This window comes from Flavobacterium sp. AED, assembly GCF_000812945.1.
In the GTDB taxonomy this organism is placed as follows: Bacteria; Bacteroidota; Bacteroidia; order Flavobacteriales; family Flavobacteriaceae; genus Flavobacterium.
The window spans coordinates 57672-115342 of sequence record NZ_JSYM01000003.1; the positions used below are offsets into that span (position 1 = coordinate 57672).

The following is a 57671-nucleotide window of genomic DNA, read 5'->3' on the forward strand; positions in this document are numbered from 1 at the left end:
GAAACTTTAAACTTTAAACTAAAAAATTTATCTTTGCCGACATATGACACTCATTTCCACAGATAACACCAAAAACCAAGAAATTGTAAAAAATGTTTTTACAATGTATCTTGAAAAAAAAGGACATCGCAAAACTCCTGAACGTTATGCTATCCTTCAGGAAATATACGATAGCGAAGAACATTTTGATGTAGAGAATCTTTATATCAAAATGAAAAATAAAAACTATCGTGTCAGTAGAGCAACACTTTACAATACTATTGAATTACTATTGGATTGTGCTTTGGTTCGTAAACATCAATTTGGGCAAAACCAGGCACATTACGAAAAATCGTACTTTGACAAACAGCACGATCATATTATTATGACGGATACTGGCGAAGTAATTGAGTTTTGTGATCCAAGAATTCAAAGTATTAAAAAGACTATCGAGGAAATATTTGACATAGAAATCACTAATCATTCCTTGTATTTATACGGAATAAAAAAACAAAAATAGCATAGGCAACTTACTAGCTGTCTTTTGAATATAAAAATTAACTACAAATAAAACACATAGAATGACCGCAGATTTATTACTAGGATTACAATGGGGAGATGAAGGAAAAGGAAAAATTGTTGATGTTCTTACTTCAAATTATGATATTATTGCTCGTTTTCAAGGTGGACCAAATGCAGGACACACTTTGGAATTTGACGGAATAAAACATGTTCTAAGAACTATTCCTTCTGGTATTTTTCATAAAACTGCCATAAACATTATTGGAAATGGAGTTGTAATAGATCCTGTAGTTTTTCAAAAAGAAATTGAAGGTCTTGAGAAATTTAATTTAGACATCAAAAGCAAATTAATCATTTCAAGAAAAGCACATTTAATTTTGCCAACACACCGTTTATTAGACGCAGCTTCTGAGGCATCTAAAGGTAAAGCAAAAATTGGTTCTACATTAAAAGGAATTGGTCCAACTTATATGGACAAAACTGGAAGAAACGGTCTTCGTGTAGGTGATATTGAATTAGAAGATTTTGCAGATCGTTACAGAGCTTTGGCTGACAAGCATGAAGCTATGATTAAATTCTACGATGTTGCTATTCAATACAACTTAGAAGAATTAGAAAAAGAATTCTTTGAAGCAATTGAAGAAATAAAAAAATTAGACTTTATTGATAGTGAAGAATATTTACACCAAGCTCAAAAAGCGGGTAAATCAATATTATGTGAAGGTGCTCAAGGTTCATTATTAGATGTTGATTTTGGAACTTATCCATTTGTAACTTCATCAAACACAACTGCTGCCGGTGCTTGTACTGGTTTAGGAATTGCTCCAAATAAAATAAAAGAAGTATACGGAATTTTCAAAGCGTATGTAACACGTGTAGGAAGCGGTCCATTTCCAACGGAACTTTTTGACGAAGATGGTGCAACTATGGCACGTGTAGGAAATGAATTTGGATCCGTTACAGGAAGACAAAGACGTTGTGGATGGTTAGATTTAGTGGCGCTTAAATATGCCGTTCAAATTAATGGCGTTACACAACTGATGATGATGAAAGGTGATGTACTTTCAGGATTTGAAACCTTAAAAGTTTGTACGGAATACAACTATAAAGGTAAAAACATCTCTCACTTTCCTTATAACATCGAACCAGAAAATGTAACTCCAGTTTACCAAGATTTCAAAGGATGGCAAGCAGATTTGACTGGTATGACAACATATGATGAATTACCAATCGAATTAAAAGAGTACATTGAATTCATTGAAAAAGAAGTAGAAGTTCCTATCAAAATAGTTTCTGTAGGACCAGACAGAAAGCAAACTATTCTTAAATAAGATTACTAAACGCTCTGAAAATTCAGAGCGTTTTTTTTAGTTCATAAACCAATCCCAACGAATGAAAAATCCAGCTATTAAAATACAAAAAACCGAATTACTTTCTGACAATTGGTACATTTTAAACAAGGTAACTTTTGATTATCAAAAAAAAGACGACTCTTGGATTACCCAAAAAAGAGAAGTATATGATCGAGGAAACGGTGCTGCCATTTTATTATACAATACCCAACACAAAACTGTTATTCTAACCCGACAGTTCCGCTTGCCAAGTTACCTTAACGGAAATGAAACAGGAATGATGATTGAGGTTTGCGCAGGACTTTTGGACGAAGACCATCCAGAGCAATGCATCATTCGAGAAACTGAAGAAGAAACAGGATACCGCATTACTAAAGTTGACAAAATAATGGAAACGTATATGTCTCCAGGTGCAGTCACTGAAATTTTATATTTGTTCGTTGGAGAATACGATGAATCCATGAAAGTCAGTGACGGTGGTGGAGTTGAACATGAAGAGGAAAATATAGATGTCTTAGAAATGACCTATGACGAAGCTTATGCTATGATTGAATCTGGGGAAATAAAAGATGCCAAAACAATCATGTTATTACAATACGCTAAAATAAAAAATCTAATTTAATTTAATGAGTAATCAAACTAAAGGAGCCTTTTTCGCTTTATTAGCCACTTTACTTTGGTCGGTAAATATGGTAATCGCCAGCGGTATTAAAGGACACATTCCTCCTATTGGACTGGCTTTTTGGCGCTGGACAATCGCTTGCATCGTCTTGTCTCCATTTGCAATTAAAAGCACCATCGAAAGTTTTACGGTTATAAAGAAACACATTCGGTATCTTATGGGTACTGCGGTATTGGGCATCACTATTTTTAATACACTGATTTACTTTGCAGGAAAAACAACAAGTGCGGTCAATTTATCTTTAATAGCCATTTCGATTCCGTTGTTTATTGTTGTTCTCTCCAGAATTATTTTTAAAGAGAAAATATCCACTATAAAAATAGTTGGAATTGTAACGATAATTACGGGAGTTCTTGTACTTATCACCAAAGGGTCTCTAGAAGCATTGCTGCATATTAACTTTACAATTGGGGATTTGTTGATGCTTGTGGCCTGTTTCTTTTTTGCTTATTACACAATATTAGTCCGACAAAAACCAGATGAATTAACACCAAAAGTATTTTTATTTAGTGTCTTTGTTATTGGTACAATTTTCCTTCTTCCATTTTATATTTGGGAACATTTATTTTATAAAAAAGTCATTTTTGATACTAAAACAGTATTAGCAACCACTTATGTCGGCATTTTTGCTTCACTGGTTTCCTATTATTTGTGGAACGAAGCGATTCGGTTGATAGGTACCTCAAAAACAGCATTAATCTATTATTTAATTCCGGTGTTCAGTGGAATTTTAGCGTATTTTTTTCTGGGTCAGGCTATTGTAATCACTCAAATTATAAGCATGGGAATCATTATTACCGGTTTATTGATAACCAATAAGAAGTAACTTTTATAGCTACAATAGAAATAAAAAAAGTGCAATGAACATATTTTCATTGCACTTTTTTTATGGTAAAGTCTTATCCGAGAAAAACAATTATTTATTAGGTTGCGGAGTCATTCTTAAATACGGTTTGACTCTTTCATAACCTTTTGGAAATTTAGCGGCAATATCTTCATCTTTAACTGCTGTTGAAATAACCACTTTTTCTCCATCTTTCCAGTTTGCCGGCGTTGCAACACTATAATGTGCTGTTAACTGTAAACTATCAATTACACGAAGTAATTCATCAAAATTCCTTCCGGTTGAGGCTGGATAAGTCAAGGTTAATTTTATCTTTTTATCAGGTCCAATTATAAAAACCGAACGAACTGTAAAACTTTCATTCGCATTAGGATGAATCATATCATACAATTGAGCTATATGCTTATCCTCATCTGCGATAATTGGAAAGTTAACCGTTGTGTTTTGTGTTTCATTGATGTCTTTAATCCATTCCATATGAGAATCTAATCCGTCAACGCTTAATGCGATTACTTTTACATTTCTCTTTACAAATTCAGGATAATAATTAGCCACAGTCCCTAATTCAGTGGTGCAAACTGGAGTAAAATCAGCAGGATGCGAAAATAATACGCCCCAAGAATCTCCTAACCATTCATGAAATTTTATCTTTCCTTGTGTAGTTTCTGCCTCAAAATCTGGAGCAATATCGCCTAATCGTAGTGTTGCCATAATAATTTCTTTTTTTTGATTATTAACAGTCTAAGTTATTGAATTAAGGGTAATAAAACTTAAAACAAATCTTAAAGTTGTACTAAAAAATTAACAAGATGAAGCTGATGATTATTCTCCGTTACAAAAAATATTTAGGTACCCAAAAAAACATTTTTGAGACCGAAATCCCTAGCCCCGATAAAAGTGGAAATCCTTTATAGCAGTAAATCCTGAAAGGTTTACTGCTATAAAGATTGAAACGGATAGCGGGAAAAAGCTCCAAAAAAACAAATATTAAGAAGGATTATTTCTTTTTCATATTGGGTAAGAAATAAGTAAAAACACCAATCAGCGGTAGAAAAGAACTTAATTTATAAACGTATTCAATACTGGTTTGATCTGCAACATAACCCAAAATTGCCGAACCTAAACCTCCCATACCAAAGGCAAAACCGAAAAATAGTCCGGAAATCATCCCTACTTTTCCTGGCATTAATTCTTGTGCAAAAACTAAAATCGCTGAAAACGCAGAAGCAATAACAATTCCGATGATAACCGATAATACTCCTGTCCAAAATAAATCAGCATAAGGCAATAATAAAGTGAATGGCGCAGCTCCAAGTATCGAAATCCAAATGATATATTTTCTGCCAAAACGATCTCCTAAAGGCCCACCTATTAATGTTCCTGCAGCTACCGAAGCTAAAAACAAAAACAAATGAAACTGAGATTCCTGTATCGTAAGCCCAAATTTATGCATGAGATAGAAAGTAAAATAACTTGACATACTCGCCATATAGAAAAACTTGGAAAATATCAACAACAATAAAACTGCTAATGCTATATTAATTTTTCTTTTGGACAATGAAACTGCAACCTCTTCAGTGACTATTTTTTTAGCAGCTCGAAGATTCAAATGATTTTGATACCACAGCGCAATTTGGGACAAAATAATGATTCCTAAAACACCTGCAATCACAAACCATATTATATTCGATTGTCCAAAAGGAGCAACAACCAGTGCTACTAATAAAGGACCAATTGCACTTCCTGAATTTCCTCCCAATTGGAAAATAGATTGTGCCAAACCTCGCTTACCTCCTGAACCTAAATAAGCAACACGAGATGCTTCCGGATGAAATATGGAAGAACCAATTCCTACAAATGCAACTGACACCAGCAACATCCAAAAAGAAGTTGAAATCGATAAAAATCCCAATCCAGTAATAGTAAATAACATCGCGATTACTAAAGAATAGGGTTTTGGATATTTATCGGTATAAAAACCTATGAAAGGCTGCAGAATAGAAGCTGTAAGTTGGAAAACGAATGTTATCAATCCAATTTGAGTGAAACTAAGATTAAAATTCTCTTTTAATATTGGATACGTCGAAGGAATAACTGATTGCATTAAATCATTTAACAAATGAGCAAAAGCTATTGAAAATAACACCGAATAAACTGTTTTTTGAACGATTGGAGCGTTGATGGTTTGTGACGCTGTTGCTGAAGAAATATTCATATTCTAATTATAAAAGGGTCTAAAAATTAAATAAATTGTGCCACGAAATACCAAAACACTAATGTTACGAATGACAATGGTATTCCAAAACCAATCATCATACTACTCAATCTGGGTTTTAAACCGTGGGAAGTAGCCAAAATACTTGCTGTAATCATTGGAGCCATAGCAGCTTCCATGATGGATACCTGAATCGTTTTTGAATTTTGATCTAAAATTACAACATACAATAAATAGATTAGCGCCGGAGTCAATATTAATTTGTACAAAAGTCCCAATCCCAAAAATTTCCAATGTTGGCTTTTCCTATCAAATCGCAATTGCAATCCTACAGAAAGCATTGCCAATGGAGTCATCACACTACCCACTTTTTGTAAACCAAACTGAATATATTCGTGGAAATCAAAATCCAATACATTCATTAAACAAGCCAACAGGAAAGTGATAAATGGAGGAAAGAACAGTATTTTTTTTGTAATATGAAATCCGCTGGGACTTCCACTAGAGAATAATGTGGCTACAAGAATTCCTAATGTTGAAAGTACGACAAAAGTACCCGGCTGATCAACCAGAATAGCAGTTTTTAAACCTTCTTCACCATATAAAGCTTGGATAATTGGAAAACCTAAAAAAGAAGTGTTCCCCAAACCGGCAGTAATAATCAAACAACCCGTAAGTTTTTTTGACCATCCAAATCTATTTCCTAAAAAGCTAAAAAGCAAATACGAAACTATAAAACCAATCCATGTGACACCAATAGGAAACAACAGCTTATTATCCCATTCTATTTTTGGTATATAATACAAGGCCAAAGCAGGAAGACAAATATAAATAACCACATTATTTAAAATCTTGTACGTATTGGACGGAAAACGTTTCACTTTTTGCAATACGATTCCAAGAAATAGACAAACGAAGATTAGAATAATGTTATTCATAGTGTAGAATTGAATGCAAAAATACCATTTAAATTTATTTAGAAAAAAAGGAAATCGCCATTTTGATTTTTCCATAATGTTAAAAAAATATAAAACTTGTCTATTTCAATTTTACTCGTATATTTGTAATATATTTTATTACAGTATGATTTCAGGTAAATTTGCAATAACAATCCATATCCTTACTTTACTTTCTAAATTTCCAGAGGACTATTTATCTTCTGAATTTATAGCGGGAAGCATGAATTTACATCCAGTTTTAGTAAGAAAGGAAATAGCAAACCTGAAGAAAAACAATATTGTAGAAAGTAAAGAAGGCAAAAATGGTGGAACTAAATTGCTGAAATCTGCATCAAATATTTCATTAGATGCCATTTTTAAAATGACTTTTGATACGGTCAATTTAGGTTTCTCAAAAAACAAACCCAATCCAGACTGCCTTGTAGGAAAGAAAATCAACGAAAATTTAGAAAATTTATATGAAAACATCAACGAAAAAATCAGCTCGCAATTAAGAGGTATTTCATTGGAAGATTTTTCGAATAAATTTTAAACTATTTTTTTAAACTAAACTGTAACTTTTTTTATTACTTTTAAATACATATAATTATGAAAATTGCAATTATTGGAGCCACCGGATTTGTAGGTTCCGCTATTTTAAATGAATTAGTAAATCGAAATCACGAGGTTATTGCCATAGCAAGAAACCCTAAAAATGATGAAAACGTAACCATCAAATGGGAAAAAGCAGACATAAATAACGTTGAAGAACTGTCTAAGATTATTGCCGGAAATGATGTGGTAATAAATGCTTTCAGTGCCGGATGGACCAATCCAAATTTATATACTGATTTTCTTGAAGGATCAAAAGCGATTCAGGAAGCGGTTAAAAAATCAGGTGTGAAAAGATTTATCACCATTGGTGGCGGAGGAAGTTTATTTGTTGCTCCAAATTTACAAGCGGTAGATACCCCCGATTTCCCAAAAGAATATTATGCAGGAGCAACAGCGGCAAGAGATTATTTGAATATTATTAAAGAAGAAAAAGAGTTGGATTGGGCATTTTTCAGTCCGGCTTTTGAAATGCACCAAGGAATTACTACAGGTAGAACCGGAAAATACCGTTTAGGATTAGACACTCCCGTTTTTGATGAAAATCAAAGAAGCATTTTGTCCGTTGAAGATCTAGCAGTTGTTATTGCTGATGAAGCTGAAAATCCAAAACACCATCAAGTCCGTTTTACAGCAGCGTATTAATTCATATCCTAATTTTAACTAAATCACTCTATGCACTTAAAGTTCATAGTGATTTAGTTTGCCACAGATTAAAAAGATTCACACAGATTAATCAGTGATAATCTTTTTAATCTGTGGCAAAACATTTTCTAGAAGCTAAAGCGAAATGCACTAAAGTGCATAGTTTTAACTATTTCTATGACCAATAAAACAGTTTCATAAGGCAATCGCTTTTTGAAACTGTTTTTGTTTTCACTACTTTTACTCTTCAAATAAAAAATTTTGTCGAATAAAAAACAGTCCCATAGCGCCCTACACGAAAAACCTGGAATTTCTCCCCCAGAAATTATCAGTTCAATCGCTGTTGCGCACATCAAAAAATTCAGAAAAATTCAACCTTCACCAAAAGAATTGGTTGAGGGGATTTTAGTAGGAAATATAACGGCATTGAGTCGGGCAATTACGCTGGTCGAAAGTACAAATAGTGATCATTTGGCGAAAGCCAACGAAGTTATAAATGCTTGCTTACCTCATGCCAATAAATCAGTAAGAATAGGAATAACTGGAGTTCCTGGTGTGGGAAAAAGTACCTTTATTGAAGCTTTTGGAAAATACTTGACAAGTTTAGGGAAAAAAGTGGCCGTTCTCGCCGTTGATCCCAGTAGCACGATTTCGCATGGAAGTATTTTAGGTGACAAAACCCGAATGGAGGAATTAGTTAAAGATGAAAATGCTTTTATTCGCCCTTCGGCATCTGGAGAAACATTGGGTGGTGTTGCCCGAAAAACCAGGGAAACCATTACGCTTTGTGAAGCTTGCGGGTTTGACACAATAATTATTGAAACTGTGGGAGTTGGTCAAAGTGAGACCGCTGTTCACAGTATGGTGGATTTCTTTTTACTGCTAAAAATTTCTGGCGCCGGTGATGAATTGCAAGGTATCAAACGCGGAATTATGGAAATGGCAGATGCTATCGTAATCAATAAAGCCGATGGCGATAATATTAGAAAAGCCAACTTAGCAAAACTAGAATTCAATAGGGCATTGCATCTTTTTCCTGCTAAAAAATCAGGTTGGATTCCTACCACTTCAACTTGTAGTGCGATAACACATGAAGGAATTAGGACTGTTTGGGAAACTATTGAGCAATTTCTGGAACTGACGAAAGAGAACAATTATTTCTTTGAAAAGCGAAAAGAGCAAAATCAATATTGGATGTTAGAAACGATCAACGAACAGTTAAAATTGAACTTTTACAACCATCCTGAAATTCACCAATTATTGGACTCAACAAAAAAAGCGGTGCAAAATGATGAAATTTCACCCTTTACAGCCGCTCAATTATTATTGGAAAAATATTTTAAATTTTAATAACTAAATTTCAGAACTATTATTTTTTAACGGATGTTACCCACGGAATTTTTAGCCGTATCATGTTTCGTTTTTAAAATACCATTTTCTATGGTAAAACCAACGCGAACCTGAGTTTTCAAGGTGTCTTTTAAACCCGAAGTCGCTTTTTCAACTATAACAAATGCTAATTCAAAATCACCCTCTGATAATTCCAACATCGAATCACCACTATTCTTATCTTCCATTTTCCAAACTAGTTTTCCAGTTCTTGCATAGGAAGCTGCAGCTGCTCCACCGCCAGCACCTCCTGCTAAATTACCCACACTCGAAACTGCTGCCGAAATAATAGCACCACCCGGCAAAACACCACCCAATAACGAGGCGCCTTGTGATAATGCTCCTCCGGCTGCATGTAACCCTTGATTTACTTTTTCGCCAAAAGCAAGACTCTCATTTCTAGACAATTCAACAATTTTACCATTGGCAATATTTATTTTATATCCTGTATTAGAAGGAAATAAAACAACACAACCTCCTTCAATTAATGCTATATTTATTTTACCCGCATTTACTTTCTCGCCAAATGTTGCTCCTTGAGTTTGTTTTGGAACGGTAACATTCATCGAAATTCTATTGGGCATTCCTCCATTTATGTTATTTATATTGCTTTTTGCATTTCCTATCGTTTCTGGAGTTGACTTTGTTTCCATTTCATTTAAAGAATTGTCTGTTTGTATCTTTTTCTCTTTTATGGATGCATCTAATTTTTTTAGTTGAGCAAAACTATTTTGCGCCAATAAAAGCAGAACAATAATAACTTTTGAAATTGTTTTTGAATTTTTCATCACAGTTTAGATTTAATGGTTTATAGTAGTATATCAATAGCCGTTAGTATTTGTTACCCCTATTTTTATTATTTTTTTTTAGTTTTAAACATTCTCGAATCCAGTTAGTTAAAAATATAACTAATTTATTTGAGTATAAATTTTATTTTCAATAATTAGAAAATATTTAAAAAAGGAAACAAAAAATGACCATAAATGATAAAATTTAATCATTTACGGTCATTCATTTATTATTAGAAACGTGTTAAACTAAACTTACTCTTTTTCGTAACGCTCCATTTCCCTATCGTAAAATTCATTCGCCAGAACAATCAATCCCTCCATTTCAGCATTCAATTCACCTTCATCAAGATCTTCCGCTTCTTCCATGAACTCTACCTCATCATCTTTTAGATTGATAATAAATCTTGGGTAATCTAAGTGTATGATGAAAATATCTTCCGGAAAATCTGTATTGTCGCCTAGTAAAAATTTTGGTAATTCCATTTTTTTATGTTTAATCGGTTAATCGTTGTTTTTGTTTATTCGATTAAACAAATAACCGAATAAACTTTTTTAAAATCTATTTATCAGAAAGAATAACTGGTGTATTGCCTCTACCATTCATAAAAATGATTTTAGTATTAGGAGAAGCTGCTAGTTCTTTTTGTGCTTTTATTTGTTCGTATTGCAATTGTTTATCTGATAAGCCAGTAGAAATAATTCTTTGATAATCAGCAATACCTTGTGCTTCCACTCTTTTTCGTTCGGCTTCCTGTTTTTCTTTTTGAAGTACAAAAGTCATTTTTTGTGCATCTTGTTCTGCATTAATTTTACTTTCAATAGATGCTTTTACTGATGTAGGAAGGTTAATATTTCTAATTAGCAATTGCTCCAAAACCAATCCTCTGGTTTTAAAATCAGCTTCTATCGTTTTGAAAATTCGTTGTTGAAATTCGTTCCTTTTGGTAGAATATAAAGCGACTGCATCATAATAAACAGCGTTATCACGAATACGGGTTCTTGTTACGGGACGAACAATTTTATCCGAATAATCAACTCCAATTTGCTTGAAAATTTTTGGTGCCGATTCTGGCGAAACACGGAATAAAACGGTCAAATCAATTACCACTTCCAGACCGTCATTTGACAAAACACGAATGGCATCATCACCTGTTTGAGCCCCTTCTCCATGAACTGCTGACATGGTGTAGTTTTGAGTTTGAATATCAAACTCAGTTACATCCAATAATGGATTTATCAAATGCAAACCACTTTCCAAAACATCGGGTTGTACACTTCCGTATAGCGATTGAACTCCCACTTTTCCCGCATCAATCTGTTTGAACATCGAAGAAAAAAGACCTAAAGCAATTACTAAAACGCCAATAATTTTTAGAACATTTGCAAATTTTGAAAACGGATTTACATTACTTTTTAATGAAAAACTAGTAATCAATAAAATTATTCCAAGAATAATAAATAGTATCATTTTTTTTATTTGGTTGGTTAGGTTTTGTTTGTATGCTTATTATACGAGGAAAGAAATTAGAAGTTACATTGTAAGAACATTATTATTTATGATTCTTTAAAACTAATTTTCTTGTTAATCTCGCAAAGCGAATATACAAAAATAAAGCGGCAGCTGTTAATCCTGCCAAAAGCCCAATCCAGATTCCTACTGCCTGTAAAGACGTATATTTTCCTAGATAATAAGAAATAGGAAAACCGATAACCCAATACGCAACAAACGTAATATACATAGGGATTTTTACATCTTGCAAACCTCTTAAAGCACCCAAAACTACCACTTGAATTCCATCTGAAATTTGAAAAACGGCTGCTACCAAAAGTAGTTTAGCCGTTATTATAATTATTTCCTGATTGTCCAAAACTTGAGCAGAATCATTCATATTCAAAAATAAGTGCGGTAAAAAATTATGGAAAACAACAAAAACAATCCCGAAAAGTGTTTCCAGCATAATTGCTAATAAAAAAATAGAGCGGGCAACAATTATCAAATTTTTATAATCGTTCATTCCTTTAGTATGACTTACTCTAATCATCGCTGTAACACTCAAACCCATGGCTACCATAAATGTTGAGGATGCCAGAGTCAGTGCTATTTGATTGGCTGCTTGACTATTTTTTCCCAAAGAACCAGAAAGCCAAATAGCCGCAGTAAACAACGTTACTTCAAATAGCATTTGCATCGCTGAAGGTAAACCCAGATTGATGATTTTTTTCAGAACTGATTTTCGTATTTCTTTGAAACTAAAGTTTTTAAAATAACGTTTCAATACTTCGTTTCTTTTCATAAGATAATGCATAAAAACCACCATCATAATTCTTGAAATTACCGTTCCTAATGCTGCACCTAGAATTCCTAGTTTAGGAAAAATCCAAAATCCATAAATCAGCACATAATTAAAAAACACATGCACCACATTTGCCATAAAAATAGCATACATTGAATATTTTGTTTTCGCTAAACCATCGGCAAATTGTTTGTATCCTTGATACATTATAACCGGAATTAAAGAAAAAGCCACCCAATCAATATAAGGAGCAGCCATATCAGCTACTGCTTTGGGTTGGTGCATCAAGTACATTATTTGTTTAGACAATACCGTCAAAATGAATAATGCTACCCCTAAAACGGTACACAGAAGCAACCCATGGTGAAAAGTAGTTCGGATTTTTTTATCGTCTTTTTCGGCATCAGCCTCAGCAGTCAATGGGGTTATAGCTGTAGAAAAACCTATTCCTAAAGATAATGCAATGAAGATAAAACTATTACCAAGGGAAACAGCCGCTAACTCAGTAGAACCAAGATTACCTACCATGAAATTATCTACAATTCCTATTAATGTATGACCGAGCATTCCTAAAATTACAGGATAAGCTAATCTGATATTATAAGAAAACTCTTTGGTATATTGAGATAAATTCACTTTTTATTTTTTTGTTGGCAAAGGTAATTAGAAGGTTTCAATTGTATCGATACAATTACAAATATAAAGCCTCTCTTTTAGTTATTATTTACACATAACAAGGAATTGTATAACAAAACCCATTAATTCTATAACATCCCAAGCAATTCGGGGTTCTACATTTGTAATGTTGTTTTGAATCAAATAAAAATCAAGACAGCACCAAAAAAAAATATTAATAAAAAAATTACAATTATGAAAAGCACAGGAAAAATCAAAATGTTATTTGTTTTTGCAATAGCAATGATGTTTGCTAGCAATGTACAAGCACAAGAAACAAAAGAAGCTACAAATTATGACCAAGGATTCCGTTTAGGATTTGGTGTAAATGCAGGATACTCCGTTAGTGATCCATACAAATTGGCATTAGGAGCTGATGCAAGAGTTCAATACGATTTGTCAAAAAGATACTCTTTAACTTTGACAACTGGTTACAGTAATTTATTTGTAAGTAAAGCAGACGGTAATGATTTAGGATTTATCCCCGCTAAAGCAGGTTTTAAAGCTTTTGTATGGAATGATCAATTTTATGTAATGGGAGAAGCTGGGGCCGCTTTTGCAGTAACTAATGATTACAACAAAACGTCTTTATTATTATCCCCTAGTATTGGGTATGCTTCAAAATACATTGATGTATCATTGCATTATGAGCACTATTCTGATTTTGAAAAATTGAACAATAATGGTTCTGTAGGAAAAGGTTTTGGACAAGTAGGAGTTCGTGTAGCGTATGGTTTCAAACTATAAAACATATATAGTCTTAAAAAAAAATGCCCTGAAATTCAGGGCATTTTCTATTTATAAAACTTTTTATCCGTTAGGGTCTTCATAAAAGCGATGAGTTGTTTTTTTTCCAAGTCAGTTAAATTCAGTTTATCCTCTGGTAAAGTTTGGTTTGGCAAATTAAATCCTAATCCATTTCCACCACCATCATTATAAAAATCAATTACTTCTTCCAAAGTTTTAAAAACACCGTTGTGCATATAAGGAGCTGTTAACGCAACATTCCTTAAGGTAGGTGTCTTAAAAGAATTCCTGTTAATTTCAGCTTTTGTCAGTTCGAATTTTCCTAAATCTGCATCCAATTTTTTAGTTGCATCAGGAACACCTAGTACTTCACTTTCGGATTTTACAAAACTTGGAGGTACCGTTCCGTTAGTTAATGGAATAAAATGACAGCTTGCACATTTTGCCTTTCCTGCAAATAGATTAAATCCAGCAATTTCATCCAAATCTAACGTTTCATTTCCCTGCATGTATTCATCAAATTTTGAATCATAATTACTCAAAGAGCGTATATAAGACGCTAATGCATTTTTTATTGCAAATTCATCTATTGCTGTTTTTGGAAATGCTTTTTTGAATTTAGTAACATAACTCGCCTCTTTTTTTAAAGCCAAAACTGACTTTTTCAAAGAACCGTGCATTTCATTTTCATTTGTAATTACAGCTACAGCTTGGTCCTCCAGATAAGTAACTCTGGAGTCTGAAAAGAAAACACATTGAAAAGCAATATTAGACAGCGTTGGCGTATTTCTTTTAACCAACGATTGTCCATCTAATGAAACTGCTTTTTCTAATCCATCGGTAAAAGCTTTGTCAGCATGGTGACAAGAAGCACAAGAACGAGAATTATTTCCGGACAAAATGGGATCATTGAACAATAATTTCCCTAACTCGATTTTTTCTGGGGTCGTTTCATAATCTGGAAATGCTGAAAAAGCTTCGGCATCAAAAGCGTTTTTATCAAAAAGTGTCTGGGCAGTTGTTTTTAATCCTCTCGTTTCTTTAATCAAAGGAATTTTCAAATCCATTTGAGTTTTATACAACCCTTTACTTAACGGATTTAAAAATTTTCGAATAAAAACAGCTCGGTCAAATTCATTAAACTTGCTATTCTTTTTCAAATATTCTTTCCCTTCTTCAATCGTTTTTAAAACTGATTTAGAAGTCGAGTCATCTGAATTATCAACATAAATTTGATAGTATTTTTCGATACTTTCTAATGATGATACTGCTTCCGGAATAGAGTTTTGAGCAATTGGAGAATCAAATCCGGTAATTCCCAAAGTTATGATTCTAAAAACCTCTAAACGCATCGCATCAAAAACATGGGAATCCGTTAATTCGTTGGTTTGTGAAACTTTGTCTAATCGTTTTAAATTGGCAGAAAGAATCCCAATTTCTTTTAGAAGCTCCCCTTTTGATCGATAATCATACCTTGGAAAAAGCAATTCTTCAATTACTTGAAACCCTTCTGGAGGAACAGTTTTTCCTTCATCTTCTTCAAACTCGTCTAATGCGGGTCCATTAATCGCTTTAGAAACAACAGGAAAATAATATTCACTTATCATTTCAACTTTTTTATAGCTTTCATGTGCTTTCAGAAATTGTTTTTGAACTTGTGTCGAAATCGAATCTGATTTTACCAAAAGTTCCAATCGAGAAACATCTTGAATCAGGACCTGAATATCTGATTGAAACAAATCATTTATTTTTTCGTGTTTGGGTTGGTTTTTACAAGAGAAAAGAAGCATCAACAATAAAAGAAAAAAGAAATTTTTCATAAGAAATTTTAAAAATGGAGAAAAGCAAAAACCACGATTCCTAATAAGAAACCGTGGGTTTTTGTAACTATTTAATTTAGAGAATCAATTATCTCGCAAGTCCTTTGATGATTACAATTTGGCTGGCTTGATCTTCATTTGGACGATTTGTACCTCCATCAACTCCTTTATATTTTGTTCCTCTCCAAGTATGTGGTTGAACACTCAATAAAAAGGTATCGTCAATTCCTACTTGTTCCGATACATCAATTAATGCTCCATATTCCCAATCTCCAAATTTACTTGTTCCGCCTACATTATACTTTGCAGCATCAGTAGCATCACGACGATGGTCAAGTTCTACGACAACTTTCAATTGTTTAGTTGCAATATTGTACTGATAAATGTAACCATCATGCGTTTCATCTCCATATCCATTAGCATCTTCCTCTACATAAACATAGTTTTTTGTTACACAAATATTATCTGGATTTTGGAATTTCCCCGCAATTCCTGTACGATCGTCTCCATCAAGAAGTACTTGTAAAGTTCCTGTTAACGGATTTGCAGCGTCTAAATTTAACTTGTAAACTCTACCGTATTTGGTTCTTGAAGCATCCGCATTAGTTCCAGTAGTATTTTGTCCTGTAGCATTAAAGTAAATTTCTCTATCAGCTGCATCACCACCTTTTCTATAATCTAAATCTTCAATTCGACCAAATTTTATCGCTTTTAGCGTATTCACCGATGCATTAATTTGGGCTCCGGTCATTGTAGTATGATTTTCGATTTTTACAAACGAAACAGGATACGTTTGTCCCGTAACCATATCTTTTTCTCTTTGATTGTCATCTGTTCTTTTCATCATATATAAAGAACCATTTGCTAAATCACCAACAGTGTTTGAAACATACATGAATACTTGACCCCCATAAGTTCCAGAATCATCATCACCTATTACAACAACTGTTTTCCCTGCAAAAGCAGTCTTTCTCAAAGGCAAAGCATTCTCTGCACTTAATCTTCCTAAACCGGATAATTCTTTAGAAACAGATGCTGAACCAACATCTCCATAAGGATTTAAAGCATGGGTACGAGATTCTTCTCCAGATTCTCCACAAGTTAAATAAAGTGGTCCAAAACCATGTTCAGCAACAGTTGCCATAGTAGCTCCGCACAATCTCCATGTTCCCCCATTAGAATTCAACAAATATTCTCCTTTTGTAGGTTTGAATGTTTTGTCTAAAGTAATTCTGGAAACCGAAAAATTATCTTCTTGATTTACTAAAAAAGTAAAAGTTCCATCTGAATTTTTCAACAATCCTGAACCGTCAGCTGAACCTCCAAAAACATAATTTGGACTACCTGCCAAAACATCATCTGAAGTGATAAGTGAAAAAAGTTCCAAGCTTTCAAAACCTGCTTGCTTTTTTAATAATACTGGAGTTACAGATTGGTTAGCTAAAACTACAGCTGTAGTTTCATTCGAAGATTTAGCATCATTCTCACAAGAGATTAATGAAGCTAAAAATAACATTGGCAAAATAATTCTTTTCATCTTGGTCGATAGTTTTAAATTCAAGGCAAAGAAATGCACTGAATTTTAACTTCAAATGAACTGAATATTAACAAAAAGCTAAGAGTTAACTAGGGTGTCCAACTCTAAAAAACAATAACTTTACATACTAACAATACCGTAATACAATGATAAACTTGAAATAACTTTCACGAGAAAATCATTCAAACTAATTCTCCTTGCTCAACATTTCTTTATACATTTCGATATTTCCCTTGATTTTTTCATCCATTTCAGGTTCTTTAATATCAGTATGTTTTTGCATTTCTTCCCAAATAATTTTGGCTACAATATAACGGGCCATTTCCTTATCATCCGCAGGAATGACATACCAAGGCGCATAATCAGTAGATGTTTTATTGATAGCCTCCTCATAATAATGCATATAATCATCCCAACGTTCTCTTTCTTTCAAATCACCTGTTGAGAATTTCCAGTTGTGTTTTTGTTCTTCCAAGCGGCGTAACAAGCGTTGTCGCTGCTCCTCTTTGCTCATGTGCAAAAAGAATTTCAGCATAATAGTTCCGTTTTGAGTAATGTGTTTCTCAAAATTATTAATTTGCTGCATTCTATTTTCCCAAAATTGCGGTGTAATATCAGCTACTTTTTCAATACCCGGTAAATTTTCATTCATAATATATTCAGGATGCACTCTGGTGACCAAAACATTTTCATAATGAGACCTATTAAAAACCGCAAACTTCCCTTTTTCTGGCAAAACTAAATAATGTCTCCACAAATAATCATGTTCTAACTCACTTGAATTTGGCGTTTTAAAACTATGGACGACCACCCCACGAGAGTTAAATTCCTTAAAAACTTCCCGAATCATACTGTCCTTCCCCGAGGTATCCATGCCTTGCAGACAAATCAAAACGCCATAGCGATTGTGCGCATACATCACATCTTGTATTTCGCTCAATTTCACTTGCACCTTATCCAGTTTCTCTTCTTTATCATCGTCACTATTTCCATTAAATAAGTTCGTAGGAATACTGGACAAATCAATTTTATCAATCACTTTAAAATCATCGGGATTTATAGACTTCATAAGAAATATTTTATCTTTACATCTCAAATATAAGAAATAATAAGGATTAATCCTGATGAATTTCAGGAGCTATTTCCAGCTATTCGTTGCAATCTTTTATTATTTTAAAGAAAAATAATAAAAGGATTTCCTCTGCTATCTGGGCTAGGGCATTCCTTTCCAAAACAAACAATATGCTACCATTTCAACTCGATCTACTGTTTCAAATCAACGGAATTGGTTCTGCCTCAGGACTCATTTACAAAGACAGTTCTTTGTTTATAATCTCTGACAACAGCTCTTTTCTTTACAAATACAACATCCAAGAAAAAGAACTCCATAAAATAAAGCTCTTTGAAAACAGTCAGGAAAACATTCCTAAAAAAGACAAATTCGATTTTGAATCCATAACCCAAAAAGGAAATAAATTCTATCTTTTTGGCTCGGGTTCCACGCCTAACAGAAACAAACGCATCAGTTACAATCTTACTTCTGCAGTGATAGAAGAGGAAGATTTATCGGCAATTTATGAGAAACTAAAACTAACCGCTTCTATTTCGGATGATGATTTAAACATAGAAGGCGCTTTATTTCACAACGAAAAATGGCATTTGTTTCAACGAGGCAATGGAGCACAATCAAAAAATGGCATCTTTGTTTTAGACAAAGAAGGAAATGACATTCGCTTTTTTCCAATCCCTTTACCAAAAATCCAAACCATCGAAGCTACCTTCACCGATGCCATTCTCGTGGAAGATAAAATCTATTTTTTGGCTGCGGTAGAAAATACGACCTCAACGTATGACGACGGAGAAGTATTGGGAAGTTTCATAGGCGCTTTATCATTCGACACTTTCGAAGTTGCATTTACCCAAAAGGTATCAGAAACCCACAAATTCGAAGGATTAACTTTATTTACGCATTCAAAAGAAAAAATCGAATTCCTGCTCTGTGAGGATAAGGACACCGAAACTCTGGAAACGGATATTTACAAATTGACATTAGATTTAAAATGAATGTCCATCAGATAAAAAAATGTTTCTTTCGTCCGAAATAATATAACGTTAAATTTAGATTAAATAGAAACCCAAAATAGATTTCAAATTTAAAACGAGGTACTTTTACAGTAAACTAAGCCTTTTATTGGCATAAAATAATTAATAAATGACTGACTTAAAAAATAAAAATGCCCTGATTACAGGAGCTGGAAAAGGAATTGGAAAAGCGATCGCTTTGGCCTTAGCCAAAGAAGGTGTAAATATAATTTTGGTTGCCAGAACACAGGAGGAAATAGACAGTGTAGCGGCAAAAGTACGTTCTTTAAGAGTAAAAGCACTAGCCATAACCGCTGATGTTGCTGATATCAATTCGGTAAACGCTGCCGTTGAGAAAGCCCTAGCTGAATTTGGAACTATTGATATTTTAATCAACAATGCAGGAATTGCTGCTTTTGGAAAATTTTTAGAACTAGAACCAGCCGCTTGGGAACGTATTATTCAGGTAAACTTAATGGGAACCTATTATGTGACACGTGCCGTTTTGCCTAATATGATAGAAAGACAAACGGGCGATATCATCAACATTTCTTCGACAGCCGGATTAAGCGGAAATGCTTTAACAAGTGCCTATAGCGCTTCCAAATTTGCAGTTTTAGGATTGACGGAATCACTGATGCAGGAAGTTCGCAAACATAACATTCGAGTTACCGCTCTAACTCCAAGCACTGTTGCGACAGACATGGCCAAAGAATTAAACTTGACCGATGGCAATCCTGATAAAGTCATGCAAGCGGAAGATATGGCCGAATTAATCATCGCGCAACTCAAATTAAACCGACGGGTTTTCATCAAAAACAGCAGCATTTGGTCTACGAATCCTTAAATTATTTTCGTTTTAAAACAACAAAAACCCCTCGGAAAAGGGGTTTTACTATTTATAGGAATCTTGAATCTACCTAAACTAAAACATTTACAAAATCCATTCTTACACTACCATCCTCATCAATTTTAGTCAAATTGATTTCGTGTAATGTATTTACTAATTCTGGATTCCAAGGCGTTTTTACTTTTACGTAATTTTCCGTAAAACCGTGAATATACCCTTCTTTATTTTCGCTTTCAAATAAAACAGTTCTATTTGTTCCCAATTGGCTTTCATAAAAAGCACGGCGTTTTTTAACGGATAGTCCACGCATCATTTTACTACGTTTAGCACGAACATTTCCAGGAACAACACCTTCCATTGCTGCTGCTTCGGTATTATCTCGTTCTGAATACGTAAAAACATGCAAATATGAAATATCCATGTCATTCAAGAAATGATACGTTTCTAAGAAATGCTCATCAGTTTCACCAGGAAAACCAACAATCACATCCACACCAATACAAGCGTGCGGCATAACTTCACGGATTTTGTTTACACGTTCGGTATATACTTCGCGTTGGTAACGACGTTTCATTAATTTCAAAATGTCATTGCTACCGGATTGCAAAGGAATATGAAAATGCGGTACAAACGTTCTGCTTTTCGAAACAAATTCTATTGTTTCATTTTTCAATAAATTCGGTTCAATAGAGGATATTCGCAATCTTTCGATTCCTTCTACTTTATCTAATTCTTGAACTAATTCTAAGAAAGTATGTTCGTGTTTTTTATTTCCAAATTCTCCTTTACCATAATCTCCAATATTTACACCGGTAAGAACAATTTCCTTGATATTCTGTTTCGAAATTTCAGATGCATTTTTCAATACATTTTCCAGTTCATCACTTCTCGAAATTCCTCTTGCTAATGGAATCGTACAGTACGTACATTTATAATCGCAACCGTCCTGCACTTTTAAGAAAGCTCGGGTTCTGTCACCTATCGAATAACTTCCCACATAGAAATCAGCTTCGGCAATTTCACAAGAATGTACTTCTCCAAAATCATTTTTAGACAAATCGTTGATATAATCGGCCAATTTAAATTTTTCAGTTGCACCAAGAACTAAATCCACCCCATCTACACTGGCTAATTCCTCCGGTTTCAATTGCGCATAACAACCTACTGCTGCAACAAATGCTTTATCATTCAATTTCATTGCTTTTCGCACGACTTGTTTGAACTGCTTGTCTGCATTTTCAGTAACTGAACATGTATTAATCACATACATATCAGCAACTTCCTCAAAATCTACGCGATCAAAACCCTCATCTTGAAGATTACGGGCAATTGTAGAAGTTTCCGAAAAATTCAGTTTGCAACCAAGTGTATAAAAAGCAACTTTTTTTCTATTTTCCATAATTTGTCTTAAATTAATGAAATCGTTGTCAAAAAATTTAAGTCCGCAAATTTACGAACAATATTCTGGAAAATGAAATCAATAATTTTCTATATATTAGCATCTTGTACACAAATAATTATACTCTAAAAAATGAAAAAAATAATTATAATAATTACTTTCCTCCTAATTACGATTCAAATAAATGCTCAAAATAACATTGAATGGGACGGAAAATACCAACTACAACTTTCCGATTTTCAATCTAGTGCTACTCAAATTGGAAATGTAAAAATCAATAGTATCAATACCGCTTCAAGTCTCGATTTTGCGTTCCAAATGAGCAATATTGAATTTATGTTCACCAAGAATTTTAATTCTAAAGTAAATTCTACATTTAAGCGAAATGCCGCATCCATTATTGCAACTGACAATAGTACAGCGCAATATTTATTAAATTTTGCACAATACGAATTTGATTTGTCCGAACTTTATGCCCGAAAATTGCGAAAAGAAATTTACGAACAAAAAGGCACATTTTCTGACGTTAGTTTTTTACAGGTTATCTATAATACCATTGAAAAACAATATACAGAAGAACATGCTATTGCTTCAAAAATAACTGACCTTGGTCAAAATGAAAAAAAACTCTTTGAAATACGAACAGATGTACTTAAAAGAATCCAAGAATATCCTGATTTTTGTAAAAGTTGTAAACCTCCTAAAAAACAAAAAATTAATTCAAAATAAATCGTCTCACCACTTCGGCTACACCATGATTATTATTTGAGGCTACAATCACATCGCCTTTATCTCTCAATTCAGGATCTACATTATCAACCCAAACTCCCAATCCGGCATATTGAATCATCGTCAAATCATTACCTGCGTTACCAACGGCTATGATTTCGCTTTGAAGAATGTTCAGTTTTTCGGCCAAAAATTTAATGCTGGCACCTTTATCAATTCCGTTTTGCGCTACTTCTAGAAAGAACGGTTTTGACATACATACACTAAGATGCGGCATGACTGCTCTCAAGTCTTTTTCAACTTCTTTTAAATAACTTGGCTCTTCCAATAAAATACATTTTATGGCCGCCGATTGAACCTCATCTTTGAAACTAATGACTTTATTGTGTTCTAAACCTGTGATATTTTTTTCAATGTCAATGTATTCAGAATCGGTCTCACTCACAATTTTTCCATCAAGGTACGTAATAATATGTGTCTTACTTTTTAAGCTGTAATCGTACAATTCATGGATTTGTTCTTGGGTTAACGTTTGCTCAAAAATGATTTTATCTTCTTTTAAATCTGTAATTACAGCTCCGTTATACGATATCATATAAGAATTATCCAATTTCAATTCTTTGGCGTAAGCAATCATCGCAGGTGTTGGTCTTCCGGATGCCAAAATAACATAAACCCCCAGTTCCTGTGCCTTGGACAACATTGCTGCATTCTCATTTGAAATTTTATGGTCATCGGTCAACAAAGTGTCATCCATGTCCAAAACTAACATTTTATATTTCATTCTGTTTTTTATTGTGAATGCGTTAAATACTCATTCTAAATTCTTCAATAACTGGATTTACTTTCGCAAACTCCGTTTCCTGAACAAATAATTCTACTGCTAAATCTGAATTTCCAAAACCTCCTAATCGAGCTGATTGTATGTTGTTTTTTAAAACGGTATCTACTCCTATTGCTTCAATTCTCTCTTGCAACGCTAAAGCTAAAATTTCACTTCCCGAAAACACTTTCATTAATCCCATCTTATTCTTTAATTTAATTATTTATTACCATTTTCTTCATCTCCTTCTTGCTCCTCGAAGTCATCTCCAGCTTCAGGTTCAAAATCTTCGTCCTCTTCAAATTCTTCGTCTCCTTCTTCGTCTTCATCCTCATCGAAATCGAATTCAAAAGGCTCCACTAGCATTTTTTCAGCAAGAACTTCTATTCGTTCTGTGAATTGTTCCGAGAAAATAATACGTTGGGTTCTGACAATGCTATTCGAAATACGCATGATTTTAGTTTCATGACGCAATTTCAAAATTGGGTCTGCATCATCAAGAATAAACATTTTCAATCGGTTTACATTATAACCGGCAGTGGTAAACATTTCACTTAACCTGTTTGGAGTCCCAATCAACACATCAATTCCGCTAGAAATATAATTTTTATCGTATTCCATATCGCCTTTATCATGCACACCATAGACTTCTAAATTAGAATTCTTACCGTATTTTTCAAAAAGTGATTCCATTTCCAATACTTTGGCTTTGTCCTCTACAATAATCAAAGCCCTTGGTGATTCTTCTGTTGCGCCTGCCAATCTCTGAATTACATTCAGCACAATCGTTGTCGATTTCCCGCTTCCTTTTGGTGCAATAATAATACAATCCGAACCACTTTTCATTGTCGAAAATGTTTCTTTTTGCATTGTATTGGCCTCGGTCAAACCGTTTTCAATTAAGGCTTGCTGTAACTCTTCGTTTATTTTTTTTAGTTTCATTTTTTATGATTGAAAGATTAAAAATTGAAAAATTGAAAGATTAAAACTAGTGCCAAATCTTTAAATTTTTCAATTTTTAATCATTAAATTAATTTTATTTACTTGCAAATAACTTCACATCATTCTCAGAAATTTCGCTTCCGCCAAGGATAATTAATCGCTCAACTACATTTCGCAATTCACGGATATTTCCTGTCCAATCGTAATCTTGCAATAAATGGATTGCTTCATTAGAAAACTTTTTTATAGCATTTCCTTGCTCTGAGGCAATTTTATCTGCAAAATGCGAAATCAACATCGGGATATCTTCTCGTCTGTCATTCAATGATGGAACTTTTATTAGGATAACAGCCAAACGGTGGTATAAATCCTCACGGAAACGCCCTTCGGCAATTTCTTTTTTCAAATCTTTATTGGTCGCCGCAACAACACGAACATCGACTTTAATATCTTTATCTGCTCCCACTCTGGTAATCATACTTTCTTGTAAGGCTCGTAATACTTTGGCTTGCGCCGAAAGACTCATGTCACCAATTTCATCCAAGAAAATGGTTCCTTTATCAGCCGCTTCAAATTTTCCTGCGCGGTCTTTTACTGCCGATGTAAACGCTCCTTTTACGTGACCGAATAATTCGCTTTCTATCAACTCAGATGGAATGGCAGCACAATTCACTTCGATTAAAGGGAAATTAGCTCTTTCACTTCTTTCATGTAATTGATGCGCAACCAATTCTTTTCCGGTTCCGTTCGGTCCTGTAATTAAAACTCTGGCTTCGGTTTGGGCAACCTTACCAATCATCACTTTAATGTGATTGATGGCTTCGCTATCGCCGATCATTTCGTAGTTTTTACTGACTTTTTTCTTCAGAATTTTATTTTCAACTACGAGTTGTTTTTTGTCTAAAGCATTTCGAACCGTATTCAATAATCGATTTAAATCTGGTGGTTTTGAAATGTAATCAAATGCACCCAAACGCATCGTATTGATTGCCGTTTCCATATCGCCATGACCAGAAATCATAACCATAGGAATTTCGGGTTTGATTTTTTTCACCGCTTCCAAAACCTCAACACCGTCCATTTTTGGCATTTTGATATCGCACAAAACCAAATCGTAATCGTTGTTTTTTATTTTTTCAAAACCTGCAGCACCATCTTCCGCTTCTTCTACCTGATAGGTGTCGTTTTCTTCGGAGAGTATTTTTGTAAGCACTCTTCGAATAGCGGCCTCGTCTTCAATGATTAGTATTTTTGACATATTTTTATTTTTTTAGCCCCGATTAAAGTGGAAATCCTTTTTATTTTTTCTTTAAAAATAAAAAGATTGCAACGGAAAGCGGGAAATAGCTCCATAAATTAATTAAATTTTAACGGAAGCGGAAACAAACCAAGTTATTAATATTTCAACCATCGGTATAATTCGTTCCATGTTGGTTTTTTGCCGTACATGAGTATTCCAACTCGGTATATTTTGGAGGCAAACCAAACCACTGAAAAGAAAGTGCCGAATAATAGTGTTATTGATATTGCGATTTGCCACCAAGGTACGCCAAACGGAATTCGCATGAGCATAACGATTGGGGAAGTAAGCGGAATCATTGAAAAAACAACTGCAATTGTCCCGTGCGGATCGTTTATAACAGTGAAAAATCCTATGTAAACGCTCAACATTAATGGCATAATGATAGGTAAAAGAAATTGTTGTGAGTCGGTTTGATTATCTACAGCCGCTCCAATTGCAGCATAAAACGAACTGTACAGAAAATAGCCCCCAATGAAATAAATTACAAATCCAATCAGGATACTTGCAATGGGTAAATTCCATAATTCCTTGATATACATTTGCGCGGTTCCGGCAAATTCTTGTTGGGCAGTATGCATTAATTCGGGTGAAATTCTAGCGGTTGGCCCAACATTTACTCCAAAAAATATTGACGCAGCAAACATCAAAGACAGTCCAATAACGGCCCAAATGACGAATTGCAATAATCCTGCTAATGCAGTCCCGACAATTTTCCCCATCATCAATTGAAATGGTTTTACGGAGGAAATGATGATTTCAACAATTCGGTTCGTTTTTTCTTCGATAACGCTTCGCATCACCATGTTGCCGTAAATGATAATGAACATCATAATAAGATACCCGAAAGCGCCACCAATACCGATTTTTATTTCGTTAAGTCCTTTTACGCTCTCTTCGCCTGAGGCTTTTGTTAAGTTGATATTGACTTTAGATTCTGCATTTTTTATCGCTAATGTATCGAGATGTGCTTTTTCTAAATTGGTTTTGGTTAACTTCTTTGCAATTACATCCTGGACACTTTCAATGAATGAAATACTAGGACTCTCGTTCGAAATAAATTGAATTTTATTTTCGAAATCTTTAGAATTACTTTCATTTGGAATGTATAGTAATCCTTCGTAGTTTTCGTTTGTGATACTGTCTTTCAAGAATTTTAAATCTATTTGAGACAAATCGAGGTATTTGTATTCCCCTTTCTTAGCGTTTTGAGAAGTAAATTCCTTAGCAAACAAACCTGATTCATCATGAATGGCGATTCGTTTGGTGTCGGCTTTCATGGAACTTAAATAACCCACAAACGCTGCTATCCCCACAAATAGTAACGGACTTAGAAAAGTCATAACAATAAAAGATTTATTGCGCACTTTGGCAATAAATTCTCTTTTTATGATTAATGATATTATACTCATGCTTCGCAAATTTCAAATTTTAAAATTCCAAAATCCAATACTTTGGAATTTGGAATTTCCTTATTGTTTTTTATTTTTCTGTTACTGTTTGTATAAAAATATCATTTACACTTGGTATTTTTTCTACAAAGTGTGTCACTTGCCCCTGTTGTGTGAGGATATTCAACAACTCGTTTGGTGTTGCGTTTCCCAGTTGAATTTCCAGTTTTAATTCGTTGTTGAGCGATTTAAAATTAGCCGGTCCAACAGTGAATTTTTGTGTAATAGCATACATCAAACTTTCTACATTATCTGATAAAATGCCTACTTCAAAACTATTGGTTTTAAATTGTCTCTTGACATCATCCAGTTTTCCTTCAATCAGTTTATTTGATTTATGAATCAGGGCAATATGATCACATAATTCTTCTACACTTTCCATGCGGTGTGTCGAGAAAATTATAGTAGCTCCCTCTTCTCGCAACGCCAGAATTTCATCTTTGATAATATTGGCATTTACAGGATCAAAACCAGAGAACGGCTCATCAAAAATCAACAGTTTTGGCTTGTGCAACACACACACCACAAACTGAATTTTCTGTGCCATTCCTTTAGAAAGTTCCTGAATTTTCTTGTTCCACCACCCTTGAATTTCTAATCTGTCAAACCAATATTCAAGTTGTTTCTTGGCTTCAGCCTTAGAAAGCCCTTTCATTTGAGCCAAATACAAGCATTGCTCCCCCACTTTCATCGTGTTGTACAATCCTCTTTCTTCAGGCAAATAACCTATATATTGAACATGTTTGGGTTGCAGTTTTTCACCGTCCAAAATAATTTCGCCACTATCAGGTAATGTAATTTGATTTATTATTCGGATAAGAGATGTTTTTCCTGCTCCGTTTGGGCCTAAAAGTCCGTAGATACTTCCTTTTGGAACAGTTAATGAAACCTCGTTAAGCGCCACATAATCACCATATTGCTTGACGACTTTATTAACTTCAAGTATATTACTCATGCTACATTTTTAATTGGTGTAAAAGTAAATAATTAGTACCGAAATACTTAGAATTGTTACATAAAAAACCCATCCTTATTTTAACAAGGATGGGGAATATATTTTTTTAGAATACACGTTATAAATCGCGTCTCTATACTTTTTTATTATGAAAACATATCTTTTACTTTCTCGAAAAATGATTTGTCTGATTTTTCCGGACTCGGGATAAAATTTTCATCCGTAAGATTTTTTTCGAAAAATTGTTTTTGGTCTTTGTTCAATGTTTTTGGAGTCCAAACATTTACATGTACCAGTAAATCTCCACTACCATATCCATTTAAACTTGGAATTCCTTTTCCTTTTAATCTTAGAATTTTACCCGATTGAATTCCTTCTTCCAGTTTAATTCTCACTTTTCCGTTTATGGCTTCGATATCTTTAGAAATTCCTAATACGGCTTCAGCAAAACTGATGTATAAGTCATAATGTAAATTCTCCCCTTCACGTTTCAAAAATTCATGCTCGATTTCTTCGATTGCAACAATTAAATCCCCAGGAATACTATTTCCCGGAGCATCATTTCCTTTATTGGAAACTTTTAATTGCATTCCATCAACTACACCTGCAGGTATTTTTATTGAAACCGTTTCATCTTCAAGAATCATTCCTTGTGAATCCGCATTTGCTGGTTTTTTATCTAAAATTTGACCTGAACCATTACAAGTAGGACATGTAGAAGCAGATTGCATTCTTCCCAAAATTGTATTGGTAACTCGCATTACCTGTCCTTGACCGTTACAGGTAGAACATGTTTTATAGCTAACTCCAGGTGCTTGAACCTTACGTTTTACTTTTACTTTTTTCTCCACACCATTGGCAATTTCTTCCAATGTCAATTTTACTTTGATACGAAGGTTGCTTCCTTTAGAACGACGAACTCCGCCGCCTCCACCGCCTCCGAAACCACCAAAGCCGCCTCCGAAAATATCCCCAAACTGGCTGAAAATGTCGTCCATATTCATTCCACCGTGACCACCTCCGCCAAAACCTCCAGAACCATCAAAAGCTTGATGACCGTATTGATCATATTTAGCTTTTTTCTGAGGATCACTTAGTATTTCATAAGCCTCGGCTGCTAATTTAAATTTTTCTTCTGCCGATTTGTCTCCAGGATTTTTGTCAGGATGGTGTGCTATCGCTTGTTTTCTATATCCTTTTTTAATTTCGGCAGCATCAGCATTCTTTGAAATGCCTAATATTTCGTAAAAATCTTTTTTCATGTTTCTTTAAATTTGAGGCGTATTGCGTATTGTTGTTATTATTGACCGATAACAACTTTTGGAAAACGAATGATTTTATCTCCCAATTTATATCCTTTTTCAAGAACATCGACAATTTTACCTTTCATCTTGTCTGATGGTGCAGGAATTTGAGTTATTGCTTCAGCAAAATCTGCATCAAAAGCATCTCCAGCTTTAACCTCAACTTGTTCTAATCCTTTAGAAACTAATGTATTTTTTAATTTTTCATGAATAAGCTCTACTCCTTTCAATAAAATTTCATCTTCGGATTTGCTTATTTCCACAATAGCTCTGTCAAAATCATCTAAAACAGGCAACATAGCAAGTAAAACTTCCTGATTTGCTGTTTTAAACAACTCAATACGTTCTTTTGAAGTTCTTCTTTTGTAATTTTCAAATTCAGCAAATAATCGTAAATACTTATCTTTTTCTTTGGCTAAGTCTTGAGTTAATTGTTCTTCAACACCTAATTCCTCAACAATAAGCTGCTCACCATTCGCATTTTGTTCTAATGTTAGGTCATCTATTTCTTGATCGATTTCTGTATTTTCAGTAGTCATATTACTTGTGTTTTTAAAAAAATTCTTAAACTTCATTTTTTATTCTTTTCTTTGGATTGCAAAAGTACTGCCAAATCTTATAAAATGTCAAATTGTCACCTTAATATTGAAACACTCTTTTATTTTTAATTCATTTCAGTGAAATATTTTTAATAAATCACAGTGAAATTTTAATATAATTTTAAGACTATATCGATAAAGATTACATAAATTTGTTAATGTTTTTTTGAAGAAAACACAAAAGGTTGCCCACTAAAAAATTATTAATTCATATTACCCTATATTAAAAAAAGCTTCGTTTAATAAAACGAAGCTTTTTTTATGCTTTAAATATCACTTATGAAAGTGCCTTTTTCAGACCTTCAAAATCCAGTAAAACCTGCTCCCCTGTCACTAAATTTTTAAGCGAAAAAGAATTAGATTCCATTTCTTGCGCTCCTACAATTACTGCAAAAGGAATGCCTCGTTTATCCGCATGTTGAAACTGTTTGGCCACCTTCGCATTATCAGGATACAATTCTACTTTTATTCCGGAAGCTCTTAATTTTTGTATGGCTTGTAATCCATAAAATGCTTCTGTATCGCCATAATTAATAAACAACGCTTTAGAAGTTGCCGTTACGGTTTCAGGAAACAAATTCAACTCTTCGATAACCAAATAAATTCGGTCCAATCCAAAAGAAATTCCAACACCGCTCATGTTTTTGAGTCCAAAAATTCCCGTCAAATCATCATATCTTCCACCGCCGCCGATGGATCCCATGGCAACTGATTTTGGCGGAGCCACTTCAAAAATAGCTCCTGTATAATAATTCAAACCTCTTGCCAGCGTCACATCTAAATCTAAAATAGAAGTATTCAATCCCAATTTCATCACGTTGTCACAAATAAAACGCAACTCCTCAACCCCTTTCATTCCTTCATTGGATTCTGCAAGCAAAACTGAAAGTTGGTTTATTTTCTCAGAAATAGTTCCTATGAAATTGAATAACGGCTGTACCTTTTCAATAGCTTCTTCCGAAATGCCTTTCTCCATCATTTCTTTTTTCACGCCATCCTCACCTATTTTATCAAGTTTATCCAACGCTACCGTAAAATCTATTAATTTATCTGATGCGCCAATTACTTCTGCAATCCCTGATAAAATTTTTCTGTTATTGATTTTTATAGTTACACCTTCTAAACCCAAAGTCGTAAAAACAGTGTCATATAATTGAACCAATTCTACTTCCTGCCACAAGGATTTAGAACCCACCACATCAGCATCACATTGAAAAAATTCTCTGAAACGTCCTTTTTGTGGACGGTCAGCACGCCAAACCGGTTGGATTTGGTATCTTTTGAATGGAAATTCAATTTCATTTTGATGTTGTACTACATAACGAGCAAACGGCACCGTTAAATCATAACGCAAAGCTTTCTCAGAAATACTTGACGTTAATTTAGTACTGTCTTTATTTTCTAAATGAGTGGCATTGGCTTTGGCCAAATAATCTCCTGAATTTAATATTTTGAAAATCAAACGATCGCCTTCTTCTCCGTATTTCCCCATTAAGGTTTCGGAGTTTTCAAATGAAGGTGTTTCAATAGGTTGGAACCCAAATTTCTCGAAATTACTTTTTATAATCTGAATGATATATTGACGTTTTGCCACCTCAGTTGGTGAGAAATCTCTAGTCCCTTTTGGAATGCTCGGTTTTGATGCCATTTTTTGATTATTGGATTTTTAGATTTTCAGATTTAGGAATTGTTGAAAAACTCCAAATTCTAATTCTTTGCAAATATCTTATTTTTAAAATAAATCTGTTTACAAATTTTCGCATTTTATTACCCGATGCCTAGTCCAGATTACAGCGAAAATAGGGAAGTGAAAAATAATATTGTTTTCTTGCCTGAAAGAGCGACCAAAGGAAGCTCCTTTTAGGCAATTGAAAACAAATTATTTTTACTGACAGATTATAGCGGAAAGCTGGAAATAGCTCCTGAAAATAAATTAGAATTTTTGAAAAGAAAATTTGTAACAAAAATTGTATTTTCGTGTCAAACTCGTATGATGCTAAAATTATTCAAAGAAAATATCCGAATTGCCTTTGGTTCTATCAGAACACAATTGTTGCGAACTATACTTACGGTACTGATTATTGCGATTGGAATAACTGCTTTGGTTGGGATTCTGACTGTAGTTTCTGCTCTAGAAAACACAATTTCGACTGATTTTGCTTCGATGGGAGCGAATACTTTTAATATTAATCAATATGAAAACGAAGTCCGAAACCGCGGCGGACAGGAACGTGAAATTATAAATCCGATTATTTCCTATCCGGAAGCTGTCGCTTTCAAAAACAAATATAAATATCCTTTCACTGAAACTTCGCTTTCCTTTACAGCTACATCAGCTGCGGAAGTTAAATTCGGAGCCATTAAAACGGATCCCGAAAATTCAATTGTTGGCGTTGATGAACATTTTATTACCAATTCCGGTTTAGAAACCAGCGCTGGACGAAATTTTACCGGTTTTGACATCGATAACAATGCGTATGTATGTATTGTAGGTTCTGATTTTGAGAAAGGGTTATTGAAAGACGTGAATCCAATTGATAAAATAATTTCGATTCGTGGCGCCCGATTTAAAGTCATTGGAGTGTTAAAAGAAAAGGGATCCACGTTTGGAAATAGCCAAGATTTACGGGTTTTAATCCCAATTCAAGTCGCTCGTTCTCTTTTTACTGCTCCTAATATCAATTATACCATGAGCATCATGGTTTCTAAGAAAGAATTATTGGACCAAGCCATTGATAATGCCACTAGCACGATGCGTAGGGTACGCAAATTAAGTCCCATAAAAGACAATAATTTTGGTGTTGTTCGCAGTGATGATCTTATCAATAGAATCCTTGGAATCACTAAATATCTGGGGCTTGCTTCTTGGCTAATTGGTATTATCACCGTTCTTGGATCTTCCATCGCTTTGATGAATATCATGATTGTTTCGGTGACGGAACGTACTAGGGAAATTGGGGTTCGAAAAGCATTGGGAGCAAAAAAAACCACGATTGCTTTTCAATTTTTTATTGAAACCTTACTTATTGGGCAATTAGGTGGATTGGTAGGAATTATTTTTGGAATCCTGATTGGTTTTGGAATCGCTACTGCTATGAGTTTTGTGTTTGTAATTCCGTGGGGCGCCATTATGGCTGCGTTTATAACCAGTTTTATTGTAGCAATCGTTTCCGGTTTATATCCCGCTGTAAAAGCAGCTAGACTCGATCCGATTGAGGCATTGCGATATGAGTAATTTTTGATTTACGATATTAGAAATACGAATTTGAAATTAAGCTTTAATAATTGATTTCCTTTCAAATTCGTATTTCGTATATCTCAAATCGTACTTTTCATCATTCTGTCATTTCCATAAATATCCTTGCGTAATTCAATAGCTGCGAAGTTCATTTTTTCGAGCAACTCTACCATTTCTTTTCCTAAATACTGGTTGATTTCAAAATATAATTGTCCGTTTGGCACAAGATTTTTCTGAGCCAATTCAGCTATTTTTTTATAAAAAATCAAGGCATCATTATCTTCGACAAAAAGAGCCAAATGCGGTTCATAGTCCAAAACATTTTTCTTAATTTCCTCTTTTTCAAGATTCCGAACATACGGAGGATTCGAAACGATAATATCAAATTGCTGTTGCAAATCTTCGGTTTCAAGAATATTTTGATTTATAAAAGTAACGTTTACGGTATTGATTTGGGCATTTTTTTGGGCTGTGGCCAAAGCTTTTTGAGAAATATCAATAGCAAAAACTTGGGCATTAGGAATATTTTTAGCCAATGAAATAGCAATACAACCACTTCCTGTTCCAATATCTAAAATCTTTAGATTTTTAGACTTTTGGATTATTAGATTATTAGATAAAACCCATTCAACTAATTCTTCGGTTTCCGGTCTTGGAATCAAAACGTTTTCATTGACTTCAAAATCCAATCCATAAAAACTGGTTTTACCTAATAAATACTGTATTGGAATTTCTTGTTGCAATTGTTCCAAAATAGAATTCCAAACCACAATTTCCTCTTCCGAAAAATCCAAATCAGGATGCAACGCCAAGTCAATTCTTTTCAACTGCTTTTTTTCTTCTAAAATTAAATAGAAAAAACTCTCCGCTTCACCGGCATCGTAAATTGGAGTAAGCGCGTCAATAAATTGAGTTCTGTATTCTTTTATTTTCATTTTATTAGGGAATCGGTTCTATGAATTAATGCTATCAATTCAAAACTTATAATTCTTTCAACATCCAAACTGGACAACTGGTATGACCAGTACTTCCCATTGGGGAACAAATGTATTCGAAACCTACTTTTTTGTATAACTTCTGGGCATCATGCATAAATGGCATCGTTTCGAGGTAACATTTCTCAAAACCAAAATCCTTCGCGCTTTGCAAACAAATGGCCATCATTTTGCTGCCAATTCCAAGACCTCGAGTTTCTGGCAAAAAGTACATTTTTTGCAATTCACAAATAGTTTCCGCTTCATTTTCAAGTGGCGCTACTCCTGCAGAACCAATGATTTTTCCGTTCTTTTCAACAACATAATAAACAGATTTAGGCTTATTATACTCTTCAAACATTAAATCTAAATAAGGATCTTCATAGGCAGTTCCTATCTTTGGAATGTTCAATTCATCAAAAACCGCTCGTATCAATTGTGCAACCGCTTGATTGTCTTCTTTTTTTATTTTTCTAATGCTGTAGTCTTCCATTTTTACTCCATTCTAATTTTACCTACAAAAGTAGAAATTGTTTATTGTTATTTTCGAAAGTTTCAAAACTAATCCCGAAGTTTCGGGGCTAAACTCAAAAATTACTACTTTTGTAATGTGAAAATACATGAAAAATATATAAAGCGATGCATTGAGTTAGCCAAAAATGGTTTAGGAACAACCTATCCGAATCCTTTAGTAGGCAGTGTAATTGTTTATAACGATACAATCATTGGCGAAGGCTGGCATAAAAAAGCTGGAGAACCGCACGCCGAAGTAAATGCCGTGAATTCTGTAAAAGATAAATCGTTATTAAAAAAAGCGACTATTTATGTAAGTTTAGAACCCTGTAGTCATTTTGGAAAAACGCCCCCTTGCTGCGATTTAATTATCAAAAACAAGATTCCAAATGTAGTTATTGGCACTATTGACCCTAATGTAAAAGTGGCTGGAAACGGAATCAAAAAACTTATTGAAGCTGGAATACAGGTTACGGTTGGTATTCTGGAAGCGGAATGTCATGAACTGAACAAACGCTTTTTTACTTTTCACGAAAAGAAAAGACCCTACATCATTTTGAAATGGGCCGAAAGTCAGGATGGTTTTATTGCACCTGAGGAGATTCTTCGAAAAACTCAGAATGACACTGAAAAAAAACCAGTTTGGATTACCAATGTTTATTCAAGGCAATTAGTACACAAATGGCGAACTGAAGAGCAAGCAATTTTAGTGGGAACGCAAACCGTGATTGATGACAATCCAAAACTAAACGCACGGGATTGGTATGGAAACAACCCAATTCGATTGATTATAGATCAAAATAATCGTATTCCAGAGGACAGTCATATATTTGACAATGAGACTAAGACTATCGTATTTTCTAAATTGAAAACAACAATTAAAAAAGAAAACACTATCTTTGAAGTAATCGATTTTAATCAAAATATAGCAGTCCAAATAATAGAAGTGCTTTACAATCATCAAATTCAGTCGGTTATTATTGAAGGAGGTAAACAAACCCTACAGACTTTTATTGATGAAAATCTTTGGGATGAAGCAAGAATATTTGTTGGAAACCTACAATTTACTGCAGGAACAAAAGCCCCAATACTAGATAAAAAACCGTTCGAAAAATATTCGATTGGCAATGATGAACTTATAATTTCTAGAAACCATGATTAATACTATTATATTTGATTTTGGGGATATATTTATCAATTTAGATAAACAAGCCACAATGAATGCCTTACAAAAATTAGGCCTGTCAGAATGGAATGAAGATTTAGACTATTTAAACACTCAGTTTGAAACAGGTCAAATTTCACGTGAAAATTTTCTTCTTGGTATTCAAAAACATGTACCAAATGCTTCTATAAATGAAATCCTGGAGGCTTGGAATGCCATTCTTCTTGATTTTCCATTATACAGACTGGAATTCCTTCAAATGCTTTCCAAAAAATACCGCTTATTTCTATTGTCAAATACTGATTCTATTCACATAGAAACTTTCGAACAAAAAAATGGGATTTCATTTTACAGTGATTTCTATCAATGTTTTGAAAAAGTCTATTTTTCATTTGAAGTAGAAATGAGAAAACCCAATCCTGAAATTTTTAATTACCTAGCAAACAAGCACGATTTAGCTCCTAAACGCACTTTATTCATTGACGATAAAAAAGAAAATACTGACGCAGCACTTGCATTAGGATTTCAAGTTTGGAATTTACAAGTTGGAAAAGAAGATATCGTTGATTTATTTGACAAAAAAATAATTTAGAAAAGTACCTTTTGGAATTTAAAGACACTTACAACACCATTGAATTTCCCTCTTCAGAAGTATTATTCAAAGAAAAAAACAGCAAATTCTTTGGTTACGCCTACCCCATTCAATCGGAAGATGAAGTAAAACCACTAATCGAAATTTTACGAAAACAACATCCTAACGCAGGGCATTTTTGTTATGCTTACCAAATAGGTGCTGACACCATAACTTACAGAGCTAATGATGATGGAGAACCCAGCAACACTGCAGGCACACCTATTTACGGACAAATACAGTCATTTTCTGTAACTAATGTACTAATTGTGGTGGTTCGGATTTTTGGAGGCGTAAAACTAGGTGTTGGCGGATTAATCTCAGCTTACAAGGCTACCGCCCAAATGGTTCTTGAAACTTGCGAAATAGTCGAAAAAACCATAAATATTCATTATTCAATCACATTTGATTACAAAAACATGAACAAAGTGATGCGCGTAATTAAGGAAAAAAAATTAGAGATTGTAACTCAAGAAATGAAAATAAATGAAGATTCAGGGCTTCCGATAGGGAAAATCGAAATAAAAACAAGAAAAAAAAATGCCGAAATGGTATTCGACATTTTTAATCTGATGTTTGAAATCGATATAAAACGACTCTAATTACTATTCGAAATTGCTGTTTTTATAATTTATTCTATCGTTTTTAACAATTCTAAAATATAACCTGGAGGAGCTGTTGGACGACCCGTTTTTAAGGACAGAAAAACCAAAATAAATTGAGCAGTTGTTAATAACTCATCAGACTCATTATAAATAGCGCAATCAAATTCAATCTTCACAGAACTCTGACTTTTGAAAGTGGTATGAACGGTAAGCAACTCATCATAGCGAGCTGATTTTTTATAATTTATATTCATGGAAACAATTGGCAACGCAATACCACTTTCTTCCATGCTTTTATACGAAATCCCTTTGTTTCTAAGCCATTCCACTCTTCCTATCTCAAAATAGGGAACATAATTCCCATGATAAACCACTCCCATTTGGTCAGTTTCTGAGTAGCGTACGCGAACTTGAATTTGATGATCTTTCATTAATTATGTATTAAAAATTTAAAATTTAAAAAGCTCCTTACGACAATAATTTGTAAAATTATTACCCAATATATTTTTTTTTACAGAAATTTGTTCACATATTTGTTACCCCGAAAAAGAATAAAATTTCACACTTTTTTTAGTAAGATAATAATTACCAATAAAAATAATTTAACAGAATATATGAACAAAACTGCTCAATCAGTATGGGAAAACTGTCTGTCTTTCATAAAAGACAACATTCAGGATCAAGCTTACAAAACTTGGTTCGAACCAATCAAATCAGTTGAACTTACCGATAACGCATTATATATTCAAGTTCCAAGTAAATTTTTCTACGAATGGTTAGAAGAACACTATGTGAAATTATTAAAAGTGGCGCTTACCAAAGAACTTGGAAAAAACGCAAAGTTACTCTATAAAATCAGAATGGAAAACACTTATGGCAACAAACAACCGTTTACGGAACAATTGCCAAGTGCCAATAGAGTACCCATGAAACCGCAAGAAGTTGATGCTCCTTTTAAAAACTTAAACCCGGAGTTAAAAAATCCATTTGTAATCCCAGGAATCAGAAATTTAAAAATTGAATCTCAACTTAATGCAAATTACAGTTTTGATAATTTTCTGGAAGGGGATTCTAATAGATTAGCACGTTCCGCCGGTATGGCTGTCGCCAATAAACCTGGAGGAACTTCATTTAATCCGCTATTAATTTTTGGAGGAGTTGGTCTTGGAAAAACACACTTAGCACATGCTATTGGTGTAGAAATAAAAGATAAATACCCAGAAAAAACAGTTTTATACATCTCTGCTGAAATTTTCACACAACAATATATCGACTCGGTAAAGAAAAATAACCGAAATGATTTCATACACTTCTATCAATTAATTGATGTCTTAATTATTGATGACGTTCAATTCCTTTCTGGAAAATCAGGAACTCAAGATGTATTTTTCCATATTTTCAATTATTTGCACCAAAACGGGAAACAGGTAATCTTGACATCAGATAAGGCACCGGTTGACATGCAAGATATTGAACAACGTTTATTATCTCGTTTCAAATGGGGATTGTCTGCAGAATTGCACCAACCGGATTATGAAACCAGAATTTCTATCCTTAAAAATATATTGTATAGAGATGGTGTAGAAATACCTGAAGAAATAATAGAATACGTTGCAAGAAACATCAAATCAAATGTAAGAGAATTAGAAGGAGCCATTATTTCCTTGATTGCACAATCATCATTCAATAAAAAAGAAGTTACTTTAGAACTGGCTAAAAGTGTTGTTGAAAAATTTGTAAAAAATGTAAAACGCGAAATTTCTATCGATTACATTCAAAAAATTGTTTCCGATTATTTCCAATTGGATTTAGAAACACTACAATCAAAAACTCGGAAGAGGCATGTTGTACAAGCGAGGCAATTGGCAATGTTTTTTGCTAAAAAATTCACAAAAGCATCTTTGGCGAACATTGGTTCACAAATAGGAGACAGAGATCACGCTACAGTATTACACGCTTGCAAAACCGTTGACAATTTAGTTGCTACTGACAAACAATTCAAAAAATTTGTTGAAGATATCAATAAAAAATTAACGCTATAAAAGCATCATGTCCATAAAAATTTTAATGGTTTGTTTAGGAAATATTTGTCGGTCGCCCTTAGCCGAAGGTATATTAGCATCAAAACTCCCAAAAAGTAAATTTACAGTTGATTCAGCAGGAACAGGTTCATGGCACATTGGCCATTCACCGGATGATCGTTCTATTGCTGTTGCAAAAAAAAATAAAATCACCATTTCAAATCAAAAAGGACGTCAATTCAGCACGAATGATTTTGATGCTTTTGATTACATTTATGTGATGGACAACTCTAATTATAGAGATGTGATTGAGCTTGCCAAAAATCAAGATCATAAAGAGAAAGTACATCTTATTTTGAATGATTTATTTCCAAACGAAAATGTAGATGTCCCAGATCCTTATTTTGGTTTACCAAATGGATTTGAAATCGTTTACAATATGCTAGATGAAGTTTGCGATGTAATTTCAAAGAAATTAATAGAAAAACATCAATAACCTTTTTTTTATTACAATTAAAAAAACTCTATTTTACCAAAAAATACGATATAAAATTTACTTTTGAACCACAAAACAATTCCAATGCAATCAAACACCAGTCTAGGAAAACTCTATTTAATACCAACGACAATGGGAGATTGCAACCCAATGGATGTTTTACCTCAAACCATAAAGAGAAGTATTGATTTTATTGATTATTATATCGTTGAAAACGAAAAAACTGCCCGAAAATCCATCAAAGGAGTTAGTCCTGAAAAGAAACAATCGGAGCTGAAACTTTTTGTTTTAAACAAACATACTGAAACCAAAGAGCACTTAGATTTTATCAAACCTTTATTAGAAGGGAAAAATGTAGGATTAATGAGTGAGGCAGGTTGTCCCGGCGTTGCTGATCCTGGCGCTGTAATTGTAAAATTGGCACATGAAAAAGGAATACAAGTTATTCCACTCGTAGGACCTTCCTCTATTCTTTTGGCGATGATGGCATCTGGAATGAATGGACAAAGTTTTACATTTAATGGGTATTTGCCCATTGAAAAAGGAGAAAAGAAAACGGCTCTAAAAAACTTGGAAAAATTATCTCAAGATAAAAACCAATCTCAACTTTTTATAGAAACACCTTATAGAAATAATAAAATGTTGGAGGATATTTTACAAGCCTTAAATCCTGCAACCTATCTTTGTATCGCAACGGATATAACTTTACCAACAGAATATATCAAAACTATGCGCGCTTCTGACTGGAAAAAAACCCAGGTAGATTTACACAATCGTCCTACTATTTTTATCATTCATAAAATGTAACAGTTAATTCTGAATTTTAAAATACTTCTGCTTACAATAATTCTTCTAAGATTGTATCATACCCTAGTGGCGACTGATTAAATAATAAATAAATCTATGAAATGTTCCTTGTTGAACGATTACTTTTCATTAGACAAAAAACAACAATTCCCCGCTTTTTATTTATAGCTACAAGTGGATTTTCTTCCTAAAAATAGACACAGAATTTCCACTTATATTAACTTTATTTATAGAAAAAGTTAACTGCATAATTTTCAAAAAAACACTAACTTTACTAGTCCCCAATATAATTTTTTGACTTAATATTCAAAAAATATAACCACTAATGTTTTGAATTATAATGATTTAAATAAATAAAAAACAAAAAGGGGAAGAAAATGATAAGCCTTAGTAAATTTATTTTAATCATAGCTATTGGCTTGACTTAAATATAATTTAAAAACTAAACATCATGAAATCATTTATTATTGTTGTGCTTTTTTTAAGCATGACTATTACATCATATTCGCAAGATATGGATGGAAATATAAGGATGGAAGAATTACCAGGAGTTGTAATTAAAAGTGCTGGAAAAGACTTCTCGATTTATCTACCAGATAAAAATCCGGATAAAGGTGTAAGAGCTTTAGAAGAAAAATTTATAGCTTATGATTTGGGGAAAGATTATGAAGGATATGAAAACTATTTAGTAATTATGGAAACCAAAAATGGATCATTGAATGCAACTTATAATGAAAATGGAAAATTGACTCGGGTTGTTGAAAACTACAAAAACGTAAGACTCCCAAGTAGTGTAATTTATTCTGTTTATAAAGCTTTTCCTGGGTGGCAAATTGTAAATGACAAATATTTATATACCCAAAAAGAAGGTGATATCGTTAAAAAAGAATATAATCTCCGAATAAAAAAAGACAATGACGTTCGTAAATTAGTTGTTAATGCAAATGGGGATATTGTAAAAGGAATGTAATCGAAAACCACTATAAATTAAAGGCTATCATTCGGATAGCTTTTTTTTTGCCTTTAGAGAACTATTTATTTTTGAAAATTTTAATCTTAAAAAAACAAAAATCACCATTAAACCAATTATATTTATCGAGTAATAAATGAAATTATTTTATGAGTAAACTTCCAAATATCAGCACCAGTATTTTTACAGTAATGTCAAAAATGGCCGCTGAACATAACGCAATCAATCTTTCTCAAGGGTTTCCAAATTTTCCTGTCGATGAAAGATTAACAAGCATTGTTGCCAAACTTACCAAAGAAAATGTACATCAATACACCCCAATGTCAGGTTATCCGCCACTATTATCAAAAATAGTAACACTTGTCAAAAAATCATACGATAGAATCCTTCAAGCTGATACTGAACTATTAGTAACCGCTGGAGCTACTCAAGCTATCTTCACCACAATATTAGCTTTAATAAAAACTAATGATGAAGTTCTTATTTTAGATCCAAGTTATGATTGTTATGAAGCACCTGTTTTACTTTGCAATGCAAATCCGATTCGGGTAGCTTTAAATGATGACTATACTCCAAATTGGGAAATTATAGAAAAAGCCTGTACTCCAAAAACGAAAATGATTATCATTAACAATCCGCATAATCCAACAGGTAAAATTTTAGCAAAATCTGATTTTGAATCATTAGAAATTCTATTGGAAAAACATCCTGACATTTTAGTCCTATCTGATGAAGTATACGAATACATCACTTTCGAAGAAAAGCATATTTCAGCTCATACTCGGGAAAAATTACTCAATCGTTGCGTGATGATTTCCTCTTTTGGAAAATCGTTCCATGTTACCGGATGGAAAATTGGTTATTTGGTAGCACCCGAATATTTAATGAAAGAAATCAAAAAAGTGCATCAGTTTTTAGTTTTCAGTGTAAATAGTATATGTCAAGTTGCTATTAGTGACTATTTAGACTTAGTTTCTGTAGATGAAATTGGAAAATTCTATCAGGAAAAACGAGATTATTTTAGACAATTATTAAAAGACAGTCGTTTCAAACTCATGCCTTGTGAAGGAACTTATTTTCAGGTTGCTTCCTATGTTGCTATTTCAAATGAAAATGATGTTGATTTTTGCAAACGGCTAATCGTTGAGCATGGTGTGGCCGCTATTCCTATTTCTACTTTTTATGCCGATGGGAAAGACTTGAAATTAATTCGTTTTTGTTTTGCCAAAGACAATACTACATTGGAAGAAGCCGCTAAAAGATTGTGTGCGATTTAAAAGCATCAATTTTATTTTTTTATTATGCATGCATACTATTTAATTTTATTATATTTACAATAAAAAAATATCAAAACATGAGTTATACAGATAAAATGTTACGGGATGATGCCCTAAAAGGCAAAGTAATTGTCGTAACTGGTGGCGGAAGCGGTTTAGGAAAAGCAATGACTAAATATTTTTTGGAATTGGGGGCGCAAGTTGCCATTACATCCAGAGATTTAGAAAAACTAAAAAATACTGCTACAGAACTGGAAACAGAAACGGGCGGAACTTGTCTTCCTATTCAATGTGATGTGCGTCATTATGAAGAAGTCGAAAACATGTTACAAGAAGTTTTGAAAGCTTTTGGTAAAGTTGATGTTTTACTTAATAATGCTGCCGGAAATTTCATTTCACCAACAGAAAGATTATCTGCAAATGCTTTTGATACCGTAATTGATATTGTTTTAAAAGGAACAAAAAACTGTACTCTTGCTTTTGGAAAACATTGGATTGACACTAAACAAAAATCATCTACCATCTTAAATATCGTAACGACTTATGCATGGACTGGTTCCGCTTATGTGGTGCCAAGTGCTACTGCAAAAGCTGGAGTTTTGGCCATGACACGAAGTCTTGCTGTAGAATGGGCTAAGTACGGGATTCGCTCTAATGCGATTGCTCCGGGACCATTCCCGACCAAAGGGGCTTGGGACAGATTATTGCCAGGAGATTTAGCCGAAAAGTTTGATATGGCAAAAAAAGTGCCGTTAAAACGCGTGGGAGACCATCAGGAATTAGCCAATTTAGCGGCTTATTTAGTTTCTGATTTTTCGGCTTATGTAAATGGTGAAGTTGTTGTTATTGATGGAGGCGAATGGCTCAAAGGCGCCGGACAATTTAATATTCTGGAAGCTATTCCCGAAGAACTTTGGGATCAGTTGGAAATGATGATTAAAGCAAAAAAGAACAAATAATAGTTTTAAATAAAAAAGATAGTCAATAAATGACTCTCTTTTTTGTTTCTGCTAATTTTTATTATTTTCCAAAGCAACCAAAATTTCGCTTTTCAACAAACCACTTCCTCCGCCATAATGCTGTACAACAATTATATTGGGATTCTGCTTTTTAAAAAAAGCACACAAATTGATTTCACTTTCTTTCTTAATTCCGGAACCCAATAATACCAGTGAAAACTCTTTTTGACAAAAAATTTCCTTTGCCTCCTCATCATTCATGACACCTACTCCATTCCAATTTTCATTAGAATTAATGAGTCGGACAACAATTGCCAAAATTTCGATATGTCTTCCTATGTAAAGAATATTGGTAGTTTCCATAATTCAACTTTTATAAAACAGCAACCTCAAAGATTATAATCTTTTGAGATTGCTATTTCAGTTCTTGTGAAAATTATAATTTTATAAATTGCAATTCTATATTCAATCGAACTTCTTCACCCACTAAAACTCCGCCAGTTTCAAGTGCTGAATTCCAATTTAGTCCCCAATCTTTTCTATTGATTTTTCCTTCTAATGAGAAAGCTAATTTTGTATTCCCCCATGGATCTTTCATTAATCCACTAAATTCTGCTGCCAGTTTTACTGATTTTGTAACGCCATGCATGGTTAAATCTCCAACCAATTCATATTCGCCCTCATTAACTTTGGTAAATGAAGTCGCTGAGAATTTAATTTCTGGAAACTGCGCTGCATCAAAAAAGTCAGGACTTAATAAATGGGTATCTCTATCAGTATTTCCGGTAGATATGGAATCGATTGCTCCGGTAAATTCAATTTTTGCATTTTCAAAATCAGTATCTTCTGATTCAATTGAAGCCTCAAATTTTGAAAATTTCCCTGAAATAGTAGTAAACATCATGTGTTTTACTTTAAAACCAATTTCTGAATGTGTTGGGTCTATTGCCCATTTTGTTGTTGACATAGTAGTATTTTTTAATATTAATTATTTCTTTTATTTATCTGATTACAATTTCATTGGTACTTCCATCAAAAGGATTTCGGCATCCACAGAATTTGCAGTGATTGAAATTGTCTCGGTATCCCAAATTCCTAATCCGTCACGTTCATTTAGAACGATGCTCCCTATTGTGAAATCACCTTTCAAAACAAAAGCATAAATTCCATTTCCTGGTTTTTTCAATTGATAAGAAGTAGAAAAATCCTTGTCAAATTTCCCAATATGAAACCAAGCATCCTGATGAACCCAAACACCTTCGTCTTCAGGATTTGGAGATAAAATTTGTTGTAATTTATTATGACGATCCTTTAAGTTCAAAGTAACCTGATCATAACGCGGGGTTACATTTTTTTGATTCGGATAAATCCAAATCTGTAAAAATTTCACCAACTGGTCTTTATTCTTGTTGTATTCGCTGTGAAAAATCCCAGTACCGGCACTCATAACCTGAATATCTCCTTCTTTGATTACGGTAGTATTTCCCATACTGTCTTGGTGTTCTAAATCACCTTCGAGCGGAATAGAAATAATTTCCATATTATCATGAGGATGTTTCCCAAAACCCATTCCTTGATTTACTCTGTCGTCATTCAAAACTCTTAAAACACCAAAATTAGTTCGTTCCGGATTGTGATAATTAGCAAAGCTAAAAGTATGGTAGGATTCCAACCAACCGTGATTGGCGTGACCACGAGTATTGGCTTTGTGTAAAACTGAATGAGTGATAACTCCGTCTTTAATTTTATCTGTATTTTCCATTGTTCTTTTCTTTAATAGTATGATGCAAAGTTGCGTCAAAAAAAAAGCGCCTGCATTGAACTAGGACAAGAAATGAAAAATAACGAGAATTTAGAGTTTGGCAATTTTGGTTCTTACTTTGCTTAAAAACTCAGCAGAAATACCAAGATAAGAAGCAATGTAATGCTGGGCGACGCGTTGTGAAAGTGTAGGATAATGTTCCAGAAACTCTAAATATTTCTCGGTGGCCGTTTTAGAAATGGTATTGAATAAGCGATCCTGAGTAACTGCTAGATTGCGTTGCATTAATATTCGGAAAGCTCTTTCAAACTTGGGTGCTTTGGCAAATAAAGTTTCTTTTGTCTCAGGACTAAACATGAAAAACTCACAATCTTCCAATGTCTCGATAAACACACGACTCGGTTTATCTTCATAAATACTAAAAGAAATATCGCTTATCCAAGCATTTTCAATGGCAAATTGAAGAATGACTTCGAAACCATTGGCATCAATATAATATTTCCTGACACAACCCTTGATAACAAATGCTTCAAAGTTGCACATTTCGCCTTCATGAAGCAGAATCGTTTTTTTAGGAACGGTTTTATATTCCAATAAAGAATTGAAAATTTCCATTTCTTTCGGTTCAAAAGCCACATAACGACTGATATTTCTATTGATTTGTGAGTACAAAATGCTTCTATTTTTAGAAAACTAAAGATAGAAAAAAATGCTAATTAATGACACGCAATAAATATATTAAATTAGCAACATTTCCTCAAAAAACAAAAACCACTCGCAATTAAATTCCTATTTTTGCTTTGATAAATAAATAATATATCTTTTATGCTCATTATAGGAATTGCAGGTGGAACAGGAAGCGGAAAAACAACCGTAGTTCATCAGATTATGAATGAATTACCGGAGACAGAAGTAGGTATTATTTCACAAGACTCGTATTACAAAGAAAACCACGGACTTTCATTTGATGAAAGAGCACTCATCAATTTTGATCATCCGCGGGCTATTGATTTCGAATTATTGGTTACTCATCTTAAAGCATTGAAAGAAGGAAACAACATCAATCAACCCGTTTATTCCTTTGTAACGCACAATAGAACTGACGATACCGTTTTTACACATCCCCGAAAAGTGATGATTGTGGAAGGTATTTTAATTTTGGCAAATCCAGAATTAAGAGATTTATTTGATGTAAAAATATACGTTCACGCTGATTCTGACGAACGATTAATCCGTCGTATGAGACGCGATATTGCTGAACGTGGTCGTGATATGCACGAAGTAATCAATCGATACCAAACGACATTAAAGCCTATGCACGAGCAGTTTATAGAACCTACAAAAGCATTTGCGGACATTATTATACCAAATGACAAATACAATACCGTAGCCATCGACGTAGTTCGGGCGGTAATAAATCAAAAAATACTATAATTTAGTTTAATTATTAGGAGCTATTTCCCGCTTTCTGTTACAATCTTTTTATTTTTGACAAAAAAAATAAAAAGGATTTTCACTGTAATCGGGGCTAAAAAAATAAAAATGACAAATCCGTATAAAGACAAATCTTGGTTTAAATTTTTGAGTAACAAGTACATTTGGGTCTTGTTATTTTTTGCTACTTGGATGATATTTCTGGATAACTATTCCTATTTCGACCACCGCTTTCTGGACAAGCAAATTGAAGAACTGGAAGACAATAAAAAGTATTACCAAGACGAAATAAAAAAAGATCAGGAGAACATCAAAGAGCTAAAGAATTCAGAACAAATAGAAAAATACGCCCGCGAGAAATACTATATGAAAAAAGATAGTGAAGATATATATATCATTGAATTCGAAGGCGACACGATTGAAAAAAAAACAAATAATTAAAGATTTTAATTATTCAAAAAACATAAAATAATCAACAAACAAAATGGCTGCAAACCTTTTCGATGATTTCAATTCTATTTCTTCCAAACAATGGAAACAAAAAATCCAATTTGAACTCAATGGAGCTGATTATAATGAAACCTTAGTATGGAATTCCCCTGAAGACATTCAGGTAAAACCATTTTACCACAAAGATGAATTCAAGAAAGCTTTTGCGGTTACTACAAAAGCCACCCAATTCAAAATTTGCCAAAACATATTTGTCTATGATTTTGAAAAATCAATCGAAAGAGCATTAGATTCGCTAAAACGTGGTGCGGACAGCATTCGGTTTACAATAGAAAATGAATCGATTGACATCACAAAACTATTGGAGAAATTACCTTTGGAAAAAGTTACCGTTTACTTCCATTTGAGTTTTATCTCAATCGATTTCGTTAAAAAAATTGATGCATTTGCAAAGAAAAACAATACGCTAATTTTCTGCAATCTGGACCCAATTGGGCAATTAGCCAAAGACGGAAACTGGTTTGTAACCAAAGAAAAAAGTAATTTTGAAACGCTGAATTTACTTTCGGCAGCAACAACAGCTGTATCTTTAATAAGTATCAATGCTACTTTATATCAAAATGCAGGCGCAAATATGGTACAACAAATTGCCTATAGTTTAGGACATGCCAATGAATATTTCAACCGAATTGAATCTATAAACCAACCAATCGTTTTCGAAGTTGCAGTTGGGACAAATTACTTTTTTGAAATTGCAAAACTGCGCGCTTTGCGATTGCTTTTTAATTTGATTGCCCAAGAATACAACCATATCTTGGATTGCAACATTATAGTTTCGCCGACAAAACGCAACAAAACATTATACGATTATAACGTAAATATGTTGCGCACCACAACTGAATGTATGTCGGCAATTATTGGTGGAGCTGATGCAATTGCAAATTTACCTTACGATGCATTGTATCATAAAGACAATGAATTTGGAGACCGAATCGCGAGAAATCAATTATTGATTCTCAAAAATGAAAGTTATTTTGACAAAGTCAATAATCCGGCTGACGGAAGTTATTATATAGAAAGTCTTACCAATCAATTAGCCGAAAAATCGTTGGCTTTATTCAAGGATATGGAGTCTAATGGTGGTTTCCTGAAACAACTTAATGACGGAATCATCAAAAGAAAAATTCAGGAAAGTGCTGATACGGCTCAAGAATTATTTGATAATGGTAAAGAAATTTTACTTGGCACAAACAAACATCCAAACAAAGCTGATAAAATGAAACACGATTTAGAACTGTTTCCTTTTGTAAAAGTAAAACCGAGAAAAACATTAATTACGCCAATAATCGAAAAACGACTGGCCGAAAAAATAGAACAGGAAAGATTAGAGAAAGAAAGCTAAGCGTTTAGTATTCCGTTAAAAAAATATTTACAAAATATTATAATTCATTGTTCAAAAAAAAAATGAAAAGAAAAGATCTTCAACATATTCAATTAGAAAGTCAAAAATCGAAAGTCGGAAGTGACAATTTACGCGCTAATGCATTTCTCACAGCAGAAGGAATTGAGCTAAAACCAACGTATTCGGAACAAGACATTGAGCATCTTACTCATCTTGATTTTGGGGCTGGTTTCGCACCAAATTTACGCGGACCTTATGCTACAATGTACGTTCGCCGACCTTGGACAGTGCGTCAATATGCAGGATTTTCCACTGCCGAAGAAAGCAATGCTTTTTATAGAAGAAACCTGGCTGCGGGTCAAAAAGGACTTTCTATCGCTTTTGATTTACCAACGCATCGCGGTTATGATTCAGATCACGAACGTGTAGTGGGTGATGTAGGAAAAGCAGGAGTTGCAATTGATTCCGTGGAAGATATGAAAGTATTATTCGACCAAATTCCGCTGGACGAAATGTCAGTTTCCATGACCATGAATGGTGCCGTTTTACCCATTATGGCTTTCTACATTGTCGCTGCCGAAGAACAAGGCGTAAAACCCGAATTACTTTCGGGAACGATACAAAATGATATCTTAAAAGAGTTTATGGTGCGTAACACCTATATTTATCCGCCAACTCCTTCGATGAAAATCATTGCTGATATTTTTGAATTCACCAGCAAAAAAATGCCAAAATTCAACTCGATTTCTATTTCAGGATATCACATGCAAGAAGCGGGAGCTACTGCTGATATTGAATTGGCTTACACCCTAGCCGATGGACTAGAATACATTAAAACAGGATTAGCGACCGGAATGAAAATTGATGAATTCGCTCCACGGTTATCCTTTTTCTGGGCGATTGGAATGAATCATTTCATGGAAATTGCCAAAATGCGTGCAGGAAGAATGATATGGGCGAAACTGGTAAAACAATTCGAACCAAAAGACGATAAATCATTAGCGTTGAGAACCCATTGCCAAACATCGGGTTGGAGTTTAACGGAGCAAGATCCTTTCAACAATGTGGCTCGAACGTGCATTGAAGCTGCAGCAGCCGCTTTTGGAGGTACACAATCTTTACATACGAATGCTTTGGATGAAGCCATAGCATTGCCAACGGACTTCTCGGCAAGAATTGCCAGAAACACGCAAATTTTTTTACAAGAAGAAACTAAAATTACCAAAACTGTCGATCCTTGGGCTGGAAGCTATTACGTAGAAAGCCTAACGAATGAAATTGCCGAAAATGCATGGAAACTCATCGAAGAGGTGGAAGAACTGGGCGGAATGACGAAAGCCATTGAATCCGGAATTCCTAAACTTCGAATCGAGGAAGCGGCAGCCAGAAAGCAAGCGAGAATAGACAGTGGCCAGGATATTATTGTGGGCGTTAATCAATACCGATTAGAAAAAGAAGACCCTTTACAGATTTTGGATGTGGATAACCAAATGGTTCGCAAACAACAACTGGAACAACTAGACCGAATTAAAGCAACCCGAGATACTGAAAAAGTGCAAAACTCTCTAAAAAAATTAATACTTTGTGCTCAAACTGGACAAGGCAATTTATTGGAAATTGCCGTTGAAGCTGCCAGAAACAGAACAACATTAGGAGAGATTAGCGATGCGCTGGAAACGGTTTTTGGAAGATACAAAGCACAAATTAAATCCTTTAGCGGTGTGTATAGTAAAGAAATAAAAGACGACAAAAGTTTTGAAAAAGCAAAACAAATGGCTGATGCCTTCGCTAAAATAGAAGGACGTCGCCCTCGAATTATGATTGCCAAAATGGGGCAAGACGGACATGATCGTGGAGCAAAAGTTGTTGCTACCGGTTACGCTGATGTAGGTTTTGATGTTGACATTGGCCCGCTTTTTCAAACACCGGCTGAAGCTGCAAAACAAGCAGTAGAAAACGATGTACATATTTTAGGCGTTTCCTCTCTTGCGGCAGGACATAAAACGCTTGTTCCTCAAGTAATTGATGAACTTAAAAAATATGGTCGGGAAGATATCATGGTGGTTGTTGGCGGAGTAATTCCTGCACAAGATTATCAGTTTTTATTTGATGCTGGTGCAGTTGCCGTTTTTGGACCTGGAACAAAAATTAGCGAAGCAGCCATCAAGATATTAGAAATTCTAATGGAAAGCTTCGAATAGAAAGCTCCTTTTTACTACCAATTTCAAAAAACATCAATCGAAAGGTTGGTGTTTTTTTGTTTAAAATCTGACCAATTCCTCAGCTTCTAAAAGTAGAGTCCCTTTATGTTTAAAAAATGGGGTTTTCAGCTCCCTAACTTCGATTGAGAGTTATTCTTATTAAAAAAAAAATGTAACAAAGCCAGCCCTGAGATTTCTTTTTAACCAAAAGGTTAATAACTATTTATTGCTAAATGCTAACAACGAATTTTATTCTTCAGTAATTTTGATATCAGTTACAGAATCCAAGCATACAAAGAAGAACAAATAAGAGTATCAAAGCTTAAAAAAAAGAAATAAATGTCCCGCTTAGACGAAACCCACAATCTTCCACTCTTCCAAAAAGCAGAATTGATTTATCAATTAGTAGAAAGCTTAGTAGCTTCGCTTCCTGATGAGGATACCTATATACAAGACACTAAACACTTAATGCAAGAAGATGCCATGATTATTCCTGCCAAAATTGCTGGTGCAGAAGCTGGTGAGTTGTACAGCATTCGCATGCAAAATGCGGCAATAATTAGAGAAAATGCCATGCATTTGTATGACCAAGTAGGCAGTTTGCGGTTGTATAAAAACTATAGAGAATTAGAATATGTGGAGTTCATTCGCAAAGAGTTAAACAATTTCAGACTATTGTTCATAGAATGGGTAGCCAGTTTTGACTCCAATAACCATATCTGGGACGAATGGGGACTATTTAATCCTCCAGGAGCCATTCCACCAAGCGAGCAAGATAAAGCTACTGATAATGATTTTGACTTCAATGATTTTTTTGAAAACGATGAAGACTAATATATTGTCCATAACAACCCTAATGATCATCTAGATAAACTAAATTCATGGATTCTGATACATTTATTTTCTGCCTCGAAGCCGTTGCCGATGTAGAAACTTATACCACTACTGAAGTCGTTAAAAACTTAGAGCAATTAGCCTTTGAACAAGGTATTACAAGCATTTATAAAACATGCGACACTATTGAAGGATTAGAAGAAAGTTTAAATACCTTGTTATATGAGGATCATAATTTTACCGATTATGAAATCATCTACTTAGTCATGCCAGGTGAAGGAAACAACATTTGCCTCAATGACTATTATTATAGCTTAGAAGAAATAGCCGAACTCTTTGAAGGAAAAATGACAGGTAAAATTTTGCATTTCGCAAATGCAAAAGTATTAGACTTAGACGAAGAAGAAGCACAATACTTTTTAGATATTACTGGAGCAAAAGCTGTTTCTGGTTATGGAACGGGATTCAATAAATTAACCAGCAGTTCCCTCGACAAAGTTTTTTTTAGCTTATTTGAAGGACAAGATAATATTGTTGAAATTGTAGAAGAATTATATGAGAAACACTATGCCCTTTGTAAACTGCTCGATTTTAGATTGTATTATTAAAAATTGAATGCCCTCATCGCAAAAGCTAAAATTAATTCAGATAACTATATCAATAAATAATAACCCGTTAAGTATAATTACTTTTTGACAAGTATACTTAACAGGTTAAATAATAGAATTTACTACTTGTTTTTATATTCTTTTCCTCATAAAACAATCTTAATCATATATTAAAGATTCAGCAACTGTTAAGACAAACAGATTTATTATACAATTATAAAATCATCGAATTACTTTCACAAAACTATTTAGTCTTAATGACAATAACTCCTGCAGAGGCCTGTGATCCATAAATAGAAGCATCAGCTCCTTTTAACACACTTATATTTTTTACGTTATTAGGTGATATATAATCGATATTCGATACAATCATTCCATCAACAACAAATAATGGTTCCGAAATATTACGAATAGAGCTAACCCCTCTAATAGTTATTCTATTGTCCCTTGAAACTGTAACTCCAGATAAACGACCTCTAATCATATCGTAAATTGTGTTATAAGTAATTGCATTTTTATCATTTGGCAAACTGATGCCCTCAGAATTATTAACCTTATACTTTTTATCTACTTCAGAATAACCAATTGAAATTTTATCTCCTTTTTTTGTACGTTCTTTTATGGACTTTTCTGATTCCAGAAACATAAAATTCATTATACTTTCATTGCTATATTTAGAAGATAGCAAACCATATTCATGAGAATAAACATTAATCACCTTAACCTTTTCTGGAAGTTGAACCTCAAAATCTCCATTTTTATTCGTTTCTACATTTGAATAAATGGAATCTAAATATATTTTAGCATTAGCTACGGGTTTATTATTACTATTCATCACTTTTCCTGTTAGCTTATTTTGCGCATAGCCAAAACCAACAAATAGTAACAAAATAAGCAGTAGTGTTTTAGAAATTTTCATAATTTTTTGATTTATAATTTTTTATTAAATATATAAAAAAAGTAAGACTTTCTAATAATTATGATTAAATCAAATAAAAATTCAATTAATTAACAAATAGCTTCTATTTTTAATAGCTGACCAATAGTGACAATCTCACCACAATTCAAACCATGCAAGCAGATTTATTACAATCTATAGCAAGCATAGCAATCAGAATTAAAAAATTTAAAAAAATAAGATTATTCTTTCTTTTTAAAATTATTTATTTTTTTTTAATTTAGCCAAAATCCAAACTATTTAACATATTTAACAAGCTACGGTTGCTTTTAATCGGTTAAATAATACATTTTATCGATTATTTTTTTTGTTTTTACAAAAAATTTATTTTATGTTTGAAAACCCAAATCTAACAAACATGAAAAAAACTACCCTACTCATTCTTTTATTTTCTTTTAGTTTGATCAAATCTTACTCGCAAACAAAATCTTCGAAAGGAAATTCTACCGAAATTCAAGAAACAGATTTTAAATACAAAAGAATTCAAATTTCAAAAAACTCACCTGACGTCATCAAAAAATTAATGGAGGCTGGAGTCGATATTGATTGCGGTGTAATCAACACTGAATCCTATATACAACTAGAACTTTCTGAATACGAATTAGGGAGGATTAAATCCGTAGGATTAAACTACAAAATAATAATTGAAGATTTAACAAAATTATATTCTGAAAGAGCAAAAAAAGATATGCCACAAGCACAGAATGATTTGCTCAGAGAAAAAAGACATTCAAAAGCAAACAAATCATTGAGCGTAAAAAGTGTTATCATTGGTAATATTGGACAACAGAATGACTGCAGCGAAATCAACTTTGTTACACCAACTAATTTTACTATCCCTTCAACTTTTGGAGGTTGTTTAACCAATAGTGGAATGGCAGCAGAATTAGATAAAATGCAACAATTATATCCAAATTTAATCTCTGTAAAAGCAAACATTTCTCCAACAAATCAACTAACTCATCAAGGAAGACCTATTTATTATGTAAAAATATCTGACAACCCTTCAATAAATGAAGCGGAACCAAATGTACTTTACACGGGTATGACCCATGCCAGAGAAGTTAGCAGCATGATGAATACTATATATTATATGTGGTATTTATTGGAAAATTATAACTCAGATCCTTTTATCAAAAATATAGTTGATAATACTGAATTGTATTTTGTACCTATAGCGAATCCTGATGGATTATCTTGGAACGAAACTATTGCTCCATCAGGCGGAGGAATGCAACGCAAAAATTTAAGACCTGGAGTTTGTGATGCTGGAAATACAGCATCTTCCAACAATACAAGAGGGGTCGATTTGAATAGAAACTATGGTTACTATTACGGACTAACTGGATCATCTACTGTTTTATGCGACAATACATATAGAGGAACAGCAGCATTTTCGGAACCTGAAACTCAAATGATGAGAGATTTTGTTTTAACAAAAAGTTTCAAAACTGCTTTAAATCATCATTCCTATTCAAATCTGCTTCCACATCCAATTAATGGAAAAGCAGGAGTAGTAACTGGAAGAGAAAATGAATTTGCAAAGTTTTGTCATGATATGACGCAATACAATAGATATGTTTATGGTCCTGCTCCCGGTATATTGTATGCTGCAAGTGGTGATGCAAGCGACTGGATGACTGGTGGAACTAATGACGGAACTGGTTCAACCGGATCTGGAAAAAACACTTTATCAGTATCTCCAGAAAACGGAAGTTTGGCTGAAGGTGGATTTTGGCCTAGCCCAATAAACATTACTGCTATTGCAAAAAGAGCCTTGAGAATGAATTTAATTTCTGCTTATTACGCAGGAAAATATGCTAAACTTCATGACCTTACACAAAGTAATATTACTTCCTTAAATTCAAATTTAACATTTGGAATAGAAAGACTAGGTCAGACTGCATCAACTTACACATTAACTGTTACTCCTGTTTCCAGTAATATTGTTTCTATAACTTCTCCAGTTGCTCAAACTGGGATGACTGTATTAGAGCAAAGAAATGTAACTGCTACAATGCAATTAGCTGCTGGGGTTTTACCTAATCAAAAAATTGAGTACAAAGTTTCATTAAGTAATGGTGATTATGTTTTATATGAAGCTAATTTTATAAAATATTACCAACCTACAGTATTATTTACTGATAATCCAGACACTAACTTACTTACTAAATGGACTCAAGCTGGAGGTACTTGGGTAAATTCTACCAATGCCTATTCAGGAACAAAATCAATTACTGACGCATCTACCCTAGCATATGCCAATAATATAAACAAAACACTTACTACTGCTACAACCTCCAATTTATCAGGTGCAACCAAAGTTTTAGTACAATATTATGCAAAATGGGACTTAGAAAGAAATTTTGATTTAGTTCAAATTCAAGGCTCAACCGACGGAACAACTTGGACGCCATTGTGTGGAAATTACACCAAACCAACATCTACAACAGAAACTAATCAACATGCCACTAAATCATCTACTAATAACTTCCAGAATACTGCTGGTGGTGGTGGTGTTTTATATGATGGTGATCAAATGGGCAAATGGGTAATGGAAGAAATTGTAATTGATGCAACTAACAACTCCTTTTTAGTTGGTGCAACTGCAGCTAGATTCAGATTGTATATGAGAACTGACAGTTCAAATGCTACAGATGGCTATAATACCACTTTTGATGGCTTTTATTTAGATGATTTCAAAGTACTAAAAATCTTAGATTTATCTGCAGCCCCTATTGCCATTTGCAAAGACGTAACTTTATCATTAAACAGTAGTGGTACATTAACCGTTTTACCTGCTGATGTAAATAATGGATCTACTGATGATGTTGCAATTACATCTATTTCGGTTTCACCAAATACATTCAATTGTTCACACCTAAACTCGCCACAAGCCGTAACTCTTACCGTAACGGATGCTGATGGTCAAACTGCGACATGCACGTCGAATGTAACAATAAAAGATACAACTGCTCCGGTAGTTCCTACTTTAACCACTGTAATCAGCCAAAATGATGTAACTCTTACTGCTCCTACAACTACTGATGTATGTGCAGGAACCATTACAGGAACAACTGATACGGTGTTTCCTATAACTACACAAGGTACAACTGTTGTAGTTTGGACTTTTAATGATGGAAATGGGCAAGTTGTAACAGCTAATCAAAATGTTGTTATAGACAATACCGCTCCAACGGCTCCATCTTCATTAGTAGCAGCCGGAACAACTCAAACTGCTACCAATTTATCTTGGACTGCAGCAACTGACGACACTGCGGTAACTGCTTATGATGTGTATCAGGGAACTACCTTGAAAGCTACTGTAACAACTACTTCCTATGCCGTAACTGGATTAACAGCCTCTACTGCCTATACTTTTTCTGTAAAAGCTAAAGATGCTGCAGGGAATATCTCTACTGATAGCAATATTCTAAATCTAACAACTTTAGATCCCGTTTTGGATACCACTTCTCCAACAGCCCCTGCAACATTAGTGGCTACCGGAACAACTCAAACCACTACCAATTTATCTTGGACAGCTTCTACAGACGACACAGCTGTAACTGGTTATGATGTATATCAGGGAGCTACTTTGAAAGCTACGGTAACAACTACATCCTATGCCGTAACTGGATTAACAGCTTCAACTGCATATACTTTTTCTATAAAAGCCAAAGATGCTGCAGGAAACATTTCGACTTCCAGCAATGTTGCAAGCATAACAACATTAGCGCCTATTGTAACTTATTGTACTTCTAAAGGAAATAGTGTTGCCAGTGAAAAAATTGGCAAAGTAGTTTTTGGGACTATCAGCAATACTTCAACAGGTGGAACGGGTTATGAAAACTATACTGCTCTTTCAACAAATGCGACTAAAGGGACGGCATACACTATAACAATAACACCGTCTTGGACCTCAACAAAGTACAAAGAAGGATATGGTGTTTGGATCGATTATAATGGTGATGGTGATTTTGCAGATACCGGAGAACAAGTATTTACAAAAGCTGCTTCAACAACAACTCCAGTTAGCGCAACAATTACTATTCCTACAACAGCAACAATTGGAGCTACCAGAATGAGAGTTTCCATGAAATACAATGCAATCCCAACTTCTTGCGAAACATTTGCTTCAGGACAAGTTGAAGATTACACCATTAACATTGTTGGTTCTGCAGCTAAAATGATTGAAAGCAATAAAATCATTACAAATGAGATTGTGCTTTACCCTAATCCAACAAAATCAATATTAAATGTAACTTCAATTTCTGAAAACGCAACATACTATATTTACAACTTAATAGGTCAAACTATTATGAAAGGTAAATTCTCTGCTAGTTTCATTGATGTTTCTGCTCTAAATGAAGGAAATTATATTCTGGAAATTACAGATAAAGAAACAACTACAATAAAGCGATTTATTAAAAAATAATGCCTTACTAATCAAACTTAAAAAGCTATCCTAACACGATAGCTTTTTTTTGTTATATAAAAGAAGACTCCTACTTAAAAAAACAACTCCCATTTTGCATCACATTTTGATGAAAAAAGATTAAAAATCATAAAACACTGAATTTAAACGCTAATATTTGCTTTTTATCGTTAAAAAGGCATTGTAGTTAAAAATAAATATTTTATTTTTGGCCTGTTAAATTATTTTTTTTATAGTAATTAACTGATAATTAAAACCAAATTAAAAGTAAAAACGTAAATGACAGTGTAATCGCTCCATTTTCAAAACTATTACAGTCCTTATATAAATACCACATCAAGAATAATATATGAATAGAACTATACTTTTCACAAAAAAAATATTTCTGGCTTTAGCTTTTTTATTTATTACTTCCGTTGGATTTTCTCAATCTCCTAAAACTTATTCTTCATCTG

The 57671-nt window shown here is 33.7% G+C and carries 57 protein-coding genes (1 of these 57 only partly in view); 29 read left to right on the forward strand and 28 right to left on the reverse strand.

Annotation, left to right across the window (positions count from 1 at the left end):
- Positions 1-43: 43 nt before the first annotated feature.
- From OA85_RS11845 to OA85_RS11860, 4 genes are all read left to right on the forward strand, one after another.
- Positions 44-499 carry a Fur family transcriptional regulator gene (locus tag OA85_RS11845; RefSeq protein ID WP_035670620.1) on the forward strand — a complete coding sequence of 152 codons (456 nt, stop codon included), beginning with the start codon at positions 44-46 and terminating at the stop codon, positions 497-499.
- 61 nt (positions 500-560) lie between these two features.
- The gene (locus OA85_RS11850; protein ID WP_039109999.1) at positions 561-1832 is read left to right on the forward strand and encodes an adenylosuccinate synthase; all 1272 of its coding nucleotides are present in this window, start codon (positions 561-563) and stop codon (positions 1830-1832) included.
- Positions 1833-1893: 61 nt separating this feature from the next.
- A complete protein-coding gene (nudK, locus tag OA85_RS11855) occupies positions 1894-2475 on the forward strand; it encodes a GDP-mannose pyrophosphatase NudK (RefSeq protein ID WP_039110000.1) in 582 nt (193 codons plus the stop codon).
- Between the two features lie 4 nt (positions 2476-2479).
- Entirely contained in the window at positions 2480-3361 is an 882-nt protein-coding gene (locus OA85_RS11860) for a DMT family transporter (protein WP_039110001.1), read from the forward strand.
- 90 nt (positions 3362-3451) lie between these two features.
- Here the strand turns inward: OA85_RS11860 and OA85_RS11865 are convergent, their stop codons facing one another.
- From OA85_RS11865 to OA85_RS11875, 3 genes are all read right to left on the reverse strand, one after another.
- On the reverse strand, positions 3452-4090 hold the full coding sequence (locus OA85_RS11865; RefSeq protein ID WP_039110002.1) for a peroxiredoxin: 639 nt from the start codon (positions 4088-4090) through the stop codon (positions 3452-3454).
- 286 nt (positions 4091-4376) lie between these two features.
- Positions 4377-5594, reverse strand: coding sequence for an MFS transporter (locus OA85_RS11870; protein ID WP_039110003.1), 1218 nt, complete (start codon positions 5592-5594; stop codon positions 4377-4379).
- Positions 5595-5620: 26 nt separating this feature from the next.
- Entirely contained in the window at positions 5621-6532 is a 912-nt protein-coding gene (locus OA85_RS11875) for an AEC family transporter (RefSeq protein ID WP_039110004.1), read from the reverse strand.
- A 145-nt stretch (positions 6533-6677) separates the two neighbouring features.
- Between OA85_RS11875 and OA85_RS11880 the strand changes: the two genes are divergently transcribed.
- The 3 genes from OA85_RS11880 to meaB all read left to right on the forward strand — a co-directional run bounded on the left by OA85_RS11880 (position 6678) and on the right by meaB (position 9139).
- Positions 6678-7085, forward strand: a complete 408-nt coding sequence (locus tag OA85_RS11880) for an Rrf2 family transcriptional regulator (RefSeq protein WP_039110005.1) — start codon at positions 6678-6680, stop codon at positions 7083-7085.
- Between the two features lie 56 nt (positions 7086-7141).
- On the forward strand, positions 7142-7789 hold the full coding sequence (locus OA85_RS11885; RefSeq protein ID WP_039110006.1) for an NAD(P)-dependent oxidoreductase: 648 nt from the start codon (positions 7142-7144) through the stop codon (positions 7787-7789).
- A gap of 261 nt (positions 7790-8050) precedes the next feature.
- A complete protein-coding gene (gene meaB / locus OA85_RS11890) occupies positions 8051-9139 on the forward strand; it encodes a methylmalonyl Co-A mutase-associated GTPase MeaB (RefSeq protein ID WP_039110007.1) in 1089 nt (362 codons plus the stop codon).
- A gap of 26 nt (positions 9140-9165) precedes the next feature.
- On the opposite strand, the gene OA85_RS11895 is transcribed toward meaB, so the two are convergent.
- The 4 genes from OA85_RS11895 to OA85_RS11910 form a co-directional block, all read right to left on the reverse strand.
- Positions 9166-9966: a hypothetical protein gene (locus OA85_RS11895; RefSeq protein WP_039110008.1), complete on the reverse strand. Its 801-nt coding sequence runs from the start codon at positions 9964-9966 to the stop codon at positions 9166-9168.
- Positions 9967-10221: 255 nt separating this feature from the next.
- On the reverse strand, positions 10222-10452 hold the full coding sequence (locus OA85_RS11900) for a hypothetical protein (RefSeq protein ID WP_039110009.1): 231 nt from the start codon (positions 10450-10452) through the stop codon (positions 10222-10224).
- Positions 10453-10528: 76 nt separating this feature from the next.
- Entirely contained in the window at positions 10529-11437 is a 909-nt protein-coding gene (locus OA85_RS11905; RefSeq protein WP_156129457.1) for a prohibitin family protein, read from the reverse strand.
- Positions 11438-11519: 82 nt separating this feature from the next.
- Entirely contained in the window at positions 11520-12899 is a 1380-nt protein-coding gene (locus OA85_RS11910) for an MATE family efflux transporter (RefSeq protein ID WP_039110010.1), read from the reverse strand.
- 234 nt (positions 12900-13133) lie between these two features.
- On the opposite strand from OA85_RS11910, the gene OA85_RS11915 reads away from it, so the two are divergent.
- Positions 13134-13685, forward strand: a complete 552-nt coding sequence (locus OA85_RS11915) for a hypothetical protein (RefSeq protein WP_082014175.1) — start codon at positions 13134-13136, stop codon at positions 13683-13685.
- A gap of 47 nt (positions 13686-13732) precedes the next feature.
- Here the strand turns inward: OA85_RS11915 and OA85_RS11920 are convergent, their stop codons facing one another.
- From OA85_RS11920 to OA85_RS11930, 3 genes are all read right to left on the reverse strand, one after another.
- Positions 13733-15505 carry a cytochrome-c peroxidase gene (locus OA85_RS11920; RefSeq protein WP_039110011.1) on the reverse strand — a complete coding sequence of 591 codons (1773 nt, stop codon included), beginning with the start codon at positions 15503-15505 and terminating at the stop codon, positions 13733-13735.
- Between the two features lie 88 nt (positions 15506-15593).
- Positions 15594-17042 carry a hypothetical protein gene (locus OA85_RS11925; protein WP_052257238.1) on the reverse strand — a complete coding sequence of 483 codons (1449 nt, stop codon included), beginning with the start codon at positions 17040-17042 and terminating at the stop codon, positions 15594-15596.
- Between the two features lie 187 nt (positions 17043-17229).
- On the reverse strand, positions 17230-18111 hold the full coding sequence (locus tag OA85_RS11930) for a phosphate--nucleotide phosphotransferase (protein WP_039110012.1): 882 nt from the start codon (positions 18109-18111) through the stop codon (positions 17230-17232).
- 173 nt (positions 18112-18284) lie between these two features.
- On the opposite strand from OA85_RS11930, the gene OA85_RS11935 reads away from it, so the two are divergent.
- Positions 18285-19106, forward strand: coding sequence for a hypothetical protein (locus OA85_RS11935; RefSeq protein WP_039110304.1), 822 nt, complete (start codon positions 18285-18287; stop codon positions 19104-19106).
- Positions 19107-19254: 148 nt separating this feature from the next.
- A complete protein-coding gene (locus tag OA85_RS11940; protein WP_039110013.1) occupies positions 19255-19971 on the forward strand; it encodes a 3-ketoacyl-ACP reductase in 717 nt (238 codons plus the stop codon).
- Positions 19972-20044: 73 nt separating this feature from the next.
- Here OA85_RS11940 and mtaB read toward each other — a convergent pair whose 3' ends face one another.
- Positions 20045-21373 (reverse strand): tRNA (N(6)-L-threonylcarbamoyladenosine(37)-C(2))-methylthiotransferase MtaB, encoded by a 1329-nt coding sequence (mtaB, locus tag OA85_RS11945; RefSeq protein ID WP_039110014.1) that lies wholly within the window; start codon positions 21371-21373, stop codon positions 20045-20047.
- A gap of 132 nt (positions 21374-21505) precedes the next feature.
- On the opposite strand from mtaB, the gene OA85_RS11950 reads away from it, so the two are divergent.
- Positions 21506-22102, forward strand: coding sequence for a hypothetical protein (locus OA85_RS11950; RefSeq protein ID WP_039110015.1), 597 nt, complete (start codon positions 21506-21508; stop codon positions 22100-22102).
- On the opposite strand, the gene OA85_RS11955 is transcribed toward OA85_RS11950, so the two are convergent.
- From OA85_RS11955 to hisS, 9 genes are all read right to left on the reverse strand, one after another.
- A complete protein-coding gene (locus OA85_RS11955) occupies positions 22089-22886 on the reverse strand; it encodes a Cof-type HAD-IIB family hydrolase (protein ID WP_039110016.1) in 798 nt (265 codons plus the stop codon). The two genes, OA85_RS11950 and OA85_RS11955, sit on opposite strands and share 14 nt — an antisense overlap.
- 22 nt (positions 22887-22908) lie before the next feature.
- The gene (locus OA85_RS11960) at positions 22909-23127 is read right to left on the reverse strand and encodes a DUF2007 domain-containing protein (RefSeq protein ID WP_039110017.1); all 219 of its coding nucleotides are present in this window, start codon (positions 23125-23127) and stop codon (positions 22909-22911) included.
- Between the two features lie 17 nt (positions 23128-23144).
- The gene (locus OA85_RS11965) at positions 23145-23867 is read right to left on the reverse strand and encodes a DEAD/DEAH box helicase (RefSeq protein ID WP_039110018.1); all 723 of its coding nucleotides are present in this window, start codon (positions 23865-23867) and stop codon (positions 23145-23147) included.
- Between the two features lie 94 nt (positions 23868-23961).
- Positions 23962-25125 carry a sigma-54 dependent transcriptional regulator gene (locus OA85_RS11970; protein ID WP_039110019.1) on the reverse strand — a complete coding sequence of 388 codons (1164 nt, stop codon included), beginning with the start codon at positions 25123-25125 and terminating at the stop codon, positions 23962-23964.
- A 137-nt stretch (positions 25126-25262) separates the two neighbouring features.
- Positions 25263-26579: an ABC transporter permease gene (locus OA85_RS11975; RefSeq protein ID WP_039110020.1), complete on the reverse strand. Its 1317-nt coding sequence runs from the start codon at positions 26577-26579 to the stop codon at positions 25263-25265.
- Between the two features lie 70 nt (positions 26580-26649).
- Complete coding sequence (locus OA85_RS11980; RefSeq protein ID WP_039110021.1) at positions 26650-27573, reverse strand: ABC transporter ATP-binding protein; 924 nt, start codon at positions 27571-27573, stop codon at positions 26650-26652.
- A gap of 146 nt (positions 27574-27719) precedes the next feature.
- Positions 27720-28835 (reverse strand): molecular chaperone DnaJ, encoded by a 1116-nt coding sequence (gene dnaJ, locus OA85_RS11985; RefSeq protein WP_039110022.1) that lies wholly within the window; start codon positions 28833-28835, stop codon positions 27720-27722.
- A 38-nt stretch (positions 28836-28873) separates the two neighbouring features.
- Positions 28874-29452: a nucleotide exchange factor GrpE gene (locus OA85_RS11990; RefSeq protein ID WP_039110023.1), complete on the reverse strand. Its 579-nt coding sequence runs from the start codon at positions 29450-29452 to the stop codon at positions 28874-28876.
- A 301-nt stretch (positions 29453-29753) separates the two neighbouring features.
- Entirely contained in the window at positions 29754-31124 is a 1371-nt protein-coding gene (gene hisS / locus OA85_RS11995) for a histidine--tRNA ligase (RefSeq protein ID WP_039110024.1), read from the reverse strand.
- A 342-nt stretch (positions 31125-31466) separates the two neighbouring features.
- On the opposite strand from hisS, the gene OA85_RS12000 reads away from it, so the two are divergent.
- A complete protein-coding gene (locus OA85_RS12000; protein ID WP_039110025.1) occupies positions 31467-32711 on the forward strand; it encodes an ABC transporter permease in 1245 nt (414 codons plus the stop codon).
- 83 nt (positions 32712-32794) lie between these two features.
- Here OA85_RS12000 and prmC read toward each other — a convergent pair whose 3' ends face one another.
- Positions 32795-33649: a peptide chain release factor N(5)-glutamine methyltransferase gene (gene prmC / locus OA85_RS12005; RefSeq protein ID WP_039110026.1), complete on the reverse strand. Its 855-nt coding sequence runs from the start codon at positions 33647-33649 to the stop codon at positions 32795-32797.
- A gap of 46 nt (positions 33650-33695) precedes the next feature.
- Complete coding sequence (locus OA85_RS12010; RefSeq protein WP_039110027.1) at positions 33696-34181, reverse strand: GNAT family N-acetyltransferase; 486 nt, start codon at positions 34179-34181, stop codon at positions 33696-33698.
- 117 nt (positions 34182-34298) lie between these two features.
- On the opposite strand from OA85_RS12010, the gene ribD reads away from it, so the two are divergent.
- The 3 genes from ribD to OA85_RS12025 are packed head-to-tail and all read left to right on the forward strand — an operon-like array spanning position 34299 to position 36599.
- Complete coding sequence (gene ribD / locus OA85_RS12015; protein WP_039110029.1) at positions 34299-35363, forward strand: bifunctional diaminohydroxyphosphoribosylaminopyrimidine deaminase/5-amino-6-(5-phosphoribosylamino)uracil reductase RibD; 1065 nt, start codon at positions 34299-34301, stop codon at positions 35361-35363.
- Positions 35356-35958, forward strand: a complete 603-nt coding sequence (locus OA85_RS12020) for an HAD family phosphatase (protein ID WP_039110030.1) — start codon at positions 35356-35358, stop codon at positions 35956-35958. Before ribD ends, OA85_RS12020 begins: the two co-directional genes overlap by 8 nt.
- An 11-nt stretch (positions 35959-35969) precedes the next feature.
- Complete coding sequence (locus OA85_RS12025; RefSeq protein WP_039110031.1) at positions 35970-36599, forward strand: YigZ family protein; 630 nt, start codon at positions 35970-35972, stop codon at positions 36597-36599.
- Between the two features lie 29 nt (positions 36600-36628).
- Here OA85_RS12025 and OA85_RS12030 read toward each other — a convergent pair whose 3' ends face one another.
- Positions 36629-37033: a thioesterase family protein gene (locus OA85_RS12030; RefSeq protein ID WP_039110032.1), complete on the reverse strand. Its 405-nt coding sequence runs from the start codon at positions 37031-37033 to the stop codon at positions 36629-36631.
- Positions 37034-37216: 183 nt separating this feature from the next.
- Between OA85_RS12030 and dnaA the strand changes: the two genes are divergently transcribed.
- The 6 genes from dnaA to OA85_RS12060 all read left to right on the forward strand — a co-directional run bounded on the left by dnaA (position 37217) and on the right by OA85_RS12060 (position 43132).
- Entirely contained in the window at positions 37217-38644 is a 1428-nt protein-coding gene (gene dnaA / locus OA85_RS12035) for a chromosomal replication initiator protein DnaA (RefSeq protein WP_035674283.1), read from the forward strand.
- 7 nt (positions 38645-38651) lie between these two features.
- Positions 38652-39119: a low molecular weight protein-tyrosine-phosphatase gene (locus OA85_RS12040; protein ID WP_039110033.1), complete on the forward strand. Its 468-nt coding sequence runs from the start codon at positions 38652-38654 to the stop codon at positions 39117-39119.
- 84 nt (positions 39120-39203) lie between these two features.
- Positions 39204-39926 carry an SAM-dependent methyltransferase gene (locus OA85_RS12045; protein WP_039110034.1) on the forward strand — a complete coding sequence of 241 codons (723 nt, stop codon included), beginning with the start codon at positions 39204-39206 and terminating at the stop codon, positions 39924-39926.
- A 451-nt stretch (positions 39927-40377) separates the two neighbouring features.
- Entirely contained in the window at positions 40378-40896 is a 519-nt protein-coding gene (locus tag OA85_RS12050; protein ID WP_039110035.1) for a hypothetical protein, read from the forward strand.
- Positions 40897-41045: 149 nt separating this feature from the next.
- On the forward strand, positions 41046-42173 hold the full coding sequence (locus OA85_RS12055) for a methionine aminotransferase (RefSeq protein ID WP_039110036.1): 1128 nt from the start codon (positions 41046-41048) through the stop codon (positions 42171-42173).
- A 77-nt stretch (positions 42174-42250) separates the two neighbouring features.
- A complete protein-coding gene (locus OA85_RS12060; protein WP_039110037.1) occupies positions 42251-43132 on the forward strand; it encodes an SDR family oxidoreductase in 882 nt (293 codons plus the stop codon).
- Between the two features lie 51 nt (positions 43133-43183).
- On the opposite strand, the gene OA85_RS12065 is transcribed toward OA85_RS12060, so the two are convergent.
- The 4 genes from OA85_RS12065 to OA85_RS12080 all read right to left on the reverse strand — a co-directional run bounded on the left by OA85_RS12065 (position 43184) and on the right by OA85_RS12080 (position 45566).
- A complete protein-coding gene (locus OA85_RS12065; protein WP_039110038.1) occupies positions 43184-43495 on the reverse strand; it encodes a hypothetical protein in 312 nt (103 codons plus the stop codon).
- A gap of 73 nt (positions 43496-43568) precedes the next feature.
- The gene (locus tag OA85_RS12070; protein ID WP_039110039.1) at positions 43569-44099 is read right to left on the reverse strand and encodes a YceI family protein; all 531 of its coding nucleotides are present in this window, start codon (positions 44097-44099) and stop codon (positions 43569-43571) included.
- Between the two features lie 42 nt (positions 44100-44141).
- The gene (locus OA85_RS12075; protein ID WP_082014165.1) at positions 44142-44894 is read right to left on the reverse strand and encodes a pirin family protein; all 753 of its coding nucleotides are present in this window, start codon (positions 44892-44894) and stop codon (positions 44142-44144) included.
- Positions 44895-44984: 90 nt separating this feature from the next.
- Positions 44985-45566: a Crp/Fnr family transcriptional regulator gene (locus tag OA85_RS12080; protein ID WP_039110040.1), complete on the reverse strand. Its 582-nt coding sequence runs from the start codon at positions 45564-45566 to the stop codon at positions 44985-44987.
- A gap of 153 nt (positions 45567-45719) precedes the next feature.
- Here OA85_RS12080 and udk point away from each other — a divergent pair, with 153 nt between their 5' ends.
- From udk to OA85_RS12110, 6 genes are all read left to right on the forward strand, one after another.
- On the forward strand, positions 45720-46328 hold the full coding sequence (gene udk / locus OA85_RS12085; RefSeq protein WP_039110041.1) for a uridine kinase: 609 nt from the start codon (positions 45720-45722) through the stop codon (positions 46326-46328).
- 108 nt (positions 46329-46436) lie between these two features.
- Positions 46437-46769 carry a septum formation initiator family protein gene (locus OA85_RS12090; protein WP_197056083.1) on the forward strand — a complete coding sequence of 111 codons (333 nt, stop codon included), beginning with the start codon at positions 46437-46439 and terminating at the stop codon, positions 46767-46769.
- Positions 46770-46812: 43 nt separating this feature from the next.
- On the forward strand, positions 46813-48180 hold the full coding sequence (locus OA85_RS12095) for a methylmalonyl-CoA mutase subunit beta (RefSeq protein WP_039110042.1): 1368 nt from the start codon (positions 46813-46815) through the stop codon (positions 48178-48180).
- 62 nt (positions 48181-48242) lie between these two features.
- Positions 48243-50381: a methylmalonyl-CoA mutase gene (gene scpA, locus OA85_RS12100; RefSeq protein ID WP_039110043.1), complete on the forward strand. Its 2139-nt coding sequence runs from the start codon at positions 48243-48245 to the stop codon at positions 50379-50381.
- Between the two features lie 339 nt (positions 50382-50720).
- Positions 50721-51215 carry a hypothetical protein gene (locus tag OA85_RS12105; RefSeq protein ID WP_052257240.1) on the forward strand — a complete coding sequence of 165 codons (495 nt, stop codon included), beginning with the start codon at positions 50721-50723 and terminating at the stop codon, positions 51213-51215.
- A 47-nt stretch (positions 51216-51262) separates the two neighbouring features.
- Positions 51263-51823, forward strand: coding sequence for a DUF6642 family protein (locus tag OA85_RS12110; protein ID WP_039110044.1), 561 nt, complete (start codon positions 51263-51265; stop codon positions 51821-51823).
- Between the two features lie 244 nt (positions 51824-52067).
- On the opposite strand, the gene OA85_RS12115 is transcribed toward OA85_RS12110, so the two are convergent.
- Positions 52068-52742: a TonB-dependent receptor plug domain-containing protein gene (locus tag OA85_RS12115; RefSeq protein WP_039110045.1), complete on the reverse strand. Its 675-nt coding sequence runs from the start codon at positions 52740-52742 to the stop codon at positions 52068-52070.
- Positions 52743-53139: 397 nt separating this feature from the next.
- Here OA85_RS12115 and OA85_RS17055 point away from each other — a divergent pair, with 397 nt between their 5' ends.
- Both OA85_RS17055 and OA85_RS17060 read left to right on the forward strand, forming a co-directional pair.
- A complete protein-coding gene (locus OA85_RS17055) occupies positions 53140-57216 on the forward strand; it encodes a M14 family zinc carboxypeptidase (protein WP_197056084.1) in 4077 nt (1358 codons plus the stop codon).
- 349 nt (positions 57217-57565) lie between these two features.
- Positions 57566-57671, forward strand: the beginning of a protein-coding gene (locus tag OA85_RS17060) for a LamG-like jellyroll fold domain-containing protein (protein ID WP_052257242.1). Its footprint extends 6341 nt past the window's final position; 106 of the gene's 6447 nt are visible here — the first part of the coding sequence; its start codon is at positions 57566-57568; the stop codon falls past the right edge of the window.

Coding starts and splice junctions, on each gene's coding strand:
- OA85_RS11845 (WP_035670620.1), top strand. CDS start 44: ATGACACTCATTTCCACAGATAACACCAAAAACCAAGAAATTGTAAAA.
- OA85_RS11850 (WP_039109999.1), top strand. CDS start 561: ATGACCGCAGATTTATTACTAGGATTACAATGGGGAGATGAAGGAAAA.
- nudK (WP_039110000.1), top strand. CDS start 1,894: ATGAAAAATCCAGCTATTAAAATACAAAAAACCGAATTACTTTCTGAC.
- OA85_RS11860 (WP_039110001.1), top strand. CDS start 2,480: ATGAGTAATCAAACTAAAGGAGCCTTTTTCGCTTTATTAGCCACTTTA.
- OA85_RS11865 (WP_039110002.1), bottom strand. CDS start 4,090: ATGGCAACACTACGATTAGGCGATATTGCTCCAGATTTTGAGGCAGAA.
- OA85_RS11870 (WP_039110003.1), bottom strand. CDS start 5,594: ATGAATATTTCTTCAGCAACAGCGTCACAAACCATCAACGCTCCAATC.
- OA85_RS11875 (WP_039110004.1), bottom strand. CDS start 6,532: ATGAATAACATTATTCTAATCTTCGTTTGTCTATTTCTTGGAATCGTA.
- OA85_RS11880 (WP_039110005.1), top strand. CDS start 6,678: ATGATTTCAGGTAAATTTGCAATAACAATCCATATCCTTACTTTACTT.
- OA85_RS11885 (WP_039110006.1), top strand. CDS start 7,142: ATGAAAATTGCAATTATTGGAGCCACCGGATTTGTAGGTTCCGCTATT.
- OA85_RS11895 (WP_039110008.1), bottom strand. CDS start 9,966: ATGAAAAATTCAAAAACAATTTCAAAAGTTATTATTGTTCTGCTTTTA.
- OA85_RS11900 (WP_039110009.1), bottom strand. CDS start 10,452: ATGGAATTACCAAAATTTTTACTAGGCGACAATACAGATTTTCCGGAA.
- OA85_RS11905 (WP_156129457.1), bottom strand. CDS start 11,437: ATGATACTATTTATTATTCTTGGAATAATTTTATTGATTACTAGTTTT.
- OA85_RS11915 (WP_082014175.1), top strand. CDS start 13,134: ATGAAAAGCACAGGAAAAATCAAAATGTTATTTGTTTTTGCAATAGCA.
- OA85_RS11920 (WP_039110011.1), bottom strand. CDS start 15,505: ATGAAAAATTTCTTTTTTCTTTTATTGTTGATGCTTCTTTTCTCTTGT.
- OA85_RS11925 (WP_052257238.1), bottom strand. CDS start 17,042: ATGAAAAGAATTATTTTGCCAATGTTATTTTTAGCTTCATTAATCTCT.
- OA85_RS11930 (WP_039110012.1), bottom strand. CDS start 18,111: ATGAAGTCTATAAATCCCGATGATTTTAAAGTGATTGATAAAATTGAT.
- OA85_RS11935 (WP_039110304.1), top strand. CDS start 18,285: ATGCTACCATTTCAACTCGATCTACTGTTTCAAATCAACGGAATTGGT.
- OA85_RS11940 (WP_039110013.1), top strand. CDS start 19,255: ATGACTGACTTAAAAAATAAAAATGCCCTGATTACAGGAGCTGGAAAA.
- mtaB (WP_039110014.1), bottom strand. CDS start 21,373: ATGGAAAATAGAAAAAAAGTTGCTTTTTATACACTTGGTTGCAAACTG.
- OA85_RS11950 (WP_039110015.1), top strand. CDS start 21,506: ATGAAAAAAATAATTATAATAATTACTTTCCTCCTAATTACGATTCAA.
- OA85_RS11955 (WP_039110016.1), bottom strand. CDS start 22,886: ATGAAATATAAAATGTTAGTTTTGGACATGGATGACACTTTGTTGACC.
- OA85_RS11960 (WP_039110017.1), bottom strand. CDS start 23,127: ATGGGATTAATGAAAGTGTTTTCGGGAAGTGAAATTTTAGCTTTAGCG.
- OA85_RS11965 (WP_039110018.1), bottom strand. CDS start 23,867: ATGAAACTAAAAAAAATAAACGAAGAGTTACAGCAAGCCTTAATTGAA.
- OA85_RS11970 (WP_039110019.1), bottom strand. CDS start 25,125: ATGTCAAAAATACTAATCATTGAAGACGAGGCCGCTATTCGAAGAGTG.
- OA85_RS11975 (WP_039110020.1), bottom strand. CDS start 26,579: ATGAGTATAATATCATTAATCATAAAAAGAGAATTTATTGCCAAAGTG.
- OA85_RS11980 (WP_039110021.1), bottom strand. CDS start 27,573: ATGAGTAATATACTTGAAGTTAATAAAGTCGTCAAGCAATATGGTGAT.
- dnaJ (WP_039110022.1), bottom strand. CDS start 28,835: ATGAAAAAAGATTTTTACGAAATATTAGGCATTTCAAAGAATGCTGAT.
- OA85_RS11990 (WP_039110023.1), bottom strand. CDS start 29,452: ATGAAGTTTAAGAATTTTTTTAAAAACACAAGTAATATGACTACTGAA.
- hisS (WP_039110024.1), bottom strand. CDS start 31,124: ATGGCATCAAAACCGAGCATTCCAAAAGGGACTAGAGATTTCTCACCA.
- OA85_RS12000 (WP_039110025.1), top strand. CDS start 31,467: ATGATGCTAAAATTATTCAAAGAAAATATCCGAATTGCCTTTGGTTCT.
- prmC (WP_039110026.1), bottom strand. CDS start 33,649: ATGAAAATAAAAGAATACAGAACTCAATTTATTGACGCGCTTACTCCA.
- OA85_RS12010 (WP_039110027.1), bottom strand. CDS start 34,181: ATGGAAGACTACAGCATTAGAAAAATAAAAAAAGAAGACAATCAAGCG.
- OA85_RS12020 (WP_039110030.1), top strand. CDS start 35,356: ATGATTAATACTATTATATTTGATTTTGGGGATATATTTATCAATTTA.
- OA85_RS12030 (WP_039110032.1), bottom strand. CDS start 37,033: ATGAAAGATCATCAAATTCAAGTTCGCGTACGCTACTCAGAAACTGAC.
- dnaA (WP_035674283.1), top strand. CDS start 37,217: ATGAACAAAACTGCTCAATCAGTATGGGAAAACTGTCTGTCTTTCATA.
- OA85_RS12040 (WP_039110033.1), top strand. CDS start 38,652: ATGTCCATAAAAATTTTAATGGTTTGTTTAGGAAATATTTGTCGGTCG.
- OA85_RS12045 (WP_039110034.1), top strand. CDS start 39,204: ATGCAATCAAACACCAGTCTAGGAAAACTCTATTTAATACCAACGACA.
- OA85_RS12050 (WP_039110035.1), top strand. CDS start 40,378: ATGAAATCATTTATTATTGTTGTGCTTTTTTTAAGCATGACTATTACA.
- OA85_RS12055 (WP_039110036.1), top strand. CDS start 41,046: ATGAGTAAACTTCCAAATATCAGCACCAGTATTTTTACAGTAATGTCA.
- OA85_RS12060 (WP_039110037.1), top strand. CDS start 42,251: ATGAGTTATACAGATAAAATGTTACGGGATGATGCCCTAAAAGGCAAA.
- OA85_RS12065 (WP_039110038.1), bottom strand. CDS start 43,495: ATGGAAACTACCAATATTCTTTACATAGGAAGACATATCGAAATTTTG.
- OA85_RS12070 (WP_039110039.1), bottom strand. CDS start 44,099: ATGTCAACAACAAAATGGGCAATAGACCCAACACATTCAGAAATTGGT.
- OA85_RS12075 (WP_082014165.1), bottom strand. CDS start 44,894: ATGGAAAATACAGATAAAATTAAAGACGGAGTTATCACTCATTCAGTT.
- udk (WP_039110041.1), top strand. CDS start 45,720: ATGCTCATTATAGGAATTGCAGGTGGAACAGGAAGCGGAAAAACAACC.
- OA85_RS12090 (WP_197056083.1), top strand. CDS start 46,437: ATGACAAATCCGTATAAAGACAAATCTTGGTTTAAATTTTTGAGTAAC.
- OA85_RS12095 (WP_039110042.1), top strand. CDS start 46,813: ATGGCTGCAAACCTTTTCGATGATTTCAATTCTATTTCTTCCAAACAA.
- scpA (WP_039110043.1), top strand. CDS start 48,243: ATGAAAAGAAAAGATCTTCAACATATTCAATTAGAAAGTCAAAAATCG.
- OA85_RS12105 (WP_052257240.1), top strand. CDS start 50,721: ATGTCCCGCTTAGACGAAACCCACAATCTTCCACTCTTCCAAAAAGCA.
- OA85_RS12110 (WP_039110044.1), top strand. CDS start 51,263: ATGGATTCTGATACATTTATTTTCTGCCTCGAAGCCGTTGCCGATGTA.
- OA85_RS12115 (WP_039110045.1), bottom strand. CDS start 52,742: ATGAAAATTTCTAAAACACTACTGCTTATTTTGTTACTATTTGTTGGT.
- OA85_RS17055 (WP_197056084.1), top strand. CDS start 53,140: ATGAAAAAAACTACCCTACTCATTCTTTTATTTTCTTTTAGTTTGATC.